This window comes from Klebsiella sp. TF21-TM (assembly GCF_019753495.1).
GTDB classification, from domain to species: Bacteria; Pseudomonadota; Gammaproteobacteria; order Enterobacterales; family Enterobacteriaceae; genus Klebsiella; species Klebsiella quasipneumoniae.
Map to the genome: position 1 here is coordinate 1 of NZ_JAIJYL010000032.1, position 54623 is coordinate 54623.

Below are 54623 nucleotides of genomic sequence, written 5' to 3' on the forward strand. Positions count from 1 at the left end.
CATCCATGCGGGCTGCCCCGGCCTTCCGGGAACGTCTCAGCGATTTTGAGGCCGTCAGCACCGGCAGTTTCAGCAACCATGGTGAATATATTAACGACAGGTCGCACGAACCCTCCAGGCCGGGTAAGGCGCAGCCGCCACCCGGCAAAAATACGGCACAAATACGGCACAACAGCGTAGCCGGGATAAGTTCTCACGCATCGCTCTCCGGGATTCTCCCTGCTGGCGCTATGCTCAGCCGCTTCCGTGTTAAGTTTCAGGTGTCGCATGAATCACTGAAGTACATCCCCCTTAGCATCAGCAGCAGGCTGCCGCTTAGGCCCCGGAGATCCCTCCCTTAACGCTGCAAGCGCGGTAGATCCCGAGCACCGGAGTTAAAAAGGATTAGCTGAACGTCTTCAGCGCGGGACGCGAATCCATGCTAATCACTTGAGGGTTTTAGCTCGCCCATGTTCCCCGACGAACCGGATCGCGCTGCTGACAGCTGGCAAAAGAGTCGTTGATGTAGTCGCTCAGCGCCCACTTGTCCTGATAGCCAAACGTCCTCGGGAAGGATGTAGTACGAAGCGCCGGGTCAGGGGGCAACGTGATTGCCACTGAAGACGCGGTGTTCACGGATCATCTCATCTGGTAACCTGTCACTCGCGCCGTTGGTAACGTGAATATTCATGGTTAACTTTGGAACTCAGACGATTAATGAAAACTAGCAGACTATTCACTTTAATTTTGCCATTGTTACTGACACTCTGCGCCAGCACAGAGGCCAGCGCCAGCACACCTTCAGGCAGCATTTCCTCTGCAAACACATCAATTACCACTCGTGATAAGAACGGAAACCTACTGCCGAGTTTCCTGCGGATTCAGTACGATGTTGATTCAGATGGCAGAGTTCAGAATGTAAAGATACTTGAATCGACAACGACTCCGGAGTTGGAACATCAAGTCATTGATAAAATGCTTAAAAAATGGCGCTTTGAAAAGGGCAAACCGGGAATAGCTCAAAGATTAGTCGTCAAGATCCCACCCAAATCAGACGGCGGTCCCGCAAATAAGCAGTAAGCACTTTTAATGACTAGTCGCCTGACGCAACGTCTACGCCGTTAACATCCCCTGGGCGCCTGGAGCGGACTCTACCTATCAATAGAGGGTTCGTTTTACCGTAATGCTTACTCTCAAACAAAAAAAGCCCCTGCATATCAGCAGGGGCAAGCCATGTCAGAGCTTATTATTTATTAGTTAAATACCATCCCGCCGTCGATCAGCAATGACTGACCGGTCATATAATCAGAATCCGGGCTGGCAAGATAGGAGACGCAGGCGGCGACATCTTCCGGTTCGGACAGACGACCAAGGGTGATGCGTTTGGCGAACTCGGCGGTACCGTAGCCCAGCGGTTTACCGGCAGCTTCGGACACCTGGCGGTCAATTTCGGCCCACATCGGCGTTTTGACGATCCCCGGGCAGTAGCCGTTGACCGTGATGCCCAGCGGCGCGAGGTCGCGAGCGGCGGTCTGGGTTAAGCCGCGTACGGCGAATTTACTGGAGCTATACACCGCCAGCTCCGGGTTGCCGACGTGGCCGGCCTGGGAACAGGCGTTAATGATTTTCCCGCCGTGCCCCTCTTTCTTAAAGGCCTCGACCGCCGCCTGAATGCCCCAGATCACCCCCTTAACGTTGATGTTGTAGACTTTATCGACAATCTCCGGCGTAATGGACTCGATCGGCGTGGACGGCGCCACGCCGGCGTTATTGACGATGACGTCGAAGCCGCCCAGCGTTTTGCGCGCCTGTTCGACAGCGGCAAACACCTGATCGCGGTCGGAGACATCCACTTTCACCGCCATGGCGCGGCCGCCGGCCTGGTTGATTTCGGAGGCGACCGCTTTGGCGGTAGCGTCGTTATAATCGGCAATGGCCACGGCAAATCCATCCTTCACCAGACGAAGGGCGATAGCTTTACCAATCCCCTGGCCGGCGCCGGTAACAAGTGCGACTTTTTTCATTTTCCTTTCCTTATTGTGATGACTTACAGAATCTGACTCAGATGCAGCTGACCCATCAGCAGCGGGTTATCGCGATAATCCACCGGGATGGCCACTACCGCCGGGCCGTCGACGTCCATCGCCGCGCGCAGGGTCGGCTCCAGCGCCTCAGCGCTTTCCACGGCAAACCCTTTGGCGCCGAAGGACTCGGCATAGGCTTTAAAATCCATCGGCCCGAACTCGACGCCGGACAGGCGCTGATATTTTTTCTCTTCCTGGATGGCCACCATGTTGTAACCGTTATCAACCCAGATCAGGTGCAGCACGTTGGCTTTCAGGCGGACGGCGGTCTCCAGCTCCATGCTCGACTGCAGGAAACCGCCGTCGCCGGAGACGGAGACCACTTTGCGCTCAGGATTGACCAGCCAGGCGCCGATGGCCCAGGGCAGGGCGACGCCCATGGTCTGCTGACCGTTGGAGATCATCACCTGACGGGCGCGGAAGCTGTAAAGGTAGCGGGCGATCCAGATATGGAAGCTGCCCATGTCCACGGTCAGCGTGACGTCGCTGTTGACGATATCCTGCATGGCGCGAACGATACGCAGCGGATGCAGGGCAAACTGATTCAGCTGCGCGCCGCGGCGGTCCAGCAGCTCGCGCTGGTGCTGGCGGTCGCGGAGGATCTCCGCCGCCTGCGGAGAGAGCACCAGCCGGCGATCGATATTTTGCGCCAGCTTGCTGAGGGTGCCGGCGATATCGCCCACCAGCTCGACGTCCGGGGTATAGTTGCATTCTTCATAGGCGGGCAGGACGTCGATATGCACCAGCGTCGCGTTGCCGCTGTTCCACATCGCCGGTTCATATTCCACCGGGCTGTAGCCGATGCAGATCACCAGGTCGGCGAGCTGCAGCAGACGGTCCCCGGCCTGGTTGTTAAACAGCCCGACCCGGCCGGCGAAGCGAGAGAAGTTATCCTGATTTACCGCCCCGGCGGCCTGATAGGTGCTGGTGACCGGAATATGGCTGGCCTCCAGCAAACGGCGTAGCGCCGCGCTGTTTTCCGGCTGGCTGGCCATCAGGCCGAGCAGGAAGATCGGGTTCTTCGCCTGAGCGATAAGCTTCGCCACCTGGTCGATGGCGGCATCCGGCGCGGCGCCCATCTGCGGGGCCCCGCTGGCCGGCAGCACTTTACCGCTGACCGGGCCATCGACCACATCCTGCGGCAGGCTGACGAAAGCGCTGCCCGGCCGGCCCTGCTCGGCGGCGCGGAAGGCGTTGGAGACCACTTCCGCCAGCGCGTCCGGCGCGGTCACCTCGACGGCGTATTTCGTCACCGGGCTGAACATCGCCACCGTATCCATACTCTGGTGGACCTGTTTGGCCTTATCGGCGCGTTTCACCGCGCCGCCCAGGGCCACCACCGGGTCGCCTTCGCTGTTGGCGGTGGCCATACCGGTGATCAGGTTGGAACAGCCCGGACCGGAGGTGACCAGCGCCACGCCCGCTTTACCGGTAATGCGCCCGACGGCGGCGGCCATAAAGGCGGCGTTGGCTTCGTGGCGTACCGGAATAATGCGAATGGAGGAATCCAGCAGTGAGTCGAATACCTTGTCGATTTTGGCGCCAGGGATGCCGAACACCTGACGTACCCCCTGGGCTTCCAGCTGGCTGACGACGAGATCGGCGCCGTGCGCCCACTGGCGTACCGGATACTGTTTGTCCATGTGACCCCCTTAACTTTCTACGGAACGGATGGCGGCATCGAGATTATCGGGATGCAGATTGGCCTGCAGGAACGCGCTGTCGGCGGGCAGGTCGATCATCAGCTTGTGAATTTCGCCGAAGGTCAATACCCCGTGGTCGAGCTGGTAATCCAGCAGGTGACCGCCGCCTTTGCGGTCATCGGTTATAAAGTGCTCGTGATACCCGGCGACGTTGATCCCCTGCATATGCTGCGGGGTACGGAAGCCGACCAGCACCCCTTCGCGCTGGTTAAAGCGGAACACCGGCTGATCGTCGAGGACGTCGGTCATCGCCCGGTACGGCGGCGTCTGGCGCGGCACGGTGCGGGTATGGGCATGGCGGAAATGGCCGTCGATGCGCAGGGCGCAGAACAGGTTGTCAGAGGGGATTTGCTGGTCGATCACCTCGTGCAACTGCTGGCGGCTCACCGGATGGTCGAAGGTTTTCCGGTACTGCGGCTGGAACCAGGTCATCACCGCGAACGGCGTTTTCTGCTCCGGCTGGGCTTTGCGGGCGCTGCCGTCGGCCCGCAGCTGATAGACCTGACTGCTGAAGGCGATCAGCTCCCCGTCCAGCTCATTAAAGGTGCCGAGACCGAAATCGCCGTGCTTCAACAGGTCCGCGATGGTGGTGCTGCCTTCGTAAACCCCGCTCAGCAGGGCGCTCATGAGCGATGTCTGATAGAGCACGCTCTCGGGATGCTGCGCGGAAAACGCCCGCAGGGTTTCGCATAGACTCTCTTCGCAGGTGCATTCAGCAGAATGATTCATATACCACTTCCTCGTTCAACAAATATAAGAAAGGTTAAATAAATGTTGACCCGATTCAGCTCACAGTTCCAATATAGAAACCATGCTGGTTTGAGACGTTTTCGATATGGAACTTCGTTATCTTCGCTATTTTGTCGCCGTCGCCAGGACGCGGCACTTCACCCAGGCCGCCAAGGAACTGGGTATTTCACAGCCTCCGTTAAGTCAGCAAATTCAGCGGCTTGAGCGCGAGGTGGGGACCCCGCTGTTTCGGCGTTTGACCCGCGGGGTGGAGCTCACCGAAGCCGGTGAGTCGTTCTATGAGGATGCCCGCCAGATCCTCGCCATGAGCGATGCGGCGCTGGAGAAGGCCAAGGGCATTGCCCGCGGGATGAACGGCAGCCTGTCGCTAGGCATTACCAGTTCTGATGCTTTCCACCCGCAAATCTTCACGCTGCTGCACCGTTTTCAGCTCGATCACCCCGGGGTGACCCTGCACCAGATGGAAGACAATATGGCCAATCTGATGACCGCCCTGAGCGAGGCCGAGCTTGACATCGCCTTCGTCCGTCTGCCGTGCGAGAGCAGTAAAGCCTTTAATCTGCGGATTATCGATGAGGAGCCGATGGTTATCGCGCTGCCGCGCGACAACCCGCTGGCGACGCAGCCGACCCTGGCCCTGGAGCAGCTGCGCGACGTGGCGCCGATCCTCTTCCCGCGGGAGGTGGCCCCGGGGCTGTATGAGCTGGTGTACAACAGCTGCCTGCGCGCCGGCATCGATATGGAGCGCGCCTGGCAGTCGTCGCAGATTTCGTCATCGCTGAGCATGGTCAATGCCGGGTTCGGCTTCGCGCTGGTCCCGCAGTCGATGACCTGCATTCAACAGCCGAACGTCAGCTATCACCCGCTCAGCGGGGCGCCGCTGAAGACCGATATCGCCATCGCCTGGCGGCGCTTCGAGCGCTCGCGCACGGTGAAGCGCTTTCTGGCGATGTTCTGATCGTCGCGACGCCTGCGGTTTACTGCGCCACCCAGCCGCCGTCCATGTTCCACGCCGCGCCGCGCACCTGGGCGGCGGCGTCGCTGCACAGAAACAGCGCCATTTCGCCCAGCTGCTGCGGGGTGACAAACTCTCCGGAGGGCTGTTTTTCCGCCAGCAGCTGCGCGCTGGCCTGCTGCGGGTCGACCCCTTCGGCGATGCGCTTCTCGATCTGCTGCTGCACCAGCGGGGTCAGCACCCAGCCGGGGCAGATGGCGTTGCAGGTGATGCCGCTGCGCGCGGTTTCCAGGGCCACGGTTTTGGTCAGGCCGACCACCGCGTGCTTGGCGGCGACATAGGCCGATTTCTCTTTCGACGCCACCAGGCCATGCACTGAGGCAATGTTGATGATGCGCCCCCAGTCGCGCTGGCGCATGCCTGGCAGCGCCAGGCGGGTGGTGTGGAAGACGCTGGAGAGATTGATGGCGATGATGTCGTTCCATTTGTCCACCGGGAACTGCTCCACCGGGGCGACGTGCTGGATACCGGCGTTATTGATCACGATATCGACGCCGCCGAAGGTGCTTTCGGCATAGCGCATCATCGCCTCGATCTGCCCAACGTCGCGCAGGTCGGCGTCGTGATAGCCGGGGATCTTGCCCAGCGCGGCGACTTCAGCCCGGGCGTGGCTGCTGTCGCCGAAGCCATTGAGCACCAGCTGGGCGCCTGCCTGCGCCAGCACTTTGGCGATCCCTAAGCCGATGCCGCTGGTGGAGCCGGTAACCAGCGCCGTTTTACCGTCTAAATTCATGCTATTTCTCCTTCAATCGGGTCTCAGACAATGCCGGTCACATAGAACGTGGCAATGACAAACAGCACCGCGAGGCTTTTGATCACCGTGATGGCGAAAATGCCGCCGTAGGCCTGGCGATGGCTCAGGCCGGTGATCGCCAGCAGGGTGATCACCGCCCCGTTATGCGGCAGGGTGTCCATGCCGCCGCTGGCCATGGCGGCGACGCGGTGCAGGACCTCCAGTGGAATATTAGCGGCGTGGGCGGCGGCGACAAAGGTTTCGGACATTGCCGCCAGGGCGATGCTCATTCCCCCGGAGGCCGAGCCGGTGATCCCGGCCAGCACCGTGACGCTGATCGCCTCGTTTAACAGCGGATTGGGAATGGCCGCGAGGGCTTTCGACAGCACCAGGAAACCCGGCAGGGCGGCGATAACCGCGCCGAAGCCATACTCAGAGGCGGTGTTCATTGCCGCGAGAATCGCCCCGCCCACCGCCGTCCGGCTCCCCTCCGCCAGCCGGCCGCGAATATTGCGATAGCCGCAGACCAGCACCAGCACAATGCCGGAAAGCAGCGCCGCCTGCACCGCCCAGATGGCGGTGATTTTCCCCACCTCGGTGACGACAGGCTTCGCCAGACCCGGCAGGGTGAGCTCATGGCTGGCGCCGTACCATTGCGGGATCCAGTGGGTAAACAGCAGATTCAGCACCCCCACCAGCAGCAGCGGGGCGATTGCGATCAGCGGATGCGGCAGGTCGATGTCATCCGGGGTCTCCGGCTCATTTTGCAGATCGGTCCCATAGCCTTCGCCGCTGGCCTGCGCTTTGCGGCGCTGGCGCTCCAGCCACAGCAAACCGAAGAGGATAATGAACAGCGAGCCGATAAGCCCCAGCCACGGGGCCGCCCAGGCATTGGTGCCGAAGAAGCTGGTGGGAATAATATTCTGGATCTGCGGCGTGCCGGGCAGGGCGTCCATGGTAAACGAGAACGCGCCGAGGGCGACGGTGGCGGGGATCAGCCGTTTGGGGATCCCGCTCTGGCGAAACAGCTCGGCGGCGAAAGGGTAGACGGCAAAGGCCACCACAAACAGCGACACCCCGCCGTAGGTCAGCAGGGCGCACACCAGCACGATCACCGGGATCGCGTGGCGGCGGCCGAGGATGCGGATGGCGGCGGCGACAATCGACCGTGAGAATCCCGACAGCTCAATCAGCTTGCCGAACACGGCGCCCAGCAGAAACACCGGGAAATAGAGCTTTACAAAGCCAACCATTTTTTCCATAAACAGGCCGGTAAAGGCCGGGCCGACCGCGCCCGGGTCGGTGAGGAGCACCGCGCCGAGGGCGGCGATCGGCGCAAAGAGGATCACGCTGTATCCACGGTAGGCTGCCAGCATCAGTAACGCCAGCGCGGCCAGGGCTATTATCACACTCATCACGACGTCTCACTCTCATTGTTATTGTAGGGGTACAGAACGCGATACTAGGGTTTCAGGGCGAAGCGCAGCTGGTGTTCCCGGCGCGACTGGATGCGCTGGCGCCGCGCCTCGTCCCAGCGGTAAAAGCCTTGCCCGCTGCGGGCGCCGGTGTCGCCTTGCGCCACTTTCTCCGCCACCAGCGACATCATCTCCGTACCGCTGGCCAGCTCCGGCAGCAGGTGCTGGCAGATATCCTGGACCGTCGCCAGGCCGGTCATGTCCGCCGCCTCCAGCGGGCCGACCATCGCATAGCGACGGCCCAGCGAGGCGCGCATCACCTGGTCCACCACCTCCGGGGAAGCGATGCCGCTGTGGACGATGTGCAGCGCTTCGCGCAGCAGGGCGAACTGCAGTCGGTTGCCGACAAAGCCCGGCGCGGCGCGGTTGAGCACCACCGCTTCCAGCGCGCAGCCGGCGCAAAAGTCGCTTACCTGGCGCGCCAGATGGGGCAGCGTGGCGCTCCCGGGCACCACTTCCACCAGCGGGATCAGGTGCGGCGGATGCCAGAAATGGGCGATCAGCAGGCGTTCCGGAAGGCGCATGCCCTGCGCCAGCCGATCCGGCGGCAGGCCGCTGGTGTTGCTGGCGATAATCGCCTCGTCGGCGATCAGCGTTTCCAGTTCGGCATACAGGGCGTGCTTCAGCGCCAGCCGTTCGGGGATCGCTTCAATCAGCAGCGTGGCGTCGGCCAGCGCCTGCAGCGCCGGGGTGGGGGTTAAACGGCTCAGCACGGCGTCGCGGTCGGCGGGATCCTGCTGACCGCTCGCCTCCAGCTCGCGCAGGATCGCCCCGGCCACAGTGGGCACCTCGGCAAGACGTTGCGGATCGGTGTCATATAGGCGGACGGCGTGACCGTGACGGGCGAAATGACAGGCGATGCCGACGCCCATCAGTCCCGCGCCGAGTACCGCCAGACGTGGTGTAAACATAGTGGCTCCTGTTAACGTTGAAGGGTCATGGCGATGCCCTGGCCGCCGCCGACGCACAGGGTGGCCAGCCCTTTGCTGGCGCCCCGGCGCTGCATCTCATGCACTAGGCTGACGAGGATCCGGCAGCCGGAGGCGCCGATGGGATGGCCCAGGGCGATGGCGCCGCCGTTGACGTTGACCTTCTCGCTGTCCCATTCGAGCAGCTGACCGACGGCCAGCGCCTGGACGGCAAAGGCCTCGTTGGCTTCGATAAGATCCACCTCGTCCAGCGTCCAGCCGGCATGCTGCAGCGCTTTGCGGCAGGCGCTCACCGGGCCGATGCCCATCACCGACGGGTCGACCCCGGCGACCGCCGCGCTGACGATGCGCGCCAGCACCGGCAGCCCAAGCTCGCGCGCTTTATCGACGCTCATCAGCAGGACCGCCGCGGCGCCGTCGTTCAGGGATGAGGCATTCCCGGCGGTGACGCTGCCGTCAGCCGGGCGAAACGCCGGGCGCAGCTGGGCCAGCTGCTGCTCGCTGGTCTCCGGGCGCGGTTGTTCATCGTCGGTCACGACACGCGGCGGCTTTTTGCCCTGCGGAACGCTGACCGGGACGATCTCCTCGCGAAAGCGTCCGGCGGCGATAGCGGCCGCCGCTTTGCGCTGGGAGCTGGCGGCGAAGGCGTCCTGGCGCTCGCGGCTGATATCGAAGGCATCGGCGAGGTTCTCGGCGGTAATGCCCATGTGGTAGTCGTTAAAGGCGTCCCACAGGCCGTCCTGGATCATGCTGTCCTGCAGGCTGGCGTGGCCGAAACGCAGGCCGTCGCGGGCGCCGTGCATCAGATAGGGAGCATTGCTCATGCTCTCCTGGCCGCCGGCGATAACGATCCCGGCGTCGCCGCAGCGGATCGCCTGCACCGCCTGCTGAACCGCTTTCAACCCGGAGCCGCACACCAGATTGACGGTGACCGCCGGGGTGTCCACCGGCAGGCCGGCCCGCAGCGCGGTCTGGCGCGCCGGGTTCTGCCCGCAGCCGGCGGTGAGCACCTGGCCGAAAATCAGTTCATCGACCGCCGCGGCGGGCAGCTGGCAGCGTTCAAGCAGGCTGCGTACCACCGTCGCGCCGAGGTCGACGGCGGAAAGCGGGGCGAAGGCGCCGCGAAAGCTGCCGACCGGGGTGCGTACTGCAGCAACAATGGCAATATCGGTCATGGTCTCTCCTTAGCTGAAGCGCATTTCGCGCACGTCGTCGGCGACGATCAGCCGTCCCGCCGTTTTACGCATCACCTCGTCGGGGCTGACCCCCGGAGCCACTTCGCGCAGGACAAACGCCCCGTCGACAATGTCCAGCAGGGCCAGGTCGGTGAGCACCCGGCGAATGCAGCCCACGCCGGTGAGCGGCAGGGTGCACTGCGGCAGCAGTTTGGATTCGCCGTTCTTTGAGGCGTGGGTCATCACCGCGATGATGTTCTGCGCGCCGGCCACCAGGTCCATGGCGCCGCCCATCCCCTTAACCATTTTCCCGGGGATCATCCACGAGGCGATATTCCCCGCGACGTCGACCTCAAAGGCGCCAAGAACCGTAAGATCGACGTGGCCGCCGCGGATCATGGCGAACGACTGGGCGGAATCGAAGATCGCCGCCCCGGTTTGCGCGGTGACGGTCTGTTTGCCGGCGTTAATCATGTCGGCGTCGATGGTTTCCTCATCGGGAAATTCGCCCATCCCCAGCAGGCCGTTCTCCGACTGGAGCATCACTTCAATACCGGCGGGGATATAGTTGGCCACCAGCGTCGGGATACCGATCCCGAGGTTAACGTAGTCGCCGTCGCGCAGCTCCTGAGCGACGCGCATCGCCATTTGTTCACGGGTTAGCATCTCAGTGCCCTCCGGCGCGCAGGGTGCGCTGTTCAATACGTTTTTCGAATTGCCCGACGATCAGCCGGTCGACATAGATCCCCGGGGTGTGAATGGCGGAGGGCGGCAGTTCGCCCGGCGGCACGATCTCTTCCACCTCCACCACCGTAATGCGCCCGGCGGTGGCCATCAGCGGGTTGAAATTCTGCGCGGTGTGGCGGTAAACCACGTTGCCGTACCAGTCAGCTTTCCAGCCCTTCACGAGGGCGAAATCGCCGCGAATGGCCTGTTCGAGAATGTAATTTTTACCGTCGAACTGGCGCACCTCTTTGCCTTCGGCGACAGGGGTGCCATAGCCGGTAGCGGTGTAAAAGCCGGGGATCCCGGCGCCGCCGGCGCGGATTTTTTCCGCCAGCGTTCCCTGCGGGGTGAGCTCTACCGCCAGCTCGCCGCTCAGCACCAGCTGTTCAAAAAGCGCGTTTTCCCCGACGTAAGAGGCCACCACTTTGCTGACCTGGCGCGATTCCAGCAGCATGCCGAGACCGAAGCCGTCGACGCCGCAGTTGTTGGAAACCACCGTCAACCCCTGCACCTGGCGGCGCTTCACTTCGGCGATCAAATTTTCGGGTATACCGCACAGGCCGAAGCCGCCGGCGAGCAGCGTCATGCCGTCCGTTAACCCTTCCAGCGCCGCTTCGTAGCTGGCGACGCGTTTATCCAGTCCTGCCATCTTGTCTCTCCTGCCTTGCGATAGCCTTATCATTGGCGCTGGCGACTGATTTGATAATTTTGAATTTGTGACCCACTCATTTGGAAATCTTATTAATTTCCTGTTAACTAATTTCTTTCAATTAGTTAACAGGATGAAAAATGAGAATGAGTGTCAAACAGTTACGCGCGTTTTTAGCGGTAGCTCACACTCTCAATTTCGCCCACGCCAGCGAAAGGCTGAATCTGTCGCAGCCAGCTCTCAGCCTGACCATCAAAGGGTTGGAGGAGGCGCTGGGGGGCGCGCTGCTGCAGCGCAGCACCCGCAAAGTGACCCTCACCCAGGAGGGGGAACTCTTTCTGCCGATGGCCCGTCAGCTGCTGGCCGACTGGGATAACGTCGAGGAGGCGATGCGTCAGAGCTTTACCCTGCAGCGGGGCAAAATCTCGGTCGCCGCGATGCCGTCGTTCGCCGCCAACGTTCTGCCGGAGGCGCTGAAAGCCTTCCGCGACCGCTATGCCGGGGTGAACGTCACGGTGCATGACGTGATAAATGAGCAGGTGATCGAGATGGTGCGCGAGGGGCGGGTGGAAATGGGTATCGCTTTCGAGCCATCGCCCAGCCACAACCTGCTGTTTACCCCGCTGGCGGTGGACCGCTTCGTGGCGATCGTTCCCCGGCAATCGCCGCTGGCGAAGAAAAAAAAGCTCACCTGGCAGGAGCTGTTAACCCTCGACTTTATTACCCTCCAGCGCCCTTCGGCGGTGCGCCTGATGCTGGAGGAGGCGCTGGCGCGAAGCGGGCGTCAGCTGGACGTGGCCCTGGAGAGCCATCAGCTGGTGACGGTGGGGAGAATGGTGGCCAGCGGGCTGGGGGGCAGCGCGGTGCCAGCGCTATGCAAAACGCAGATGGCCTCGCTGGGGGCGGTGTGCATTCCGCTTAGCGATCCGCCGATTGAAAAGTGCGTTGGGGCGATTTATGCCGGACATCTGCCGCTGTCGAAGGCGGCGCAGGCGCTGCTGGATACGCTGAAAGGGTTTTTACCCAGCTGAGGGAGCGGGAGGCAAAAAAACCGGCCCGCGGGCCGGTTTGATAATCAGATTTTGCAGGCGTCGCCGCAATCGTCATCGGCAACGATCGCCTGGGCTTTTTTGTCCGCTTCTTCCAGACGCTCCGCGTTGCGCTCTTCCGCTTCATCCAGGCCGCTGAAGACCAGGTTGTCGAGATCAATTTCCATAAGTTACCTATCGTTGCTGGTTTTGGATCAGCGTCAAGTATAGGGCAAAACCGCCCGCGGATGTACCCGCGCTTCGCGCCGAACGCACAGAGCGTTAAGTCGCTGGGCGGCGGGCATCACCTACCATAATTAACCGTTGACAGGATGGCGTTAATTTTAATTATCGTCGGCAGAACAATTTTCTGCCGCAATATTAAATGAAAGGACAACGAAGGTGTAATTAAGCGTTGACGAATATCTTTTATGTTAATATGGCCGCGATTATGGATGAATCTATGGATCTTAATCAATGGGACATACTGTTGCAGGCGCCATCAAAGAATGGCGTAAACATAATAAAGTGATCGGTCAGGTCAAAATAAACTATAAAAAAATTTTACGAAAATGCAGAGAGCTCTCGCTCGCAGGAGGTAAGTACAGAGAATATCAAGGACTTTGCGCCAAATATCAGTGCGCGCGGTTGACCGCCGTAACCCAGGGGCTGGTGCCTTTCGAGGATAAACCCTTTAAGGCCTATCTTAATAAACGGATGTCAAAACGGCGCAAGCTGGATATTGCCCACGGTTCGCTGAATTTTATCGAGAAAACATTTCAGCCGGATGTGCTGCCGCAGCTCTATACCGTGGCGGATTTTGGCCGGGCGATGTTTGCTATTCCTTTGAAAAATGGCGATAAGCTTGACGTTAAGCTGCTGGCGTCGCCGTTTCAGGAGGAGGGTGAACTGATGCTGCAGCTGTTTCTCGGCGACCGTCGCGTCTATAGCGTCTGTTTTTCCTGTACCGACGATGGCCGTGCCTATATCGGCGGTATTCAGGGCGGGAAAGATATCACCAATGAAGAGGTGAAGGCGCTGACCAAAGAGCTGCATGGCGCGCGGCCGAAAAATATCATCATGAGCGTGCTGTATGGTTTCTTAGGCTATTTCAACATCACCACGGTCTACGCGATCGATTCCGATTACCACGTGAAAAGCGATCTGGTGAAAGCCAGTTACTCATCGCTGTGGCTGGAAATGGGCGGTGAGAAACAGGCTCGCGGCTGGTATAAACTGCCGGCGCAAGAGATCAAAAAAAGTATTGAAGAGGTGAAAAGTAAACACCGCAGCCAGTTTATTAAGCGCGAAGGCATTAAAGAGCTGATTCAGCTCGATATGGCCAACGCCCTGCGGCAAATCACCTTGCGTTCGCGGGTGAATTAACGCCTCTTATACGTCAAGCGGACAGCAGGGGGCTGTTGTCCGCCTGACGAAATCCTTTCTTTACTGGCCGCTTTCGCCGACCGGCGGCGACGCGGAGGCGGCGAGCAGCGGGGCGCTGCGCCACCACACCATCAGCCCGACCAGCGCGATAACGCTCAGCACCCCGAAGGCGGTGGCAAAGGAGTAGCGTCCGGCGATAGCGCCGGTTAACGCCGGACTCATTGCCGCCCCGGCCCCCTGCATCAGCATCACCACGCTCTGTCCGGCGTTGACGTGCCCGCTGCCGCGCAGCAGCGAGACGATAAAGCTGGGCACCGCCACCCCCAAAATCCCTGCCGCCAGACCATCAAGAATTTGCACCGGGACCATCATCGCCGGGGCGTCGCTGGAGGCCGCCAGCGCCGCGCGGATGGGCATGATCAGCAGCGCCAGCAGAATGCATCGCCAGTAACCATATTTGTCGATGCTGCCGGCGACCCGAATGGCCACCGGGATCATCACCACCTGCGAAATAATCACCGTGGCGGCGGCAAACAGCCCCGGATTGAGGTGTCCCGGCGCGGCGGCGATCCGCATGCTCAGCATCGGCAACAGCGCGGCGTTGGCGAGATGGAACAGCATCAGGGTCACCCCGGCGATCAGCAGCGGCGTATGGCGGAACAGGATGGCAAACCCAGGCAGAGAGGGCGGGACGGCCGACTCGAGGCCGCGGGCGGCGTCATCGTCGATATCGCTGCCGCGGATCGCCAGCAGGGCGATGAGGGTGAACAGGGTGGTACCGGCCATCAGAATGAAAATGCCGCCGATGCCCCAGTACCAGGCGATGGCCCCGGCAATCAGCGCGGTGAAGAAATTCCCCGCGTGGTTGAAGGCTTCGTTTTTGCCCATCTGGGCGCTAAAGCCGCGCTGTCGGGTCAGCCCAAGGGTGATCCCGGCGATTAACGGTCCGACAAAGGCCGCGCAGATCCCGCTGGCGACTTGCGAAAGGGCCACCACGCTGGTCTTCTGACTGAACCAGAGCAGCAGGGTGGTCAGGGTTATCACCAGGCAGACCACGGCCAGCAGCACGCGCTTATGCCGCGAGGTGTCGGTGATGAAGCCGGCGGGCAGGGTCGCCAGCAGGCCAGCGACGCCGCCGATGGTCATCAACAGGCCGATATCCTCCGCCTGCCAGTGACGCTGGGTGAGAAAGATCCCCAGAAACGGCCCGAGGCCGTCGCGAACGTCGGCGATAAAGAAGCTGGTCAAACATAAAGCCCGCAGTGAACGAAGCGACATTTTCTACCTTTAGCATGAGCGATCCGCGGATCAGCGGCGGACCAGGGTGGTCATGGCGTGCGCCACGGATAATGGCCGGGATCGGACCCGGCAGAGAGCGTCATCCTTTATCGCACAGTTCGATGAAAGCAAAATGTCCTGCTGTCTTCGGGTAACGTGGCAATGCAACATACCTGCTCGTCGCGGCTTCCGCCAGAGGTCTACGAAAGTTCTGTAACGGGGCAACCGCGCCGCAGCCTGCGCCGCGGCGCTATCAGCGTTCGTCTGCTTTAACGATCTGCAGCGCGGCGGGATTCGCCACGCCGCCGCTGGCGGTGACGAACCCCGGATGGACGGCCTCGCCGCTATCGCTGTCCACCAGCGCAATATGCGGCGCGCTGTGCAGCATCTGCTGGTGGCCCCATTCCATCAGGGCGAACAGCACCAGCGCCAGGCTACGGCTTTTATCGGTGAGAACATATTCATAGCGCTCGCGAGCCCCCGCTTCCCGGTAGGGGACTTTGCGGAGCAATCCCATTTCGGTCATCGTTTTCAACCGGGTGGTGAGCGTCTGGCGGGTGATATGGGTATGCGTCTGCATCGTTTCAAAGCGCGTCACACCGTAAAACGCCTCGCGGAGGATCAGCAGCACCCAGCGGTCGCCGAGTATTTTGGCTCCTTCCGCCAGGCCGCACAGCTCCGGATCGAGGTAGGGCAGTGATTTATTTTTTGACATCGCGAGATTGACCTTCTACTCTGAGTTTGAATTTTAGACTTAGCTGCGAAGGAGCATAGCGTGCCATTTGTTAACGTGCAAACCATTAAAGGGATCATGACCGCGGAACAGAAAAGTGAGCTGCTGCGGCGGATGACCGATCTGCTGGTGGAGATTGAGGGGCAGGGCGATCCGCAGTTCCGCCAGTCGGTATGGATCCGCATTGATGAACATGACCCGGAACAGTGGAGCCTGGGGGGCGTTCAGCCGACGGCCGCGATGATTGCGGCTAAATTCGCCGCGGCGCGGCGCGACTGATCCCCTGAATAAACCGGGCTGTGAAGCCCGGCCCGGCGATCTGGCGCAGAAGAGGAGTCAGATCGCCGGGTAATATTGCTATTCGCTATGGTGCAAAAGCGTATTTTGCGGCTAAGGTAACGGTCAGGGAACCCAACAAACAGGGCGCGATGCCAGACGGCCAGCCTGGCGTCACTCTCACACCGGTGAAAACAACGGATGTCTACAGAACAGATGCTGCCGCTGGCGGCGCAGAACAAAAATATCATCCGCCTGGCCGCCGCTCAGGCGCTGGCCGGCGCCAACTCGGTGGTGTTCTACGCCACCGGCGCTATCGTCGGCAATACCCTCGCCCCCAGCCCGTCGCTGGCCACGCTGCCGATCACCCTGTTTGTGCTGGGGATGGCGGCCTCGATTTTGCCTTTCGGCGCGCTGGCGCGAAAGCGGGGCCGCAAAGCCGCGTTTATGGCCGGTACCGGTGCCGGGGTGGTCACCGGTCTGGCGGCCGCTCTGGCGGTGGTGCTGGGCTCTTTTCTGCTGTTTTGCTTCGCCGCGATGCTCGGCGGCGCCTATGCCGCGGTGGCGCTCAGTTTTCGCTTTGCCGCCACCGACGGCGTCGCTCCGGAACGTCGCGCCCGCGCGCTGTCGCTGGTGATGGGCGGCGGCGTGGCCGCCGGGATCATTGGCCCGATGCTGGTCACCGGCACCATGCACCTCTGGCCGACCCATACCTTCACCTTTCTCGCTCAGGCGCTGGTGGCGGCGCTCGCCGCCATTCTGCTGGCAGGCGTGACGTCGGCAGAGCCCGCGGCGGCCAGCGTGCGCGGAGGGCGGCCGCTGCGCGAGATAATCCGCCAGCCGGGCTTCGCCACCACGGTGTTCAGCGGGGCGGTGGCCTATATGGTGATGAATTTTCTGATGACCGCCGCGCCGCTCTCCATGCATATGCACGGTCTTTCCCAGCAGGCCGCCAACCTCGGGATCCAGTGGCATGTGATGGCGATGTACGGCCCGGGATTTGTCACCGGCCGGTTGATCCAGCGCTTCGGCGCCGTGCGCATGGCGGCGGCGGGATTGCTGATCACCGGCGCGTCGGTGGCGGTCGGTCTCAGCGGCGTCGGGGTATATCATTACTGGCTGTCGCTGATTTTGCTCGGCATCGGCTGGAACTTTGGCTTCACCGGCGCCTCGGCGAAAATCATCGATTTCCACCGCCCGGAAGAGAAGACCCAGGTGCAGTCGCTCAACGATTTTCTGGTCTTCGGCGTGATGATCGTGGGTTCGTTTTCGTCCGGCGTTCTGCTCAACGCCTTCGGCTGGAACGCGGTGCTGTGGGGCTCCCTGGTGCCGGTGGGGCTGGCGCTGTTCACCCTGCCGCTGCGCCCCTTATCGCCACCCCGCGCTTAGCGCCAGGTCTGCCGCTGCGCGGGCCGTCTTTTTGCGCTTTTCGCAAATGCGTTGCCGAACTTTATCAAAGCCAGCGCGTGGGAAAACGTCACATACGCGACATGCTGTAGTAATGTCTACAGCATGAGAATGCATCTCCTGACCCTCAACCTGACGATGTCTCAAGCCGCTGAACCCTGAAGAGCACGTCGGCACGCGGGTGACCTTCGACGTTCTGGCCCGACGCAGTGCTCTGGAGGCCGCGATCCCCGATACCCTGGGGCGGCTTATCCACTTCCTGGACGTCGGTGGGGTACCGACCCCGGAGGCGGGGTATAAAGCGTTCTTGCAGGGCTGCGGGAAACCATTACGGACGATGACCAACTGCTGGCGGCAGCCTGCTCGCTGTTCGACGGCCTACTGAGATCCTGTGAAATGAGGTCTGGCAATCATGAGCAAAACGGTGGTTCTTCCGCAGAGTGACAGTCCTACCGTCGTCGCCTCCGTCTCCTTCTGGCAGGCATTTCGCTTCTGGCTGAAGCTCGGCTTTATCAGCTTCGGCGGGCCTGCCGGGCAGATCGCCATGATGCACCAGGAGCTGGTGGATAACCGCCGCTGGATCTTGGAAGGACGATTCCTGCACGCGCTCAACTTTTGTATGGTCCTGCCCGGCCCGGAGGCGCAGCAGCTGGCGACCTATATCGGCTGGCTGATGCATAAAACCTGGGGAGGCGTCATCGCCGGGGTGCTGTTTATTTTGCCCTCGCTGGCGTTACTCATCGCGCTGGGTTGGATCTACCTCGTCTGGGGAGATGTCGCGGTGGTGGCGGGGATTTTTTATGGCATCAAACCCGCCGTGGCGGCGATCGTGCTGCAGGCGGCGCACCGCATCGGCTCGCGGGCGCTGAAAAATGGCGCCTACTGGGCCATCGCCGCCGCTGCCTTTGTCGCTATTTTTGCGCTGAACGTTCCTTTTCCGCTGATCGTCCTGACCGCGGCGATCGTCGGGTTTATCGGCGGACGGATGGCGCCGGCGACATTCGGCAAAGCGGACGCCCACCGTGCGCAGAGTCACCCCGGCGGGGCCGCCATCATTGATGACGCGACGCCGATCCCGGCCCATGCCATTTTCAGCTGGCGGCGTACCGCCCAGGTACTGATCGCCGGGATGCTGCTGTGGCTGGTGCCGATGGCCGCCCTGGCGCTAATGCTGGGCTGGGCGCATCCGCTGACCCAGATGAGCTGGTTCTTTACCAAAGCCGCGCTGATGACCTTTGGCGGGGCGTATGCCGTCTTACCTTATGTTTACCAGGGGGCGGTAACCCATTATGGTTGGCTGACGGCAGGGCAGATGATGGACGGCCTCGCCCTTGGGGAATCCACCCCCGGGCCGTTGATCATGGTGGTGACCTTTGTCGGGTTTGTCGGCGGCTACACCAAAGCGGTATTGGGCGTCGATGATGCGCTGCTGGGGGGCATTGCGGCGGCGTGCCTGGTGACATGGTTTACCTTTTTGCCCTCGTTTATCTTTATTCTCGCCGGCGGGCCGTTTATTGAAACCACCCATAATAAAGTGGGATTTACCGCGCCGTTGACTGCTATCACCGCCGCGGTGGTGGGCGTTATCCTGAATCTGGCGCTGTTTTTTATCTGGCATAGCGTCTGGGGACCGTCCGGTTTCGACCCATGGTCTGCGGCCATTGCCCTGGGCGCCGCCGGGCTGCTGTTTCGCTATAAGTGGAAGCTGACCTGGGTACTGGCCGCCGCCGCCGCGGTGGGCCTTATCGTCCATATGGCGGGACTGTCCGGCGCAGGATAAGGTCGGCGTCGGGCTGAAAATGCCGGAGGCAGGGGCGGGATGGGGAAAGGGGCCGATGTCTGGTGAAACAGTCGTCGGCCGGAAGGTGTGGTAATGGCAATGCCTCTATTTCTCAAATCATCTTTAAGACTTCGCGTTACCAAAAACGAGCTGCGTAATTAAAATGCTTCATCTGATGCTCATCGACATATGAGCTAGTTTCATCGGTGACTACAGGATTTGTGGAGACGGTATTACCTGAGATATATAACGGGATACCTGCCTTATTTTTACCTGTGTAAATCCCCGCGTGATCTCCTGGCTTTTGGCCTTTAGACTGGACGGGATAATCAACTCTTAAAACGATATCGCCAACGGCAATGTCAGATATGGCTATTATTTTCCCGAGCGCTAATGACGCCTGATAGAATTTCTCTACGCTGGCGGTTTTAGGCAGGCCGGGAATACCAGCCTGACAGCTACACCAGTAGATAAAAGCCATACACCATGGCGAGCCAGGTGTGCTGCCCGCTGATTTGAGATAGGTATTTACCATTGGGCCAGAGTTGCTGTTAAGCGGCTGCTCTTTGACATTAAGCTGACTTCTTGCTGTTTCTATCAAGTCGTTACCATTAGGCATGGTCTTATCCTCATCAGGTAGATTGTTAAATTGTGGATGGCAGAGAATGATTTCCTCGAGTTTCGCTCCTTATCTGTCTGAACTTTTCTAGTTTTTATCTTTGCAGTATTTATTTATTCTTGAAGTATCTATTTAATTTTGCAAGGGGAAGGCTTGTCTGATAAGCGGAAGTAATATCTCGCCTGATTTTTTTGTAATTTTGCCAATCAAAATTAATAAGAAATTGATAAGCTGTTTCTGCGCCAAGTCTAAAAAGTTTAAGTTTGTTGGCGTCGCTCATACTGAAGTCTAACCAGCCGATGTCTCCAGTGTCTATGAATGATACTAGCTTATTGTAATCAGGGTTTTTTTTAATGAAATCGTAATTCATGGCATGTCTGGCGGTGTTGAAAGATTGAGCAAATATATTAAGGGTACTGTTAATTTCATGACTGTGATCATCAAGTTGCAGTTTGACACCAAATGTGGGTCTTGCTGGAATTTTTGTGGGGTTGTGAAAAACATCAATCGGAAAGTTTGACATGATTCCGCCATCAACAAAACAAGCGATAGGTGGCGGAAATCGAGTCGCTAATCTGTTTTGAAAACTAATGCCGGTATATTTTTGCCATTTCAATTGTAGATTATTATCCATATGAGGTATTTTTACCGTGTAGGGCTGAAACACAAAAGGGATAGACATAGAGCAGCGGCAGAAGACCGCGGGATTTACATCTTTCGGTTTTTCCCAATATAGATCTGCCATGACAGGAAGTTCAACCTTATATTCGGTGGCCAAATCCGCCGTTATCAAGCATAAATAGTCATGATTAACATCTAACTCATCAAGGTAAAGTTTACCTTCAAGCTGGGATGCTTTATCGATACTGGTGCATCTAATCTTCCATCCGGGTGGAGTTGTCGCCATTCTTTTTCTAAGGTCGCTGACAGTATAAATATTAAAAGATGATAGCTGTTTTTTAAGCCAGGACTCGAATTCATCACCTCTATTAAGTCCATGCATTATTTTTAAGTTGTCCGTTGTCGAAAGAAATCTCATAAATGCACGAAAGTATTTAAACCCTGATTTGTTTTCAGCATTCATTAAGCCAGTTGCAGTATCCATAAATTTCTTTGGATCATAATCTCCGTCTTTTTTCCCATCAATAAATGTATTTATAGGCATGTTGGCGATCATGTTTATTAACTGTTCGCTTTTTTCTTTTTCAGGTATATCTACTGCAGATAATAGCAAGGCGGCAATAGAACCGGCTGAAGTACCTGCGATACCAATGAATCTTATTCCTGCTTTCTCTAAAATATATATGTAACCTACAAGGGCTAATCCGAGGACGCCGCCACCCTCCATTACCAGATCAACGTACTGATGGCCATTTTCATCAATAGTGTCACTGAATTCTTTATTGGACAGGGCAGTGGTTTTATTTTTTATTTCTTCAACTTCTTTTAGGTAACTATTCACGGATAATGACATTTTAATTTCCTTAGCAACGGATCTGAACATTGTTGGTCATACAAGGGAATTTATTGGCCGTTATCAGAAGACCTCTTTTTTTGCTCAAAGAGAAAATTTAGAAAATGCTGTGAACAATTTTTTAACGACCGTCTCGTCAGCTAAAGAAAAGTATAACGGAGGAAACAGAGACGCCACTCATTCATATGAATGAGTGGCGTAAAAAAACTCGCCGTGCGGGCAGGGGGAAGAGAAACGGGCCCGCTCCGCGTTTGCCCGCACGCGGAGCGGAGCGGAGCGATCAGGTCGCGGGAGTTTCGCGGGTGGCCCGCGCCAGCGGGTTGCTGTCCAGTTCCAGCTGGTCGCGCAGCGCCCAGCCGCGCAGCTTGCCGGGGTTAAGCAATCCCGCGGGGTCGAGAGATTGTTTCACCGCCACCACGTCAGGGCGAATCACCCCTTGTTTGCCGTCCTCAACCTGCAGCACGTGGGGGTTGTTAATTTTGACGTCGTTATCGCGAAATATCTGCATGATCGCGTTGAGACGTTCGGGCGTGGTATAGCGCACCAGCTGCAGACCGCTGGCGGTGAGGTTGCCTTCGATATCGCGCAGAAATTCAATATGGGACATCACCTCCCCGGCGAAATGCTGTTCCATCTGTAAAATTTGCTGTGGATAGCGCTGCGGATCAAACGCGGTCTGCAGATAGGTCAGTGTATTGTCCACCTTGAGCGCATGCAGGGTGGTGTGGTTCCAGCAGTATTCCATTAACGAGCTATTGCGCGCCCGGGCCTCATCGCTGGCCTGGCGGATGGCGGTGGCCCCGCGATGGCGCTGTAACAGGCTGGCGCACACGCCTTCGCTCTCTTCGGCGATCAGGCTGATAACCGCATGCTGCCCGGCGCGGTAACGATCGTTGAGGTGGCTAAAATAGTCAGCGATCGGGGTGGCCAGCAGCGCGACCTGGCGCTTCACCAGCCCCGGCGAGCGGACGCAGGCGTTGGCATAGTTCAGGGCATCGGCGAAATCGTCAAACACGTCCAGGCGTTCTATCCACTGGTGCACGGGAGCCAGCGCCAGCTCAACCTCGAGAATGATGCCATTGGTGCCGTAGGCGTGATGCAGCAACAGCGCTTCGGGTGCCGGGACGGTCAGTACGCGAGGGACCGGCTCGACGGTCATCACTTTGACGCTAAGCACATTGCCGGGCGCCGCCAGCGGCCCATAGTTGATGGAGCCGATGCCGCCGAACCCGCCGCCGTAAAGGCCGCCCAGGCTCGCCAGGCGATAGGTCGACGGCATACAGCGCAGCTCCCAGCCCGTCGGGCGGGCGGCGGTTTCGATGTCCGCCAGGCGAATGCCGGCCTGGGCCCTCACCGTGCCGTTGCCGAGGGCGACGATCTGGTTGAGCCCGGTCATATCCACCAGCATCCCTCCTTCGAGAGGGACCAGCTGTCCATAGTTGCCGGTGGCGCTGCCGCGCAAGGTCAGCGGCAGCTGATGCTGCGCACAGGCGGCGACCAGCTGGCGCAGCTCCTCTTCATCGCGCGGGCGAACCACCGCGTCCGCCTGTTTTCCCGCCAGCTGCTCGGCGAGTACCGGACTGAACCAGTGAAAATCGCGGGAAAGCCGTTTGAGTTTCGCCGGCTGCAGGGTCCACTCCAGCGCCGGGAGTGCCTGCTGGATCGCCGCGACCGCTTGTTGACGCTGTTCATCAGTCATCATTCTTTTTCCTGTTCGTCAGCAAAACATTAATGAGATTGCACGGCTTCGCTTTCATGCCAGGCGCTGAGCGCCCGGCGCGAGACCCAGGACATCACGCCGAACAGCGCGATCCCGGCGAGAGAGATCAGCAGCAGCGCGGCAAACATCAGCGGGATATCCAGCTGGTAGCCGGCCTGCAGGATCTGATAGGCCAGCCCGGTATTGGTCCCGCCAGTGCCGGCGACAAACTCCGCCACCACCGCGCCAATCAGCGACAGCCCGCTGGAAATACGCAGCGCGCCGAAGAAATAGGGCAGCGCCGAGGGGATACGCAGCCGCACCAGGGTCTGCCAGCGGCTGGCGTGATTGAGGCGGAAATAGCTCAGCAGGCCGGGGGAGACGCTGCGCAGTCCCTGGGTGGTATTGGAGATGATGGGGAAGACCGCCATCAGAGTGGCGCACACCACCAGCGAGAGGGTGGCGTCCTTCACCCAGATGATGATCAGCGGGGCGATGGCGACGATCGGCGTCACCTGCAAAAACACGATGTAGGGAAACAGGGCGGTCTCCACAAAGCGGTTCTGCACCAGGATAAACGCCACGGCGGCGCCGATGACAATCGACAGCAGAAACGAGATCAGGGTGATCTTGAGGGTGAACAGCAGCGCCAGTAGCAGCGGCGTGAGATGCGTCCACAGGCTGTCCAGCATCACCAGCGGCGACGGCACCAGAAAAGCCGGGATGCGGAAATAGCTTACCGCGCCCTGCCAGAGGAGCACCACCGCCACCGCGACGAGGGTCGGATAGAGAATTTTGAGAAAACGCGGATGCTGGATCCACGGCGTTGAGGTTGTGGTCTTCATATTATGGCTCCATACCGGACTGGCTGGCCTGCAACAGACTGTCCTGCAGCTGACGGGCATACAGGGAAAATGCCGGGCTGACGCGGAACGCCTCGCTGCGCGGGAACGGCTCCCGGATGGCGATATCTTCCACCACCCGTCCGGGACGGGCCGCCATCATGATCACCCGCTGCGAGAGAAACACCGCTTCGTGGATCGAGTGGGTGACGAAGACCACCGTCAGATTCTGCTCCTGCCATAGGCGCAGCAGATCGCTGTCGAGCTTGTTCCGCGTAATTTCATCCAGCGCGCCGAAGGGCTCATCCATCAGCAGCAGCTTTGGCCGGGTGACCAGGCCGCGGGCGATGGAGACGCGCATTTGCATGCCGCCGGAGAGTTCGCGCGGCAGGACGTCGGCGAACTTGCCGAGCCCCACCAGCTCAAGGACTTCACTCACCCGGGTATTCCCCTCCGCCCGCGGCACGCCGGCCAGATCCAGCGGCAGCCTGACGTTATTGCGCACGCTGCTCCAGGGCATCAGGGTGGCCTCCTGGAAGACGAACGAGAGCGGATGCTGGGCTTTTTCCCGGCTGTCGCGCCGCCACAGCATCAGCTTGCCGTCGCTGGGCTCCACCAGGCCGGCGACCATCTTCAGCAGGGTGCTCTTACCGCAGCCGGACGGGCCGAGCAGGGTAATGAACTCCCCCTGGTTGATGGTCAGATTGACGGGCAGCAGCGCCCGGGTGCCGTTGCTATAGATCTTCTCCGCCGACAGCACCTCGATGGCCGGCGTGGCGGAGGCGGGTATAAAGCAGGTGTCGCTCATCACGGTCAGTTTCGGGGCGGTATTCATGGCATCACTCCGGCGTCTTTGACCATCTCCAGGGTATATGTCTGCTCAAACGGCACCTTGCTGGCGTCGATCAGGTTGTTTTTCACCAGCATGTCCCAGGTTTTCTTCAGCCGCGGCTCGGTGATGATGCCGATGCCGCCGGTCATGGCGTCGCCGCCGGTCACCAGCTGGTACTGTTTCATCTGGGCAATGCCAAAGGCGATCTGCTCGGCGCTCATTTGCGGGTTCGCTTTGCCGATCAGGTTGTTGCCGGGGCCAGGATCCTGCAGGTAGCTTTTCCACCCTTCCATGGAGGCTTTGACGAAGGCCGCCACCGCCGCCGGACGTTTGCGGATGGTGTCCGCCATACAGATAATCGAGTTGCCGTAGGGCGGGTAGCCCCAGTCGCTGAGCGGATAGACATAGAACGGCTGCCCGCCTTTGGCGACGGAGAACGGCTCGGAGGTCACGTAGCCCTGCTGCACCAGATTTTTATCGGCGAGGAACGGCTGGACGTTAAAGGTATAGGGGCGCACTTTGCTGCCAGCCAGACCCAGCTCGCTCTTCGCCCACGGCCAGAAGGAGGTATAGGCCTCGGTGGCGAGCAGGAAGGTTTTGTCTTTAAGCTCCGCCGGGTTGCTCACTTTGTCATGAGTGATAAACACCGTCGGCGAGTGCTGGAACACGGTGGCGACGGTTACCGCATGCACCCCGGCCTGCCAGGTCTCCAGCGCCTGGCCGTTGTCGCCAAGGGTGCAGTCCGCCTGGCCGGCCGCCATCAGCTGCATGACGTTGATCTGCGGGCCGCCCATTTTAATCTCGACATCAAGACCGGCGTGCTTATACAGCCCGGTGGCCTGGGCCTGGTAAAAACCGCCATGCTCCGCCTGGGCATACCAGTTGGTGAGAAACGTGAACTTCTCCGCCGCGACGCAGGAGGCTGAGGCCGCGAGGGCGGCGACGGTCAGCAGGGTAAAAACTGGCGTTGATCTGGTATTCATCAGGGCTCCTTGGATTCAGCAGCGAAAGAGGGTGGTAGGGACTGCACAAAGCCGTGCCAGTGCTGTTTGCCCCAGGTCGGTTCGCGACGTTCGACCCAGGCCATGCGGTGGATCTCGATGATTGCCTGCGCCCAGCTAGCGGCGAGGGAGTCGAGAAGCCCTTCGCCTTGCTCCCGCGTCGCCGGGGTTGGGTCGCCAATCACCCCGCTGGGGCCAAAGTCATAGGACGCCCACGCCGCCGCCGGGCGGCCTTTCGACAGGGTCGGACAGGGGAATTCCGGCGGGAAGTTGGCGACCGCCCGCTCCATATGAACGCACTCCGGCGCCAGCGCCAGCATCAGCGCCGTTTCGCTATGCCCGGCGTGCATTGCCATCCGCTGTTCATGCGGGCTGAGGAACTGTTTTTCGCAGTTGGGCACGTTGAACACGTCGTGCGGGATGGCGATGAAATCCCCGTGGCGCAGGCGCATTTCCCGGCAGGCGATCTGCAGGATCTGCGGCTGGCCGCCGTGGCCGTTGATCATCAGCAGCTTGCGAAAACCGGCCCGATAGAGGGATTCGGCGATCTCCAGCAGGGTATGCAGCAGGGTATCGCCGCTGAGGGTCAGGGTGCCGGGAAAATGCAGATGCTCCTCTGACTTACCGTAGACGATCGGCGGGATGGCGTAGGCCGGGATCGCCGCCGGCAGCCGGGCGAGGGCATGGCCCGCCACGCCGGAGGAGATCACGCTGTCCACCGAGCAGGGCAGATGGGGGCCGTGCTGTTCGATCGCTCCGGTGGGGAGGACGATAACCGTATTGCTTTTATCCGGCAGGGCGGCCACGTCCGTCCAGCTCAGAAAAGGGAGAAAGCGCGCTGCAGGAATGTAACCGTTAATCATCGCGGTGCCTCGGAGTGAATTGGCTGGGGTAACCAGACGGTTGCTTCGACTTCAATCAATACCGTGGCGTCGGGCAGCATTTCGCTGACCTGCACCACGGTGGATACGGGCGGCTGGTCGGGATAAAACAGCTTCCTGACCCGGCTGTAATAGGGAAAATGGTCAAGGTTGCGAAAGTACTGCACCAGCTTGATAACGTCGCTCATCTGCCCTCCCGCCGACGCCACGGTGCGGCGGATGCTTTCCAGCACGTACCAGCTCTGGGCGAGGATCGGCCCCTGCTTCGCATCGGTTGAAAATTCCCCGGTCGCCCCCAGCAGCTCCCGCACCGGCTCAGGCACATCCTGAAAGCCGTTGACGATGGTGCCGGTCAGGGGATTGACCGGAATAATGCCGGAGAGAAAAATAAAATCGCCGGCTCTGCGCCAGGCGGCATACCGCGCCAGCGGCGCCCCCGCGCCTGCTTCAAGACTCATGTGCCATCTCCTCCTGCCACACTCGCCGGTGGGTTAACCTGCCGTGGTTAACCACCAGACGGGCGGCGCTGTTTAAAGGCCAGGTAAAACGGTCGCTACCCGGGAAAATCACCACGCTGGCCGCCGCCCCGACGGCAAAAGGGGCCGCGTCTGCCGGCGAACCGGTTAGCGCCGCGCGATCGCAGATCAGCCGAGACTGCCGGTCGAACGGGTCGCTGAGCTGGGCGCTGAACAGGCCGCAGGCCAGGGTGTCCAGCGGGTCGTAGCTTCCCGCCGGACAAAAAGCGTCCTGCACGTTGTCGCACCCAAGCAGGGTGGCCACGCCGGCGGCCTGCGCCTCGTGCAGCAGGGTGATCCCCCGCTGGCGCGGCGTGCGGCCGAACGTCGCATCCTGCAGCAGCAGGTTGGTCATCGGCAGGGCGATAAGGGTGACGCCGTGCGCCGCCAGCTGGCGCAGGATCAGCGCCGCCTGCGCGTCGCTGCCGGCGGCCAGCGCGCAGCCGTGGCTGCAGCAGATATGCCCGGGGAATGGGTGGCGGGAGAGATGATCCGCCAGCCAGGTCAGCCCCTGAGACACCTTGCTGAGCTCCTCATCGATATGCAAATCCAGATCCAGTTCCCAGCGGGCCGCGCTGCGCAGCAGGTTTGCCATGGCGGCGGCGTCCCAGTTGGAGGAGTGAATGAAGCCCCCCAGCAGGCAGCGCTCCCCGCTGTTGGCGACCGTCCGGGCAATGGCCTCGGCGTCCGCCGGATCGCGAAACAGGGGCAGCGGGACCAGCGCCACCCGTTCCAGGGTGATGCCGCCGGTATCGAGACGGGCGATCTCCTGCCAGGCGTCCGGCGCGTCGGCGGTAAACCAGTCGATATGGCTGCGTAAATGGGTCACGCCATTTGCTGCCGCCCGGGCCAGCGCGGCGGACGCCCGACGTTGAATATCCGCCCTGGTCCAGTGTCGGCGGTCCTCGTGCATGGCGTGGATCGCCGCCAGCAGCCCGGCCTGCGCCGGACGGCAGCGTGCAATGGTAAAGGTTTTGTCCAGATGGGCATGGGGTTCCACCAGGCCGGGGAGCGTCAGGGCCCCCGCCAGGTCCCACAGGCCGGGAGCCGGCTCGACGGAGGGCGTCACGGCGGCGATCCGTCCATCGCGAAAGGCCAGGTCCGCCAGCCGCGGTTCTTCGTTGGCCTGCGTCGGCCAGCCGTCGGGCAGCGCCCAGGCCGGAAGTCGGGCGCGGCTGATGCCGGCGAGCGGCGCGCAAGAGGAGGGGAACGTCATCGTCAGTCTCCTCACAGATCCAAAACCAGACCCGGCGATTTCGCCCGCGAACAGCAGAGTGTGATCTGGTCGTTGCCGGCTTTCTCTTCCGCCGTCAGCACGCTGTCCCGGTGCTCGGGGAGCCCGTCGAGAACCCCGGTAATACACGATCCGCACATTCCCTGTTCGCAGGAGAGCATCACCTCCACCCCGGCATGCTGTAATACCTGAGCAATGGTTTGATCCGCGGCGACCTGCAGACGCTGCCCGCTGGAGGCCAGCTCAATATAAAATGCGTTGTTCGCCGCGATATTATTTTCCGCCGCGGGAGTAAAGCGCTCGAATACGAATTGCGACGGCGACCAGCGATATTCCTCCATGACTGACCGCAGTCGCTGAATAAAGCCCTCCGGGCCGCAGGCCACCACTGCGGTATCAGGGTGGGGCGTGGTTAAGCATTCGGGGATCCGCTGGCGAAACGACGCGCCTTCCTCGCTGCAGTGGATCGCCACCGTGCCGCTCGCGGCCAGCTGGGCCAGGCGCGATGTGAAGGCCGTCTGGCGCGAGCTGGCGACATAATAATGCAGCTCCAGCTTCCCTTTTCTGGCGGCAATCGCTTCGGCCATCGCCAGCAAAGGCGTGATGCCGATGCCGCCGGCAAACAGCAGGTAGCGCCCGGCCTCCGGCAGGGGAAAATGGTTGCGCGGCGACGAAATGGAGAGCCGATCGCCGGGTTTGAGCTGCTGGTGCAAATAGCGTGAGCCGCCGGTGGACGCGTCCGTCAGCCGGACGCAAACTTCATAATGATTACCGCGGTCAGGCATGCCGCACAGGGAATATTGCCGCGGGCCAACGCCGGGAATAATAATATCGATATGCGCCCCGGCGGAGTAGGCCGGTAATATTTCCCCGGCCGCCGCCTGCAATATTAAAGATAGATTTCCCTCGCCATTGGGGCGTATTTCCCCCACCGAGACCGAAATAAGATCGTGGCTGTGCATTACCGTTTTCTCTCCCTCAATCCGCTGTCTGCAGGGCGGCCAGGGGCAGCGAAGGGATACCCGCTCCTTCGCGGTGACTGTCCGGCGTGCAAAAATGGATGAAACGATCGTTTCTCCGCTATGAATGCTACGGTATTGTGATAAAACTGTTGCGTCCAGAGCTTTGATTCGCACAACCCGTTGCAAAAAAGAGAGCACCCAAACGATGTTTGCCTTCTCCCGATTTCTGCTCTATTTCACCGAAGTGGCCCGTCAGGGGTCGTTTCGTAAAGCGTCAGAGGCGCTGCATGTGTCTGCGTCTTCTATTGACCGTCAGATTTTGCGCGTGGAACAGGAGCTGGCGATGCCGCTCTTCGAGCGCCATCCCACCGGGCTGCGGCTGACCGCCGCCGGGGAGCTGCTGCTGCACGCGGCCAATAACTGGAAAAAGGACTTTACCCGGGTCTGCGAGCAGCTGGATGACCTGCGCGGACTGCGGCGGGGGCATGTGCGCATCGCCACTATCGATGCCATTAACCGGCATTTCTTTTCGACGATGCTTAAAGAGGTGCATAAACATTATCCCAACATCTCTTTTACATTGACCACCATCAACAATATCCACATCCAGCAGGCGCTGATCTCCGGCGAGGCGGATTTCGGCATCATGCTCAATCCGCAGACCTCCCGCGAACTGCAGGTGCGGGCGTTTGCCGAAATGAATATGGGGATCGTAGTGCCGACCGGCCATCCGCTGGCCAGCCGCAGCGCTGTGCGTTTTAGCCAGTGCATCGACTACCCGTTTATCCTGCCATCCGCCCCGTTGATGATCAGCGAACCGGTGGAGGCGCTGGTGAACATTAGCGGCAACGAGGTGAAGGAGGTGGCGGTATCGAATAACATCCACATGATCCGCACCCTGATCAAAGAGCAGATGGGCATCGGCATCCTGTGCCGGCTGGATATTCTCGATGAGATCGAGTCCGGCCAGCTGGCGTTTGTGCCGCTAACCGATCCGCAGCTTAAGCCTTTCACCCTGGCGCTGTGCGTCTCGCCCGCCCGCCAGCTTTCCCTTGCCGCCTCGATGATGCTGAACCAGCTGGAGATGCTCTTCAGCCAGCTGTGAGAGACCGGGCAGGCACTAAAATCATTCATCAACGCACCAAAGTGGTGCATTTATTGTGTGCATGAATCAAAGGTTGCATGCCCAAGGGCGGCGGCGCAGGCGATTTTTCGCGGCCGCTCGCGGGCCATCAAATCTGGCATTGTTTTTGTATAGCTGAGTGTGAGTAGAAGCGGTCAGTACGGGTTATCCATACGGGACATTGCTCAGTCACCATGTCGCGGTTCAATGTTGACCGGGATGGGAGGCTGAGCCACATTCGCTCGCTCCCCCTCCCGGCGTAAAGAGGAGAGGGATAATGAAAACAGGCGCACGCCTTCCCCGGGGCTTACGCTGGCTGGGCCTGATGGCCCTCGGCGGTGTCTCGCTGGCCGTTCAGGCCGAGGAAAAAATCGTTCTGCTGACCTCCTGGTACGCTCAGGCGGAGCAGGGGGGCTATTATCAGGCTCAGGCCACTGGGCTGTACAAAAAATATGGTCTCGACGTCGAGATCCGCTCCGGCGGACCGCAGGTCAACGGCATGCAGTTGCTGTTGTCGAAGCGGGCCGATGTGATCATCGGTTACGATCTGCAGCTGCTGGAAGGCATTCAGCGCGGCTTCCAGGCGAAAGCCATTGCCGCGCCCTTTCAGTACGATCCCCAGGGACTGCTGACCCACGCCGATGTTAGCTCCCTGCAGGGGCTGAAAGACAAAACCATTCTGGTCTCCAGCTCCGGTCAGGCGACATGGTGGCCGTGGCTGAAGGCGCAATACCAACTGAGCGACGCTCAGGTTCGCCCCTATACCTTCAATATTCAACCCTTTGTCGTCGACGACGCTGTCGCCCAGCAGGCCTATGTCAGCTCCGAGGTGTTCCAGGTGCAGAAGGCCGGGGTGAAGGCGAACTTCTTCCTCTTTTCTGAGCATGGTTACCCTCCCTATGGCGGCATTCTCATCGCCCGCCCGGACACCATCGCTGAGCGTAAAGCGGCGATGGCGAAGTTTGTCCGCGCCTCAATGGAGGGTTGGGTGAGCTATCTCAAGGATCCGGCGCCGGGAAATGCGTTGATTAAGCAGGACAACCCGAAAATGACCGACGATCTGCTCGCCTGGGGCGTGACCCAGATCCGTGAGCATCATCTGATCGACGGCGGGGATGCCGCCAGCCAGGGCTGGGGGACGATGACCGACGCCCGCTGGCAAAAGACGCGCGATTTTATGGTCAGCGCCGGTCTGCTGGCGGCGGCCACCGACTGGAAACAGGCCTATACCACCGACTTTGTCCAGACCATGCAGGTAAAACCCTGAGGAGCGACGCCATGTCATTCATCATTAAAAATGCCCATGCCATCCTCAGCGGTCTGTCCGGAGAGGCGGCGCGGCTGGCCGGGCCGGATATTCGCATCCGCGACGGCAAGATTGCGGCCATCGGCAGCCTGACGCCGCTGCCGGAAGAGCGACTGATCGACGCCCGCGACTGCGTGATCTATCCGGCATGGGTGAATACGCACCATCATCTTTTTCAGTCGCTGCTGAAGGGCGAGCCGCAGGGGCTGAACCAGAGCCTGACGGCCTGGCTGAGCGCCACGCCGTACCGCTTTCGCGCGGCTTTCGATGAACATACCTTTCGTCTGGCGGTGCGCATTGGTCTGGTGGAGCTCCTGCGCTCGGGCTGCGCCAGCGTGGCGGATCACAACTACCTGTACTGGCCGGATATGCCTTTCGATACGTCGGAGATTCTCTTCAGCGAAGGGGAAGCGCTGGGGATGCGCATCGTTCTGTGCCGGGGTGGGGCGACCCAGGGTCGGGCGGTGGAGCAGGATCTGCCGGTGGCGCTGCGTCCGGAAACCTTCGACGGCTATATGGCGGATATTGAACGGCTGGTCAGCCGCTATCACGACCCGCGGCCCGACTCGCTGCGCCGGGTGGTGATGGCGCCCACTACCGTCCTGCACTCCGCGCCGGGTGCCCAGCTGCGGGAGATGGCGAAGCTGGCCCGCCAGCTGGGGATCCGGCTGCACAGCCATTTATCGGAAACCGTCGATTATCTTGACGCCGCGCGGCAGAAATTCGCCATGACGCCGGTGCAGTTCTGCGCGGAGCACGACTGGCTGGGAAATGACGTGTGGTTTGCCCATCTGGTGAAGCTTCTGCCGGAGGAGATTGCCCTGCTGGGCCGCACCGGTACCGGCATTGCTCATTGTCCGCAAAGCAACGGCCGGCTGGGCAGCGGCATCGCCGATCTGCTGGCGCTGGAGCAGGCCGGGGTCCCGGTCTCGCTGGGGGTGGACGGCGCTGCCTCCAATGAAGCGGCGGATATGCAAAGCGAAGCCCATGCCGCATGGCTGCTGCAGCGCGCGCGCAAAGGGATGCTGGCGCAGCCGCGCTACGCCGGAGGCACCTTCGAGGGCGGAGCCGATGCGGCCACGGTGGAGGATGTGGTGCGCTGGGGCAGCGCCGGCGGGGCGCAGATCCTTGGCTTAGCGCAGAGCGGCACCCTGCAGGTCGGGATGCAGGCGGACCTCGCCATTTACCGGCTGGACGATCCGCGCTACTTCGGCCTGCATGATATGGCGATTGGCCCGGTGGCCTGCGGCGGCCGCGCCGCGCTGAAGGCGCTGCTGCTGAATGGCCGGCCCATCGTGGAAGATGACGCCATTCCCGGTCTCGACCTTGACGCGATGCGCCACGACGCGCTGGCGGCAGTCCGTACCCTCCAACAGCGCGCCGCTGTTTAACTGATCACAGGATAATGACGATGAACGCAACCACCCAAAATCAACGCTATGCCTTACAGGAACTGGAAAAAGAGGCGCTGATGGGCGCCCAGGGCGAAGAGACCTTTGCCCGCGAAGTGCGCTGTATCGACCTGTCTAACTTTGCCGAAAGAAAAAATGACATTGCCGAACAACTGTGGGAGGCGGCGGTGGAGATCGGTTTCTTCCAGGTCAGCCACCACGGTATTCCGCTGGCGGCGATCCGCCAGGCGTTCAGCACGACCGAGGCGTTTTTTGACCTGCCCGACGAGGTGAAGCGCCAGTATCCGCTGGCCGGTAACGCCGGCTGGGAGAGCAAGGCGCAGGTCCGGCCATCGACCCGCACGCCGGATCAAAAAGAGTCATATCAGATAACCCGTCCGCTGATGGACGGGCGCTGGCCCAGCGATCGGGAGCTGCCAGGCTTCCGACAGACGATGCTCGGATTTGAATCGCAGTGCTGGCAGCTGGGGATGAAGATCCTCTCCTGCTTTGCTTTAAAGCTCGGTTTTCCGGAATCGTTTTTTACCACCGCGCACGATCCGCAGCGTGACACCTATCAGAGCACCTTGCGCATGCTGCACTACTATGCAACCGAGCAGTCGCAGCAGGGGATGTGGCGGGCCGGCGCGCATACCGATTTTGACTGCCTGACGCTACTGTTCCAGCGCCCCGGTCAGGGCGGCCTGCAGGTCTGCCCTGGCAAGGACCGCGAAAGCCAGCAGTGGACCAGCATTGAGCCAAGGGAAGAGGTCATCACCTGCAATATCGGCGATATGCTGATGCGCTGGAGCGACGACCAGCTGCCGTCTAACTTCCACCGGGTGAGAAACCCGCAGCCCCACGAATATCAGGGGCCGCGCTACAGCCTGGCGTTTTTCTGCCAGGCCAATAAAGATGTTGAGATACTTGGGCCGCAGAGGAAGTACCCGCCCATCAGCGCCGAGGATTATCTGCAGCAGCGGATCCAGGCCAATTTCGCCAAAGGGTAGGATGTACTCTTGAGTGGTTTTCCTGTCGCCGGCTTTCGCTGGCCGCGCGGCAGGATATCCGGCGCTGGGCTTTTCAGGAGGTCGGTATTGTCGATGCGGGCGACAAGGGTATCTCTGCCGCAGCCATAAAATCGATAAAACAGCGTATTCGCGGCGACAGATAGCGGCTGGCAGGCCACAGGACGGAGAAATGCCCATCCTTGACGCAACAGCCGGGCAATACCTCTTGCAGGTGTCCCTCATTGATGGCCTCACGCACAACAAAATCAGGGACATAGGCGATACCCATCCCCGCCGCGCTTAAGCGAATGGCGGCCTCAATGTTATTGACCCTCATCACGGAAGCGGCCCTGAAATCCCCCGTCAGCCGCATATCGCGCAGTTCCCAGGGCTGGATCAGCCCCGTCGAAGGGAAGCGAAAAAAAATGCACTTGTGCGCCGCCAATTCCGCTGGCGAGCCGGGAACGCCGTATTCCGCCAGATATGCCGGGCTGGCGCAGAGCACAAAACGAAAACCCCCCAGCTTTCTGGCGATCAAGCGGGAGTCCGCTAGTTCACCGCTGCGGATAGCGATATCAAATCCCTCATCGATCAGATTGACCAGCCGGTCACTAAAATTGAGATCCAGTTCAACCTGCGGATAAAGACGGCTAAAGGCGGTGAGGGCAGGGAGCAGCAGGCGGTAGCCGATGACAGGCAGTGAAATTCTCAATTTGCCGGAGGGCTGTGAGAGACTGCTCGTCAGCTCAGACTCGGCCTCCTGGATCTGCTCCAGGATACTCTGGCAGCGGGTCAGAAACGCGGCCCCCTCCGCCGTCAGGCTGACGTTTCTGGTGCTGCGGTTAAACAGCCGGACCCCCAGCTTATGCTCAAGCCTGGCGACATTCTTACCCACCGCCGAGGCTGAAATGCCCAGCAGCCTGGCGGCCTGAACAAAGCTTAGCGTTTCGGCGGTGCGGACAAAGGACGTTAGCGAGGTGAGGCTGTCCATCGATTATAAACCTTATGTCTCTTAAGAAGATATTTTCAGTCTATTTATCGGCATTAACATCCGCAATAGGATGGCGGCAGTTCATTCCTTCCTTCCTTGCCGACTGATGAGGGCCGCCTGATGTTACTCACCGCCAGAACACATTCCCGATCCGCCAGCGCCCTGGCCGCGCTTTCTGTCTTTATGGCGGCCATGCTGCTGCCGTTAAGTTTTACCGGCGGCGTCATGACCACCCCGGCGATACAGCAGTCGCTGGGCGGCTCTCCCGCTGCGCTGTCGTGGCTGACCAATGGCTTTATGCTGACCTTCGGCAGCTTTTTGCTGGCCGCTGGCGTGACGGCGGATGCCATTGACAGAAAACGCATCTTTCTCGCCGGCGCCGCGCTGTTTTGCCTGAGCAGTCTGCTGTTTTGCCTGACGGACGATCTCTTCCTGTCAGGCGCGCTGAGGGCTCTGCAAGGTCTGGCCGCGGCGATGATTTTAGCCAGCGGCAGTGCGGCGCTGGCCCAGTTGTATGACGGCGCTCAGCGGACGCGGGCATTCAGCATCCTGGGCACGGTGTTCGGCGCCGGCCTGGCGTTCGGTCCGCTGCTGATCGGCTTCATGACCGACGCGGTGGGCTGGCGCGGCGTATACGCCCTGTTTGCGCTGCTCTCGGCGATGGTTCTGCTTATCGGTCTGGCGTATCTGCCCGCGGCAGAAAAAAGCGAGCCGCGGACACCCGACAATCTCGGCTTAACCCTGTTTACGCTGGCCCTGATGCTGTTCACTGCCTCGCTGATGGTCATTCCGGCCCGCGGTTTTTTATCGCTGACCACGCTGGCCTTGTTCATCGTATCGGGGGGGCTGTTCGTTGCGTTTGCCATGCGCTGCCGAAGAGTGAACAACCCGGTGCTGGAACTCGCCCTGCTGCGCCATCCGCGTTTTGTCGGCGTACTGTTGCTGCCTGTCGCCACCTGCTGTTGCTACGTTGTCCTGCTGATTATTGTTCCACTGCATTTTATGGGCGGAGAGGGGATGAGTGAGTCGCAGAGCGCGCTGTATCTGATGGCGCTGACCGCGCCGATGCTGATTTTCCCATCCGTTGCGGCCCTGCTCACCCGCTGGTTTTCACCGGGGCAGGTGGCCACGGGGGGGCTGATGATTGCCTCCGTCGGGTTGCTGTTGCTGGGCGATGCTTTTCACAGCCACCACCTCCCGCAGCTGGTGCTGGCGCTGATCCTGTGCGGGGCGGGGGCGGCGCTTCCCTGGGGATTGATGGATGGCCTGGCGATATCCGCAGTGCCGGTCGCCAAAGCCGGTATGGCGGCAGGCCTGTTCAACACCGTTCGCGTTGCCGGCGAGGGGATCGCCCTGGCGGTCGTCACCGCGGTATTAACGGCAAGCAATAACCTGACTCTGCAGAGTCGCGTTCATGGGTATGCGCCCGAGGTGATTCACCGCGCCGCAGGCTGGCTGGGGGCTGGTAATGTGCCGCAGGCGGCTGCGCTTTTGCCTGACTTTTCCCTTCGGGCGCTGCGCGAGAGCTATGACACTGCTTATACGGTACTGTTTAGCGGGCTGGCGGTCGTCACCCTGCTGTGCGCCCTGATGGTCTGGCGGACGCTATGCCGCAAGGGGGGCGCTATCCAGACCCGCCACAGCGGATCCTGAACCCCCATGACGGTGCACTGGCGTCACGCTCCCGGCAATCACCTTTTCCGGTCTGCTCAGCGAACCGGGACTGTCATTGTTTCTCTGGCGGAACTATGCTGATTAGGGCGGCCACATGCGCCGCTCCGGCAGCGGAAACAGTGACTCACAGGTGGCGGTATGGCGAGCGATCCGGAACTGATTTACATCGAGATCCTTGAAACGGTGCTGATGGCCACCCTGGATCCTGATTTGTGGAAATCGGCGCTGCAGAAACTGGCGTTCCTCACCGGCCATCAGTACGCGGCATTTCTGTTCTACGATAAAGGCAACGCGCACCTGCTGACCGATTCACTCCTGCTGGAGGAGAAGGTTTTCACCGCCTATCGCGACGTGTTTCTGGCCATCGATCCCGCCGAAAAAATACTGACCGCGTTACCGGTCGGGCAGATGTACCGGGACCGCGAGTATTTAGGCGATAAGTTTATTGCCGGCAGCGTCTATTACAATGAGTTTCATCACCCCAACGATCTGAATAATCTTACCAGCGTCAAGCTGTGCACCCTCAATGGCTATGCCACCTATCTGTCACTGATGACGGCCAATACGGCAGCTTATCCGCAGCCGGCGCAGTTTGAGCTGTTCAGGCGCTTGATCCCGGCGCTAAAAACCGCCTGCCAGCTACACGCCCGGTTTGAACAGCTGCGGGACACCATAAAATACCAGAGCGCGGTGATGGACAACGGGATCTACCCGGTATGGCTGGTGGATCATGGCGGTAACATTCTCTACGCCAGCGCGCATGCCGAACGCTACCTGCGCGCCAACGCTCGCCTCTCCTGGTACAGCGGGGGTGATACACTGTGCCTTGATACCGACAGCAAAAAACTGAAACGGGCTATCGAGCAGGCCACCCGAACGGCAGAGCCGCCAAGGGCAGGGCTGTGCTATACAGCCGGGCGCCAGCCGAAACCGATCCTGGTGATCCCGGCGGCCCGCCTTGCCGGGGTGGCCTGCGTGATTATTCCCGAGCCGTTTCTCACCGGCAGCGCCGTGATGGAGCTGTTTAACGTCAAGCCTGCCGAGAACGCAGTGGCGGAGCTGCTGGTGCGGGGCATGACGCCGGATGAGTGCGCCTTACATCTGGGCGTATCTATCGCCACCATCAGAACCCACCTCAGCGCCCTGTACCGGAAAACCCACACCCGTAATCAGGCAGAACTGTTGCTGATCATCCGCGCGATCCACGGCTGACAGCTTGCTCAGGAATGATGGTCGCGCAGGAAAACGGTCAGCACCTCTTTCGGCGGCACGCCGCCGCATTCGCCAATCATCCAGCCTACCGCGCCGCGGTGATAGGCGCCGTGAAAGAGCATGTGATTCAGCATCTCCATCGCGGTCATATTGCCGTCGCCGCCGTCGACAAATTTGAAGGCGATACGTTCGTGGAAATCGGCGGGCGTCATGGCGCTGACGTACTGAATGTATTCGTCCGTACAGGCGGTCATGGCCGTTTCCAGCTCATCAACGGTTGGCGTCCCGGGGGTATTCAGCGCGGTGTAACCGTGCGTCTTGCCGCGCAGATTCGCCCGGAAAATCATGTCAACGACATGGATATGGTTCATTAGCCTGAGGGTCAGGTGACGCTTTTCGCCATGTACTGTACCGTCTATCGCGCGGATCGCCTGCAAGGTGGCAAGGTCAATCCAGCGCTTGTATTTCAACAGCGTCACTACGGTGTCTTTGTCCATTGTCGGTCCCGGGTTGGTTGAGCCATTATCTTAGCGATGATGCCTGCGAGTTGTCACTCTCCCGCGCCAGGCACAAAAAAGCCTCGACGGGGCGAGGCTTTTTAATCAGCAGGTGATTTAGTCAAACACACCGTTAATCACGGCGGTAACGATGGCGGTGCTCAGGGCGACCAGCACCAGGTCATCGCCGACCGCGCGCCATTCATAGCCCGGATAATAGGGCAGGTCGTTAATCATAGAAGCGGGCAGGGTCTTTTTCGCGATACCCGGAGGTAACGGTTTGCCGCGGGCGACATTTTTGGCGATACCCGGAGGCAGCGCCTGATAGCCGACCAGACCGTAGTTCACAGCAAGGGAGCGCGCCCGCGAGAAGCTAATATCGCTGTCGACGTGGTCGGGCTTGCCGTAGTTTTTGCGGTTGCCATGATCGTCATTGGACTGACCTTTATTTTGTCCTTTATTGCCATGGTCGCCGCTGTTACCGCTGTTACCATGATTGCCGCTATTGCCATGGTTACCACTGTTCCCGTGATTACCACCGCCGCCGCCATTGCCATTGCCGTTACCCGGGTTGGCATAGGCCGGAGCCGCCATGACGGCGAGAGAAATAACCGCCGCCAGTGCTGTTTTAATAGTGCGACGCTTAAGCATGATTTTGATTCCTTAATGTGGAGTACACGCATAAAAAATAAGATAAAGCTATGCCCCAGGCAATCTCATATAGTCTTATTTTTTGCCGGGTTTTCACGGGAAGGTCACAAAAGGATAGCGGGGCGCGGACGAGCAGTTCCATTGCTGCGTTTTGACAGACGGGTGACCGCGCCCCGCTAAATGTGTCGCCGGCAGGATCGCTCCCGGCGTGTCGCAAAAAAATGCCCGAAGCCATCGGGCAAAAATGAATAAAAATATTACGCTTCATTCATAACGCGTCTCACAAGACGGAGCGGATAGTAAATCCTGGCGCCGCTGCGCACAATCTGCCGGTTGTTTAGAAATAAATAACCCGGCCGACCGCGCTCAGGACGCGATCCAATGGCAGGCGACCCGATGGCCAGGGGCCACCTCGCGCAGCGCCGGCGCTTCTCTGCGGCACCGCTCGCCGACCTGCGGGCAACGAGATGAAAAACGGCAGCCGGCGGGAGGATTGACCGGATCCGGGATCTCGCCTTGCACCAGCTCCTGCGGTTCGCTGTGCGGGTCGAGGGTCGGCACCGCGGCCAGAAGCGCGCGGGTGTAGGGGTGGAGGGGGCGGCTGAACAGCGCATCGCGGCTGGCGCTTTCCACCAGTTGCCCGAGATACATCACCGCCACATCGTCACATAGATGCTCCACCACCCCGAGGTCGTGGGAGATAAACAGAAACGTGACGCCGCGGTCGTCGCGCAGGTCGGAAAACAAATTGATGATCTGCGCCTGAATGGACACATCGAGGGCCGAGATGGGCTCATCGGCGACGATAAAATCCGGGTTGAGGATCAACGCCCGGGCAATACCGATCCGCTGGCGCTGGCCGCCGGAAAACTGATGCGGGAAGCGGGCGTAGTGTTCCGGCGCCAGGCCGCAGATCTTCATCACGTCGATCACCCGGTCATACAGCTCATCGCGGGCGCAAAGCTTGTGCTGCAGCATAGCTTCGCCTATCGCCTCGCCAATACGCAGCCGCGGGTTCAGCGAGCTGTAGGGATCCTGAAATACCAGCTGCATCCTCGGCCGAATGGCGCGCAGGGCTGGCGCGGTCAAGTCGGCCAGCTCCTGACCGTGAAATTTCACGCTGCCGGCGCTCTTCTCGTACAGGCCAAGCAGGGTTCGGCCGACGGTGGTTTTCCCGCTGCCGGACTCACCCACCAGGCCAAAAATGGTGCCCGGACGGATGTTAAAGCTGACGCCGTCCACCGCGCGAAGCACGCCGGTCTGTTGGCCAAACAGGCCGTCGCGCAGCGGAAAATATTTTTTCAATCCATCCACTTCAATAACAAAGCGTTCGCTCATGCTGTCGCCTCCGCAAATTCACTGTAAAAGCAGGCGGCCCGCTGGCGCTCGCCGAGCAGCGGCGGAATCGCCTCCCGGCAGTGCGGTGTCGCCCGCTCGCAGCGCCCGGCAAAGGCGCAGCCCGTCGGCAGGGCGGCCAGGTCCGGCACCTGGCCGGGAATCGAGTACAGCCGCCGACGCCGCTCGCCCGGCACCGGGCGGGAGGCGATGAGCCCACGCGTGTAAGGGTGCTGCGGATGGCGTAACACCTCCGCGGTGGCGCCCTGTTCCACAATCCGTCCGGCATACATCACCACTACTTGTTCGGCCATCTGCGCGATCACTCCCAGGTCGTGGGTAATCAGCATCATCGCCATCTGGCTGGCCCGCGCCCGGTCCCGCAGCAGGCGCAGGATCTGCGCCTGCACGGTCACGTCGAGCGCGGTGGTGGGTTCGTCGGCAATCAGCAGTTTGGGCTGACAGCTCAGCGCCATGGCGATCATCACCCGCTGCAGCATGCCGCCGGAAAGCTGGTGGGGATAGCTGACCATCAGGCTGTCGCCCCGCGCCAGGCCGACCTCGTTGAGCAGCCGGGTAGCCTGCTGCCAGGCGGCTTTCGGCGAGGCGCCGAGGTGGCGGATCGCTGGTTCGCACAGCTGCTCTCCGATGGTCAACACCGGGTTCAGGGCCGACATCGGTTCCTGAAAGATCATTGCCAGCTGGTGGCCGCGCAGGTCGGCCATCTGTCTGGCTTTTAGCCGCAGCAGATCGCGGTCCGCGAAACGGATCTCGCCGCCGTCGATGCGCGCGGCCTGCGGCGGCAGGAGGCCCATCAGCGCCATCGCGGTGACGCTTTTGCCGCAGCCGGACTCGCCCACCACGCCAACGGTTTGCCCGGCCTGAATCATGAAAGAGACGTCCTGCACCGCGCGCACGCGATGGCGTTCGCCAGCGAAAGAGACGGAGAGATGATTAAAGGAGACTAACGGTATGCTCATTTCAGCCTCGGTTTCATATTGGGATCCATGGCGTCGCGCAGGCCATCGCCCAGCACGTTAATGGCGATCACGGTGATAAAGATGGCGATCCCTGGCGGCATCCACAGCCAGGGACGGCGCTGGAAATCGATCAGGCTATTGGCGGCGTCCATCATATTGCCCCACGACGGCGTCGGCGGCACCACGCCGAGGCCGAGATAGCTCAGCGCGGATTCGCTGAGGATGGCGTTGGCGACAGCCATGGTCGCCATCACCACCAGAATCGGAATGGTATTCGGCAGCAGGTGGCCAAACAGCCGGCGACGCGCCGACAGGCCCAGCACCTGGGTGGCCAGCATAAAATCGCGTTCGCGCAGGGAGAGACATTGTCCGCGCACCAGCCGCGCCAGTCGGGGCCACTCCAGCAGGCTGAGCATCACCACCACCATATAGATGCGCGAGTCCGGAGAAAAATCGAGCTCGGAAAGCATCGCCCCGGCGACGATCAACAGCGGCAATCCGGGGATGGTCATCACCAGGTCGGCCACGCGCATGATCACTCTGTCGGTTAACCCGCCGACATACCCCGAGAGGGCGCCGAGCAGATAGCCCAGGAACACCGACATCACCATGGTCAGCAGACCGATAATCAGCGAGATGCGCCCGGCCAGCAGCAGGCGGGTGTAAACATCACGACCGAGGAAATCGGTCCCCAGCCAGTGTTCGGCACCGGGCGGGTGGTTGATGCTCAGGGCGTCGGTGGCATCCTCTTTCCACGGCGACCAGACGGGCCCCAGCGCGCACCACACCGCCATGACCGCCAGCAGGAACAGGCAGAACATGGCCAGCCGGTTACGGCGCAGCTGTCGCCACCCCTGGCGCCAGGGAGAGGGGGTAATGTGCGCCAGCGCCGGGATAGCCGCCTGCCGCTGGCGACGACGGGTAGCAAAGTAAGACAGAATCATCATGACCTCACCCGAATACGCGGATCGGCCCAGGCGTACAGCACGTCGGCGAGCAAATTACCGACGATCGTCAGCACCGCCAGAAACAGGGTGAACCCCATCAGCACCGGATAGTCGCGGGCGGCCAGCGAGTCGATATGGATGTGGCCCGCCCCCGGCCAGTTGAATACCTTTTCGGTAATGATCGCCCCGGAGAACAGCCCCGGCAGCTCGAAGCCCAGCAGGGTGATGATCGGCAGCAGGGCGTTGCGCAGCGCATGTTTGAGGATCACCGTGCGCTCCTGCAACCCCTTGGCGCGGGCGGTACGGATAAAATCCATTTTCACCACGTCGAGCATACTGGCGCGCACATAGCGCGTCAGGCTGCCCGCCTGCAGCATCACCAGCGCCAGCACCGGCAGCGCCAGGTGGGCCGCCACCTGCAGCACATACTGCCAGCCGCTCTCGTCGCTGCCGGTATTGGTCATCCCGCCTACCGGCAGCCAGTGGAGATCGACGGCAAACCATTTAATCAGCAGCAGGCAGAGGAAAAAGGTGGGGAACGACATGGCGGCAAACACCGCGACGCTCACCAGATGATCAAACCAGGAGCCGGGTCGCAGGGCTGACATCACGCCGACCGCCAGGCCAATGCCCCAGTAAAAGACCAGCGCGACGCTGGCCAGCAGAAAAGAGTTCCAGATGTACTGGTTGAGCAGCTGGCTGACCGGGATCTGATACTGCAGCGAAAAGCCTAAATCGCCGCGCAGCAGCTGTCCCAGCCAGTGGAGATAGCGGGTGAACAGCGGCTGGTCGAGGCCATAGATCGCCTTCAGCTCCGCGGCGCGGGCGGCGGTCAGGGTGATATTGCCATCGATAAAGTCGCCGGGGGTTTTGGCAAACAGCATAAAAATAATGAACGAGGCCAGCAGCAGCATCGGCAGCGTTTGCAGCAGGCGCCTCAGGATGAAATTTTTCATGACGATCTCGCATCAGCCGCCGGTTAACCCGGCGGCCAGGGGATTTACTTGACGATTTTCACATCCGGCAGGCTGCCGGTCAGGCCGTTGTAGATATCCGGTTTAAAGCCGGTGACGCGGGCGCTGCTGGCGGAAAGAATGTTGCGATAGCCGAGCAGGATCACCGGTGGATCGTCGGCCAGCACTTTGTACAGCTGGTGATAGATCGGCTTGCGCTGTTCGATGTCGAGCACCGCGTTGCCGGCGTTAATCAGCTTATCGACCTCCGCGTTGTGGTAGCCGGACGCTTTCGCTTCGCTGCTGTAAAAATCCCATACCCCATCATGCGGGTCGTTGAGGGTGCTGGTGCTGAACGAGGCCAGATCGTAATTTCCGGCTTTGCGCTGCGCCATCAGGGCGTTGAAATCCACCACCTGCGGCTTAAGCAGCACGCCGATCTGCCGCCAGTTCTCTTTGGCGATGGGGATCAACGCATCGTTGAGCACCTTCTTGCTCACCAGCAGGGTCAGCTCCAGACGCTGGCCCTCTTTGACGCGGATACCGTCGGCGCCAGCTTTCCAGCCGGCCTCATCCAGCAGCTTTTTCGCCTGCGCCGGATCGTAAGGGTAAGGATTGACGCCTTCTGCGTTAAAGGCCCAGGAGATAGGGGCGATCGGCTCGATGGCGACTTTGCCGTATCCCTGATAGACCACGTCGATCAGCTTTTGCCGGTCCAGGCCGTAAATCAGCGCCTGGCGCACCCGCTTATCCTGCAGCGCCGGGCGATGAACGTTGAATTCCACCTGGCTGTAGTCGCTGGAGCCGTAAAGGTTAATGTTGGCGAAGCCGAGCATCTTCAGCTGTTCGATATCGTCAGGACGTGAGGTAAAGGCGTCGTAGTCGGTCTCCCCGGTCTGGAACAGCTGGAAGTTGGTCGACGGATTGGTTACGCGATAGATAAAGCGCGGCGTTGGCGGCGTCCCACGGTAAAAGTGGCTATTGGCATGGAAGCGAATTTCCTGACCGGGAATATAGGTATCGTACACGTAAGGGCCGTTGCCCAGCGGCTTGCCGTGCAGTGAGCGCAGATAGTCGAGATTTCCCCGCTGATATCCTTTGCCGTACCAGGCTTTCGACAACACCGGCCCGCCAATTTTGGCCAGCGTGGTGGCGCCTGGCTGGGTGGTGGTTACCTGCAGGGTGAGCGGGTCGATGACCTTCAGGCCGCTGACGCGGTCAGCCTTGCCGGCTTTGTATTCTGCGCCGCCGGCGATATTGGCCAGAGTGATGTCGGTATCGCCATCATATTTGGGGTCGAGCAGGACCGTCAGGGTAAAGGCGACATCTTCCGCCGTCAGCGGTGAACCGTCGCTGAAGGTCAGGCCAGGGCGCAATTTGATGGTATAGACTTTATTGTCCGGGCTGACCGTCCAGCTCTCCGCCAGCCCCGGGACCAGCTTGCCCTGGCTGTCCCAGTCGATCAGGCGTGAAAAAATGACGTTAGTGACGTTTTCATCCCAGCCGTTGACGAAAAAGTAGGGGTTGAAGATCCCCTGCGGCTCGGAGATCCCGGCCACTACCGTGTCCTTGCGCAGCTTAGCGCTGGCCGGGATCTGACTGGCGTCGGCGGCCGGGGTGATGCCTTCTTTCAGGAGACCCTCAGCAAAGACGGCAGAAGAAAATGCTACCACGCCGCCGAGCAGGGCCACTTTTAGCGCCAGGGCAAAGCGGGTTTTTCTGGTTTTTAATCCTTGTTGTAATCTGGACAAAAGTGCTACCTCATCAAGTGATTGCGTGGTGATTTACAATTCATGACGAAAGATAAGAGGCGCACTTCGCCCTGTCTAACACTGAAACGCTATGATTTATAACCAATTATCCTTAGCAAAGGTTCGGCAATATAATCCCATTCTATGGCTATGAAGCAGTGGTTTCCGCTGTCCGATGAGGGTGGGCCAGCATGCTATCCGCGACCCAGCCTTTCCATCGCGAGGTTCTGAACAGGCGTCACACCTGCGCGGTATTCGCCGGATGGGCGAGAACGATGAGAGTGGACCCGTACCGACCGCCGTGTACGGCGTAAGGCACCGTGACGGTCGGTTCCGGGCAGACGTTAACGCTCCTTCGCCGCAGGGGGAAGCAGTGAGGGGGCGGTTGCGGCTAGCGGCTGCCAGAGCCGCTCGGGGTCGCGAAACCCCTCTTCGATGAGGGCATAAAAGCGGCTGGCGTGGAGACCGTCGACGAAGGCATGGTTAAATCGCCCGGCCACCGGGATCACGCCGTTCTGCAGTTTCCCCCAGGTGAGCGCCGGAACCGCGGCGCCCACCGCGTATTCCGCATGGGTCATCGAGGTGAAGTGGAGCCACGGCAGACAGCTGGCGCAGATAAAATGTTCGCCATCGACGATGAGCGGCGCAGGCGATGTCTCTCTTGCCGCGACGATCTTTGGCGTTGCCGCGGCGCTGAAGGTGGTGAACTCGGGAGCGTTGTCGCACCATACCTGGCGGAAGCCCTCCTCGACGGTCATCACCGGCGTCATGACCGCCAGACTGTCATATTCAATCACCTCGCCATTGCGCATGCGCTGTCGGAGCTGCGGTACCCCGTTAGCCGCGCGCAGCAGGGCATAGAGCGCGAGCTGAAAAAACGAGACCCGACGGTCCTTCGCACATTCGTACAGGCGCTGCGCCTCTATCGGAACGCAGAGATTAAAGCTGGGGTTGGCAAATTGTCGGTAAAAGGTGAAATGGTCCCGGCGGGGCCAGGCCGCGGTGTCGATGATCCGGTAATGTGCCATGGATGCCTCCTTATGGCTGGCGGTCTGCTGACTATGCGACGATTTCAATCAGGTTGCCATCGGGATCGGCGATCACCGCCTCATAATAGCCGTCGCCGGTGGTGCGCGCCGGTGAAACCAGTATTCCCGCCGCGCCGGCGCGCTGGGCAAGGGCATCGACCTGTTCTGCGCCGCCCACCGAGAGGGCCAGGTGCGCCCAGCCGGTATGGTTATTATCGGCGCTGGCCTGCTGCAGGCCAGGCTTGGTCATCAGCTCGATCACCACCTCGTCGTCGATGGTGACAAAATAGGAGGCAAAGCCGGGATTGGTCTGGCTGAGGTATTTTTCATTGATGCTGGCGGCAAAGAACTCGACCCAGAAGCGGGCCTGAGCCTCAAGCCGTTGGGTCCACAGGGCGAAATGGGCAATTTTCATGGTAAACCTCCGGGCAGGAACATTGACAATCACGGCAGGGCAGACGATCATGCTTGCTGTTGCTCGTTTATGATGATTTAAGGAGTTTCTTTGCTCGATTATGCTGCTTTTCCTCAACAGCGACAAGCGCTGATTTGCCAGATCCTGCAGGAAAACGGCAGGGTGGTGTGTGCGGAGCTGGCGGCGCGTCTTCAGGTGTCTGAGCACACCATCCGCCGCGATCTGCATGAGCTTAGCCGCGAAGGCGTCTGTAAAAAAGTCTACGGCGGGGCGGTGTTGAGCCTGCCGGAAGCGGGAGATTACAGTGAACGGAAAGATAAAAACCGAGCAACAAAACTCAGGATCGCGCAGCAGTGCGCCCGGCTGGTGAAACCCGGCGGCATCCTTTTCATTGATACCGGCACCACCAATCTGGCGATGGCCGAGGCGCTGCCCGCCGAGCTGGCGCTGACGGTGGTAACGAACTCTCCGGAGATCGCCGCGGTACTGGTGAAAAAGCCGCTCTACGAGGTGGTGATGCTCGGCGGCCAGGTGCAGCGGGCGAGCGGGGGCTGCGTTGGGGCCGCGGCGGTGGCTCAGGTGCAGGGGATGTTATTTGACCAGGGGTTTATCGGCGGCTGCGCCATGGCGCCAGAGTCGGGCCTGACCGGCTTTGACTATGCCGACTGCGAGTTTAAGAAAGCGGTGATTAAGCAGTGCAGCGAAATTATCATCGGCCTGACCTCGGATAAAATTCCGGCGGTGGCGCGATTCGTGGTGGCCGCGAGCAGCGATATCGATGTGCTGGTGGTGGAGGAGAACATCAGTCGCGAATATCGCGTTGCCTTTCAGCAACACGATATTCGCATCCATACCGTGTAGCCGCTAGCGGGTGAGGGAGGTGGTGATAAGCCGCAGTCCCAGCGCCCCCAGCACCGTCGCGGTGGCGATATCGATTCGCCGCTTCAGCCGCAGGTAGACCCGACGCGGACGATCAGCGGAGAGCACCAGCGCCACCAGCGAATACCAACTGACGTCAATCAGGAAACTCATCAGCGGCACGATGTAATAGAAGGCGGTGGGGATCTGCGCCGGCAGCACGGCGGTAAAAATCGAGGCAAACACCAGCGCGGTTTTGGGATTGCTCAACTGAGTATACAGCCCGTCGCGGAAAGTCTTCAGCAACGAACGGTTGCCGTCCATGCCGCTGGCGGAAAAATCCATCGGCTGCGCCGAACCGCGGAAAATCTTATAGCCCAACCATAGCAGGTAGAGCCCGCCCGCTACTTTCAAGCCAATAAACAGCTCCGGCACCGCGGTGAGCACCTTCTGCAGGCCCAGCATCGCCATAATAGAAAAAATGGCGGCGCCGGCGCCGGTGCCCAGGGCGGTCACCAGACCGTGCAGGCGCGAGCGGGCGACCGCATTGCGCGCGACAAAAATAAAGCTCGGGCCGGGACTGATCACCCCCATGATCAGCACCGCGGCAAGGGCCATCAGGCTGGATAAGAACATAGCAACTCCTGGTATGTCCGCCGCCGGCAGGCGGTCGGCTACGTGGGGACGGTACGAGCAAACAGAGTAACAAACTGGCTCAGGAAAGCACGTGAAAACCCTGTGGAAAAGGCGAGGCTGAACGGGCATCCGCGGCGCGCGTTTTCTGCGCAACTGTTTGAATAACGATTCCCATTCCTGTCAGCGATGGTAAACTGAATAACTGTGATCTTTGTCATACCGTAATAACTACAGAGAAGAGACACTGCTATGCAACATATCATTGAGGGCTTCCTCAACTTCCAGAAAGAGATCTTCCCCCAGCGTAAAGAGCTCTTCCGCAGCCTGGCCTCCAGCCAGAATCCCAAAGCGCTTTTCATCTCCTGCTCTGACAGCCGTCTGGTGCCGGAACTGGTTACCCAGCAGGAGCCGGGACAGCTCTTTGTTATTCGTAATGCCGGGAATATCGTGCCGTCTTTCGGGCCGGAGCCGGGCGGTGTATCCGCGACCATTGAGTATGCCGTGGTTGCGCTGGGTGTGACGGATATCGTAATCTGCGGCCACTCTAACTGCGGGGCGATGAAAGCGATCGCCACCTGCCAGTGCCTGGAGCCGATGCCGGCGGTGTCTCACTGGCTGCGCTACGCTGATGCTGCGAAAGCGGTGGTGGAAAAGAAAACCTGGGCCAGCGAAACCGATAAGGTCAACGGCATGGTGCAGGAAAACGTCATCGCTCAGTTGAACAACATCAAAACCCACCCGTCGGTGGCGGTCGGTCTGCGCGACCAGACCCTGCGCCTGCACGGCTGGTTCTATGACATTGAAAGCGGCGAGATTCAGGCGCTGGATAAAAACACCAAATCCTTTGTTTCGCTGTCGGAAAATCCGGACGTCTTTTTCGAATAAAGCCGTTCCCAGGGCATGGAGGCCCTGTTCATCTCATCTCCTCACCACTACCACTCCACGCAAATTTTGCCGAAATGGGCGCCGCTTTGCAGATAGCGGAAGGCGTCTGGTAAGGCCGCAAAATCAAACACTTTATCGATGACCGGCCGCGACGCCTGCAGGTTCAGCGCGTTGACGTAGTCCTGCTGTTGCCGGCGATGACCCACCACCAGCCCCTGCAGTCGGGCCTGTTTACTCATCAGCAGATGGGTGGGCACATGACCTTCGAAGCCAGTCAGGACGCCGATCAGCGCGATGTGTCCGCCAACACTGACGGCCTCGAAAGACTGGCCCAGGGAGCCCGGTCCGCCGAGCTCCAGGATAATATCGGCCCCGCGATGACCGCCATCAGGATCCGCCGATCGGCAGTGGGAATCACCCCCGTCGCTACCAGCAAATCGTGATAGTTCAGGGAGGTGGCGTGTAGCGCTACGCGGATCTCGCCTGCCGCCGGCGCGCCGGGGTCGGCAAGATCGACAAGCTGCAGATTATCCAGCGAACCGGGTTTGTTGACGATCCAGGCTTTCATCATGGGGCTCTCTTTTCCGGGGGATGCGCTAAGTATTGGCCCGTCATCGGCTGAACGCCATAGCGCGCCGGTCAGGAAATCACTGCCCGGAGAAAGAGGCGAAAAAAAAGCGCCGTTTTTGACGGCGCTTTTTTAATCGCGAAAGAGGGAAGAGATTATTTGCTCAGCTCAGCCGTCATATGAACGCGATTATTAAACTGGGCGCTGGTGATTTTATAGGACGCACCCTGCTCAGCGGCCTGGGCGGCGATTTTGGCTTCTGCACGGTCCAGGGTGGAAGCGGTGGCGCTGACGCTCTGGGCGAAGCTGACGGAAGAGAACAGCGACAGTGCAGCAACAGCAACGAAAGTTTTGATGGATTTCATGGTCATATTCCTTAATCTGGTGTCTGATATAGGGTTTGTCGCCCTGATGTGATAAAGAATACGCGCAAAGCCTGGCGGTTAAAATCAAAACAATTTGCGAAACTCATTCAAATAATATGAATGATTTTCGGCCGGTCGCGATGCAGCACGTCGTTGCCGGGCTGGCCGTAGCCCTGGTCTATAGCAACTCAGATCGGCGCAGAGGCGGCTAAACGTGGCCTCCGCGGTCATAAAATGATGAAAATGGGTATGGCTGACGAGGCGAAAATTACTTTTGATCCGCTCCAGTCCGTTGTAAACCCGCTTGCGATTGACGCCCAGCGTGTCTGCCATCTGATTAGTCGACTGTCCGCCGACCACGCCACGGATCATCTGCATCTCCAGGTCATTGAGTGGGGCTCGCAGCCGGGAGGAGCGACTCTGACGCTGATGGCGCGGCGCAAAAGGGCGGCTGCGATCTGCCAGACGGAGCAGAAGGCGGCGGATCTCCTGAACGCTTTCCCGCTGGCTGACCCACAGGAGGGTATCCGCGTAAAAGGCGCGTCCGCGTTTGACGTTGTTGGCGGAGGTAAATCCGACCACCAGGCCGGGATAGCGCTGGGCTAATTCAGCAGCGGCCTGATAATCGTGATAGTTTTCCAGCGCTAAAATAATCACATCCAGCCCGGCCGGATCGGGCAGATGGCTGAGCGGCAGTGAATGAATAATGTTCAGACCGGGCAAGGTTTCCTGAATATCTCTGAAACACTGGGCGAGGCCGATATTAAAATAAATATTATTGCTGTGAATTAAAATATTCAAAGAATAAACCCTGTTACAAGCGATCTAAACGGCGCGGGAAGGAGATTAGCTGCGAACCAGAAGTTTATTCATATCAGCAGGCGAGGTGTTTATATAATTCATCATGCCCGGCGGTTTGAAGGAATAAATTTCGGCTACACAAGCAGGATTAATATAATACCCTGCGCACTTAACGCGGATAATTAACACGCTTTCGACCCCCGCCTGGTTTAAGCGAGATTTTAAGGTCTGAATGACCTGCCATAATCGCTGCGCGGACGGACGGAGATTATTTTTCTCCCAGACGTTAATCATTAACTCTTCATCACTGACCAGACGTTCTCTGCCATGCGCCAGCAAATATTCCAGTAAACACGCCATGGTGCTGCGCAGCTGAACTTGCGTTCGCGTCCCACGTAACGCGATAATTTCCCGATGATGCAGGCAGTAGAAAATATTATCCGCTAACTTATAGCCAAGTAGTTTATAGCCTGTAGTCATCCACCACTCCCTGACAAATCCCCGTATTGCCGGTGCAGAGTACCCGCCTGCGGCGGTCTGACCAAGTGAATTTTATGAGCTAGAATAATCAAAACAATTAACCACATTCGCATACATAACTAGAATAAAAATCTGATAAAATCGCTCACTTCTGTTGGATTATGTGGTATAGGAAAAGTCTTAATCAAGCGGTGCGCGAAGTTAAACGGTTGAAAATATAGGTGGTGGAAACAAAAAATTGCATTTACCTTGATCTAGATCAATTTTATGCCTTTCAGGTGGCAATCACCATTTACATAGCAAAACAAAGATTGAAATAACAACGTTTAAGTGATGATAAGCTGATTCTGAACTTATGGAATTACCCAGGGAACTGTTCATTACTTTTCAGGAGCGTTTTTATGGTCATTGCAACTCGTAAGCCTCTGTGCAACAAACGCTGGGCCGCCAGCCCGGCCTCTCAGGATCTTCAGTTGACCCAGCTGCGTCACCCCTGGGTCGCCACCACCGCCAGCTGCAAAAGTAAAAAAGGCTGGAAGCGCCGCGGTTAACGGCTAATCCACTTCCCCGGACACCACGCCCCGGTCGCGTTAATGCCACGACCGGGGTTTTGCTGTGATCGGTGTTCTGCGTGAAGGTCACACCGGGCGCAGGCAGTAGCCTGAGGCGGTATTCTCCACGCTGGCGAAGCCCGGCAGGCCAAGATGCATACCGCCGACGAGCCACCGCTCGCTGGCGGCCTGGCGCAGGAGACTTTCCCGTGTACGCCGCGCCTGGTCAGGATCGACGTCAAAGGCCACCGATGCCTCTGGCCGGGCGCTCTGGATCGAGGGAAAGTGGACGATATCCCCCCAGATCAGCAGCGACGTTCCGCCCGCCTCGAGGCGATATCCGGTATGCCCCGGCGTATGGCCGGGCAGGGGACATGGTCGGATCCCGGCGATCCGCTCATTTTCATCGATAGCACGAATTTGCGTCGCGCAGATCGCCATTACGCGCCGGACGAGCAGCACGTTGCGTTGTCCACGCTCGCTGGCGTTGTCCAGTGTCGACGGCGCCAGCCAGTAAGCGCTTTCCCGCGAGGGCAGGAACACCCTGGCGTTGGGATAAGCCGGTGTACCGGCGGCGGTCAGCAGGCCGCCGATATGGTCCGGGTGCGCGTGGGTGAGGAGGATGGTGTCAATGTCCTCAGGGCGGACGCCGAGCAGCGCCAGATTGGCGATAAGCGCGCCGCCGACGCCGTTGGCCCCGCCGGTGCCGGTATCCACCAGCACCGTGTGCCCGCGTCCGCGGATAAGGTAAGCGCCGATCTCAATGATCTCCGGCCAGATTACCCCGGCCTGGCGCTGCAGACGCGCCGCCTCTTCAGGGGCAATCCCCGCCAGTAACGTCAGCGGCGCCGTCATCTGGCCATCACTGATGGCGCTTATCGTCAGGTCGCCTGCTGTCAGGGAATAAAAGGGAGCTGGTGTCATGTTGACCTCACGCTTGCTCCGCCGGGTGACGCAACCGGGCGGTAATGGGCTGATAGACAAAGACGGCGGCCGTGGCGGCGTGGGGATGCAGGTCGTCACGCGGGACGATGGCGGCATAGCGGGTATGCCGGGTGGCCAGACCGCCGGGCTGCAGGACGACCGGCGCAGCGACGGGCAGGGCTTCCGCGGTATCGCTCAGCAGCAGCACCTCGTCCGGAGCAACCTCCCGCAGCGCGTTAGTTGTGAGATAGAGGTGGCGATGCCAGTCGGCGATCGCCGATTGCCAGCGGGCAAAATGACCGCCGCCGTTGCGGCGATAGGCGTCGCTGTCGATGACGGCGGCATCGCGGATATCGTGTAGCGCCAGGTAGCGAGGGCACCCCTCGCTGAGCGCGCAGAAGCGCTGCGAGGCATGAAAACCGGGCACCGAGACCAGCGCCGGTAATTTTTCCAGATTGTAAAAGGTATTCCACGCCGCTTCGCTTTGCGGGTCGGTGTAGGCGCATTCGACGACATAGAGCATAGTGACCTCGAGAGACAGATGATTCAGCGCATAAGGCGCTTCAGTGAATTTACTTCATCCTATCTGGCGAAAATGGCGCTGAAAAACGATGTTTATTCAAGACTCAGTGATATTCTGTCACTGACTTTCAGTCAGCCCGCACAAGGAGCATTGGCTATGCGTCGTAAAATTCCCAGCAGCGCTGCGCTACTGGCCTTTGAGGCCGCCGCCCGCCACGGCAACTTTGCCCGCGCGGCGGCGGAGCTCGCGTTAACGGAAGGGGCCATCAGCCGGCAGATCGCCCGTCTGGAAGCGCTCCTCGACAGCAAACTATTCGACAGAATCGGGAGCCGGGTACGGCTCAATCCGGCCGGCGCCCGCTATGCCAGACAGGTCCGCGAGATCCTCAGCAGGCTGGAGCGGGAAACCCTCGACGTCAGCGGGATGCCGGCCGATGGCCGCAGTCTGGAGATCGCCGTGCTCCCCACCTTCGCCAGCCGCTGGCTCATCCCCCGCCTCGGGCAGTTCACGGCGCAGCATCCGCATATCGTGGTCAATATCGCCGCTCGCAGCGACCCCTTCATTCTGCCGGGCAGCGGATTTGATGCGGCTATCCATTTTGATCACCCGGCGTGGACCGGAATGGATGTGACGTTTTTGTTTGCGGAGTATCTGCTGCCGGTCTGTCATGCTGCGCTGCTGACGGATAACGATCTCCCGGGGCTGCTGAACCGGCTGCCGCGCATTCATCGGCGGCAAAATCCGGATGCCTGGCTGCACTATGCCCGGGAGTGTGGTCTGGCGCTGGATAACCCAGCGCAGGGGCCGCGCTATGATCTGCATGAGATGGCGATCGCTGCGGTACTCAGCCAGCAGGGCGTGGCCCTGGTGCCGAAGATGTATGTGGAGAGCGAGCTGCGTAACGGGACGCTGGTCGCCCCGTGGCCGGGCTCCCCGACGCTGGCCAAGCGCTTCTGCCTGATCAAACCCGGCGGCGGCGAGGGGGAGCCTGCGCTGCAGGCGTTTGAGCGCTGGCTGCAGACGACGATTGCGGCAGGTTAGCTTAAGGCGGGCCCGGGCGTACGCTGCGCCGCCCGCTGGCGGGCATATTTGCCCGGCGATGTCCCGGCATAGCGGGTAAAAGCCACGCTGAACGCGCTGGCCGAGCCATAGCCGAGGCGCTCGGCGATATCCGCCATGCTGATGCCCGACTCTCCCAGCCACCGCATCGCCAGGGTCATGCGCCAGTTCAACAGATAGCCCATCGGGGTCATTCCGGTCAGGCCGGTAAAGCGTTCAAACAACGTCGAGCGAGACAGCGCGCAGTCGGCGGCCAGGGCGTTGACGGTCCAGCGTCTGGCGGGGGCCTCATGCAGCAGACGGATTGCCTGGGCGATCCGCGGGTCGCTCAGGCCGCGCACCAGGCCTGGGGTGGCGAGTGTTTCGCAGGAGCGGATGGCCTCGATAAACAGCAGCTCAACCATCCGCGCCAGAACGAAAGATTTACCTGCGCGATCCGCCTGGGCTTCCTCTTTCAGCAGTCCGACAAAGGTGGCCAGCCGCGGCTGGTCGCGAACCACCACCAGGGCGGGCAGCAGCGAGGTCAGCAGGCTGGCGTTATCCG

General features: G+C 60.1%; 58 protein-coding genes and 2 pseudogenes (1 of these 60 running past the window's edge). 19 read left to right on the top strand and 41 right to left on the bottom strand.

Features of this window, described 5'->3' with window-relative positions:
- Positions 1–696: 696 nt before the first annotated feature.
- The gene (locus tag K5R89_RS22750) at positions 697–1059 is read left to right on the top strand and encodes a TonB family protein (RefSeq protein ID WP_074423654.1); all 363 of its coding nucleotides are present in this window, start codon (positions 697–699) and stop codon (positions 1057–1059) included.
- 173 nt (positions 1060–1232) lie between these two features.
- On the opposite strand, the gene K5R89_RS22755 is transcribed toward K5R89_RS22750, so the two are convergent.
- The 3 genes from K5R89_RS22755 to budA are packed head-to-tail and all read right to left on the bottom strand — an operon-like array spanning position 1233 to position 4495.
- Positions 1233–2003, bottom strand: coding sequence for a (S)-acetoin forming diacetyl reductase (locus tag K5R89_RS22755; protein WP_004151179.1), 771 nt, complete (start codon positions 2001–2003; stop codon positions 1233–1235).
- A 23-nt stretch (positions 2004–2026) separates the two neighbouring features.
- On the bottom strand, positions 2027–3706 hold the full coding sequence (gene alsS, locus K5R89_RS22760) for an acetolactate synthase AlsS (RefSeq protein ID WP_217259582.1): 1680 nt from the start codon (positions 3704–3706) through the stop codon (positions 2027–2029).
- Positions 3707–3715: 9 nt separating this feature from the next.
- A complete protein-coding gene (gene budA, locus K5R89_RS22765) occupies positions 3716–4495 on the bottom strand; it encodes an acetolactate decarboxylase (protein WP_002908205.1) in 780 nt (259 codons plus the stop codon).
- A gap of 106 nt (positions 4496–4601) precedes the next feature.
- Between budA and K5R89_RS22770 the strand changes: the two genes are divergently transcribed.
- Entirely contained in the window at positions 4602–5474 is an 873-nt protein-coding gene (locus K5R89_RS22770; protein WP_004145376.1) for a LysR family transcriptional regulator, read from the top strand.
- Positions 5475–5493: 19 nt separating this feature from the next.
- Here the strand turns inward: K5R89_RS22770 and K5R89_RS22775 are convergent, their stop codons facing one another.
- The 6 genes from K5R89_RS22775 to K5R89_RS22800 are packed head-to-tail and all read right to left on the bottom strand — an operon-like array spanning position 5494 to position 11218.
- Positions 5494–6264, bottom strand: a complete 771-nt coding sequence (locus K5R89_RS22775) for a 3-hydroxybutyrate dehydrogenase (RefSeq protein WP_217259581.1) — start codon at positions 6262–6264, stop codon at positions 5494–5496.
- Between the two features lie 23 nt (positions 6265–6287).
- Positions 6288–7682: a GntP family permease gene (locus tag K5R89_RS22780; RefSeq protein ID WP_197743183.1), complete on the bottom strand. Its 1395-nt coding sequence runs from the start codon at positions 7680–7682 to the stop codon at positions 6288–6290.
- 44 nt (positions 7683–7726) lie between these two features.
- Entirely contained in the window at positions 7727–8650 is a 924-nt protein-coding gene (locus tag K5R89_RS22785; RefSeq protein ID WP_049014245.1) for a 3-hydroxyacyl-CoA dehydrogenase family protein, read from the bottom strand.
- A gap of 11 nt (positions 8651–8661) precedes the next feature.
- Positions 8662–9843, bottom strand: coding sequence for an acetyl-CoA C-acetyltransferase (locus tag K5R89_RS22790; protein WP_023290008.1), 1182 nt, complete (start codon positions 9841–9843; stop codon positions 8662–8664).
- Between the two features lie 9 nt (positions 9844–9852).
- A complete protein-coding gene (locus K5R89_RS22795) occupies positions 9853–10509 on the bottom strand; it encodes a CoA transferase subunit B (RefSeq protein WP_048297676.1) in 657 nt (218 codons plus the stop codon).
- Between the two features lies 1 nt (position 10510).
- Positions 10511–11218, bottom strand: coding sequence for a CoA transferase subunit A (locus K5R89_RS22800; protein WP_023290007.1), 708 nt, complete (start codon positions 11216–11218; stop codon positions 10511–10513).
- A 140-nt stretch (positions 11219–11358) separates the two neighbouring features.
- On the opposite strand from K5R89_RS22800, the gene K5R89_RS22805 reads away from it, so the two are divergent.
- Positions 11359–12249: a LysR family transcriptional regulator gene (locus tag K5R89_RS22805; protein WP_023290006.1), complete on the top strand. Its 891-nt coding sequence runs from the start codon at positions 11359–11361 to the stop codon at positions 12247–12249.
- 44 nt (positions 12250–12293) lie between these two features.
- On the opposite strand, the gene K5R89_RS22810 is transcribed toward K5R89_RS22805, so the two are convergent.
- The gene (locus tag K5R89_RS22810) at positions 12294–12434 is read right to left on the bottom strand and encodes a hypothetical protein (RefSeq protein WP_002908189.1); all 141 of its coding nucleotides are present in this window, start codon (positions 12432–12434) and stop codon (positions 12294–12296) included.
- 289 nt (positions 12435–12723) lie between these two features.
- Here K5R89_RS22810 and K5R89_RS22815 point away from each other — a divergent pair, with 289 nt between their 5' ends.
- Complete coding sequence (locus K5R89_RS22815) at positions 12724–13632, top strand: DUF535 family protein (protein WP_032453173.1); 909 nt, start codon at positions 12724–12726, stop codon at positions 13630–13632.
- Between the two features lie 60 nt (positions 13633–13692).
- Here the strand turns inward: K5R89_RS22815 and K5R89_RS22820 are convergent, their stop codons facing one another.
- Both K5R89_RS22820 and K5R89_RS22825 read right to left on the bottom strand, forming a co-directional pair.
- On the bottom strand, positions 13693–14910 hold the full coding sequence (locus K5R89_RS22820) for an MFS transporter (RefSeq protein WP_064158412.1): 1218 nt from the start codon (positions 14908–14910) through the stop codon (positions 13693–13695).
- Between the two features lie 253 nt (positions 14911–15163).
- Positions 15164–15625 carry a helix-turn-helix domain-containing protein gene (locus K5R89_RS22825; protein ID WP_087827076.1) on the bottom strand — a complete coding sequence of 154 codons (462 nt, stop codon included), beginning with the start codon at positions 15623–15625 and terminating at the stop codon, positions 15164–15166.
- A gap of 60 nt (positions 15626–15685) precedes the next feature.
- Between K5R89_RS22825 and K5R89_RS22830 the strand changes: the two genes are divergently transcribed.
- From K5R89_RS22830 to chrA, 4 genes and pseudogenes are all read left to right on the top strand, one after another.
- On the top strand, positions 15686–15922 hold the full coding sequence (locus tag K5R89_RS22830) for a tautomerase family protein (RefSeq protein WP_004202976.1): 237 nt from the start codon (positions 15686–15688) through the stop codon (positions 15920–15922).
- 198 nt (positions 15923–16120) lie between these two features.
- Positions 16121–17308, top strand: a complete 1188-nt coding sequence (locus K5R89_RS22835; protein ID WP_227523317.1) for an MFS transporter — start codon at positions 16121–16123, stop codon at positions 17306–17308.
- Between the two features lie 184 nt (positions 17309–17492).
- Positions 17493–17770 (top strand): annotated as a pseudogene (locus K5R89_RS22840) (chromate resistance protein ChrB domain-containing protein); the annotation flags it as partial.
- Positions 17739–19106 (top strand): chromate efflux transporter, encoded by a 1368-nt coding sequence (gene chrA, locus K5R89_RS22845; RefSeq protein ID WP_087827074.1) that lies wholly within the window; start codon positions 17739–17741, stop codon positions 19104–19106. The pseudogene K5R89_RS22840 and the gene chrA, both read left to right, overlap by 32 nt.
- A gap of 136 nt (positions 19107–19242) precedes the next feature.
- On the opposite strand, the gene K5R89_RS22850 is transcribed toward chrA, so the two are convergent.
- From K5R89_RS22850 to K5R89_RS22895, 10 genes are all read right to left on the bottom strand, one after another.
- Positions 19243–19725, bottom strand: coding sequence for a hypothetical protein (locus K5R89_RS22850; RefSeq protein ID WP_087827073.1), 483 nt, complete (start codon positions 19723–19725; stop codon positions 19243–19245).
- Between the two features lie 109 nt (positions 19726–19834).
- On the bottom strand, positions 19835–21199 hold the full coding sequence (locus K5R89_RS22855; RefSeq protein WP_217259580.1) for a patatin-like phospholipase family protein: 1365 nt from the start codon (positions 21197–21199) through the stop codon (positions 19835–19837).
- Between the two features lie 280 nt (positions 21200–21479).
- On the bottom strand, positions 21480–22901 hold the full coding sequence (locus K5R89_RS22860; RefSeq protein ID WP_217259579.1) for an FAD-binding oxidoreductase: 1422 nt from the start codon (positions 22899–22901) through the stop codon (positions 21480–21482).
- Between the two features lie 26 nt (positions 22902–22927).
- A complete protein-coding gene (locus tag K5R89_RS22865) occupies positions 22928–23743 on the bottom strand; it encodes an ABC transporter permease (protein WP_023289996.1) in 816 nt (271 codons plus the stop codon).
- Position 23744: 1 nt separating this feature from the next.
- Positions 23745–24575: an ABC transporter ATP-binding protein gene (locus tag K5R89_RS22870; protein ID WP_217259578.1), complete on the bottom strand. Its 831-nt coding sequence runs from the start codon at positions 24573–24575 to the stop codon at positions 23745–23747.
- Positions 24572–25555 carry an ABC transporter substrate-binding protein gene (locus tag K5R89_RS22875; RefSeq protein ID WP_048297670.1) on the bottom strand — a complete coding sequence of 328 codons (984 nt, stop codon included), beginning with the start codon at positions 25553–25555 and terminating at the stop codon, positions 24572–24574. Before K5R89_RS22875 ends, K5R89_RS22870 begins: the two co-directional genes overlap by 4 nt.
- A complete protein-coding gene (locus K5R89_RS22880) occupies positions 25555–26436 on the bottom strand; it encodes a creatininase family protein (RefSeq protein WP_032453162.1) in 882 nt (293 codons plus the stop codon). Before K5R89_RS22880 ends, K5R89_RS22875 begins: the two co-directional genes overlap by 1 nt.
- On the bottom strand, positions 26433–26912 hold the full coding sequence (locus K5R89_RS22885) for a RidA family protein (protein ID WP_016161230.1): 480 nt from the start codon (positions 26910–26912) through the stop codon (positions 26433–26435). Before K5R89_RS22885 ends, K5R89_RS22880 begins: the two co-directional genes overlap by 4 nt.
- On the bottom strand, positions 26902–28185 hold the full coding sequence (locus K5R89_RS22890; protein WP_072421572.1) for an amidohydrolase family protein: 1284 nt from the start codon (positions 28183–28185) through the stop codon (positions 26902–26904). The genes K5R89_RS22885 and K5R89_RS22890 overlap by 11 nt, the downstream gene beginning before the upstream one ends.
- 11 nt (positions 28186–28196) lie before the next feature.
- Complete coding sequence (locus K5R89_RS22895) at positions 28197–29165, bottom strand: PDR/VanB family oxidoreductase (RefSeq protein WP_064154492.1); 969 nt, start codon at positions 29163–29165, stop codon at positions 28197–28199.
- Positions 29166–29370: 205 nt separating this feature from the next.
- Between K5R89_RS22895 and K5R89_RS22900 the strand changes: the two genes are divergently transcribed.
- The 4 genes from K5R89_RS22900 (at position 29371) to K5R89_RS22915 (ending at position 33995) form a co-directional block, all read left to right on the top strand.
- A complete protein-coding gene (locus K5R89_RS22900; protein ID WP_004202952.1) occupies positions 29371–30270 on the top strand; it encodes a LysR family transcriptional regulator in 900 nt (299 codons plus the stop codon).
- Between the two features lie 295 nt (positions 30271–30565).
- Entirely contained in the window at positions 30566–31555 is a 990-nt protein-coding gene (locus tag K5R89_RS22905) for an ABC transporter substrate-binding protein (protein ID WP_048335915.1), read from the top strand.
- A gap of 11 nt (positions 31556–31566) precedes the next feature.
- Positions 31567–32985, top strand: coding sequence for an amidohydrolase family protein (locus tag K5R89_RS22910; protein WP_023289989.1), 1419 nt, complete (start codon positions 31567–31569; stop codon positions 32983–32985).
- A 20-nt stretch (positions 32986–33005) separates the two neighbouring features.
- Positions 33006–33995: an isopenicillin N synthase family oxygenase gene (locus tag K5R89_RS22915; protein WP_087827068.1), complete on the top strand. Its 990-nt coding sequence runs from the start codon at positions 33006–33008 to the stop codon at positions 33993–33995.
- A 73-nt stretch (positions 33996–34068) separates the two neighbouring features.
- Here K5R89_RS22915 and K5R89_RS22920 read toward each other — a convergent pair whose 3' ends face one another.
- Positions 34069–34986, bottom strand: coding sequence for a LysR family transcriptional regulator (locus K5R89_RS22920; RefSeq protein ID WP_072413301.1), 918 nt, complete (start codon positions 34984–34986; stop codon positions 34069–34071).
- Positions 34987–35106: 120 nt separating this feature from the next.
- Here K5R89_RS22920 and K5R89_RS22925 point away from each other — a divergent pair, with 120 nt between their 5' ends.
- The 3 genes and pseudogenes from K5R89_RS22925 (at position 35107) to K5R89_RS27580 (ending at position 37872) form a co-directional block, all read left to right on the top strand.
- On the top strand, positions 35107–36639 hold the full coding sequence (locus K5R89_RS22925) for an MFS transporter (protein WP_217259577.1): 1533 nt from the start codon (positions 35107–35109) through the stop codon (positions 36637–36639).
- Between the two features lie 159 nt (positions 36640–36798).
- Positions 36799–36912: pseudogene (locus K5R89_RS27575) on the top strand (LuxR family transcriptional regulator); the annotation flags it as partial.
- An 822-nt stretch (positions 36913–37734) separates the two neighbouring features.
- Positions 37735–37872: a hypothetical protein gene (locus tag K5R89_RS27580; RefSeq protein ID WP_229583961.1), complete on the top strand. Its 138-nt coding sequence runs from the start codon at positions 37735–37737 to the stop codon at positions 37870–37872.
- 8 nt (positions 37873–37880) lie between these two features.
- Here the strand turns inward: K5R89_RS27580 and K5R89_RS22935 are convergent, their stop codons facing one another.
- The 9 genes from K5R89_RS22935 to K5R89_RS22975 form a co-directional block, all read right to left on the bottom strand.
- Positions 37881–38369 carry a DinB family protein gene (locus K5R89_RS22935; protein WP_032453143.1) on the bottom strand — a complete coding sequence of 163 codons (489 nt, stop codon included), beginning with the start codon at positions 38367–38369 and terminating at the stop codon, positions 37881–37883.
- A 117-nt stretch (positions 38370–38486) separates the two neighbouring features.
- The gene (locus K5R89_RS22940; protein ID WP_023289974.1) at positions 38487–39020 is read right to left on the bottom strand and encodes an anti-virulence regulator CigR family protein; all 534 of its coding nucleotides are present in this window, start codon (positions 39018–39020) and stop codon (positions 38487–38489) included.
- 366 nt (positions 39021–39386) lie between these two features.
- The gene (locus tag K5R89_RS22945; RefSeq protein ID WP_087827065.1) at positions 39387–40358 is read right to left on the bottom strand and encodes an ABC transporter ATP-binding protein; all 972 of its coding nucleotides are present in this window, start codon (positions 40356–40358) and stop codon (positions 39387–39389) included.
- Positions 40355–41335, bottom strand: a complete 981-nt coding sequence (locus K5R89_RS22950) for an ABC transporter ATP-binding protein (RefSeq protein ID WP_087827064.1) — start codon at positions 41333–41335, stop codon at positions 40355–40357. The genes K5R89_RS22945 and K5R89_RS22950 overlap by 4 nt, the downstream gene beginning before the upstream one ends.
- Positions 41332–42282: an oligopeptide ABC transporter permease gene (gene opp4C / locus K5R89_RS22955; RefSeq protein ID WP_074442557.1), complete on the bottom strand. Its 951-nt coding sequence runs from the start codon at positions 42280–42282 to the stop codon at positions 41332–41334. Before opp4C ends, K5R89_RS22950 begins: the two co-directional genes overlap by 4 nt.
- Positions 42279–43238: an ABC transporter permease gene (locus tag K5R89_RS22960; RefSeq protein WP_087827063.1), complete on the bottom strand. Its 960-nt coding sequence runs from the start codon at positions 43236–43238 to the stop codon at positions 42279–42281. The genes opp4C and K5R89_RS22960 overlap by 4 nt, the downstream gene beginning before the upstream one ends.
- Before the next feature lie 44 nt (positions 43239–43282).
- Entirely contained in the window at positions 43283–44986 is a 1704-nt protein-coding gene (locus K5R89_RS22965; RefSeq protein WP_065881484.1) for an ABC transporter substrate-binding protein, read from the bottom strand.
- Positions 44987–45330: 344 nt separating this feature from the next.
- Complete coding sequence (locus K5R89_RS22970) at positions 45331–46014, bottom strand: CatA-like O-acetyltransferase, family 1 (RefSeq protein WP_065881485.1); 684 nt, start codon at positions 46012–46014, stop codon at positions 45331–45333.
- 31 nt (positions 46015–46045) lie between these two features.
- Complete coding sequence (locus K5R89_RS22975; RefSeq protein ID WP_087827062.1) at positions 46046–46429, bottom strand: VOC family protein; 384 nt, start codon at positions 46427–46429, stop codon at positions 46046–46048.
- 90 nt (positions 46430–46519) lie between these two features.
- Here K5R89_RS22975 and K5R89_RS22980 point away from each other — a divergent pair, with 90 nt between their 5' ends.
- A complete protein-coding gene (locus K5R89_RS22980) occupies positions 46520–47290 on the top strand; it encodes a DeoR/GlpR family DNA-binding transcription regulator (RefSeq protein ID WP_032453133.1) in 771 nt (256 codons plus the stop codon).
- A gap of 3 nt (positions 47291–47293) precedes the next feature.
- Here the strand turns inward: K5R89_RS22980 and K5R89_RS22985 are convergent, their stop codons facing one another.
- Entirely contained in the window at positions 47294–47923 is a 630-nt protein-coding gene (locus tag K5R89_RS22985; RefSeq protein ID WP_048297657.1) for a LysE family translocator, read from the bottom strand.
- Between the two features lie 249 nt (positions 47924–48172).
- Here K5R89_RS22985 and K5R89_RS22990 point away from each other — a divergent pair, with 249 nt between their 5' ends.
- A complete protein-coding gene (locus tag K5R89_RS22990) occupies positions 48173–48808 on the top strand; it encodes a carbonic anhydrase (protein ID WP_023289965.1) in 636 nt (211 codons plus the stop codon).
- A gap of 47 nt (positions 48809–48855) precedes the next feature.
- Here the strand turns inward: K5R89_RS22990 and K5R89_RS27585 are convergent, their stop codons facing one another.
- The 5 genes from K5R89_RS27585 to K5R89_RS23010 all read right to left on the bottom strand — a co-directional run bounded on the left by K5R89_RS27585 (position 48856) and on the right by K5R89_RS23010 (position 51022).
- The gene (locus K5R89_RS27585; RefSeq protein ID WP_227523319.1) at positions 48856–49173 is read right to left on the bottom strand and encodes a zinc-binding dehydrogenase; all 318 of its coding nucleotides are present in this window, start codon (positions 49171–49173) and stop codon (positions 48856–48858) included.
- Positions 49095–49379 carry a hypothetical protein gene (locus tag K5R89_RS27590; RefSeq protein WP_227523318.1) on the bottom strand — a complete coding sequence of 95 codons (285 nt, stop codon included), beginning with the start codon at positions 49377–49379 and terminating at the stop codon, positions 49095–49097. The genes K5R89_RS27585 and K5R89_RS27590 overlap by 79 nt, the downstream gene beginning before the upstream one ends.
- Before the next feature lie 152 nt (positions 49380–49531).
- Positions 49532–49741, bottom strand: a complete 210-nt coding sequence (locus K5R89_RS23000) for a YdgH/BhsA/McbA-like domain containing protein (protein WP_004202908.1) — start codon at positions 49739–49741, stop codon at positions 49532–49534.
- 84 nt (positions 49742–49825) lie between these two features.
- A complete protein-coding gene (locus K5R89_RS23005) occupies positions 49826–50542 on the bottom strand; it encodes a hypothetical protein (RefSeq protein WP_065812553.1) in 717 nt (238 codons plus the stop codon).
- A 45-nt stretch (positions 50543–50587) separates the two neighbouring features.
- Entirely contained in the window at positions 50588–51022 is a 435-nt protein-coding gene (locus K5R89_RS23010; protein WP_023289962.1) for a winged helix-turn-helix domain-containing protein, read from the bottom strand.
- A gap of 401 nt (positions 51023–51423) precedes the next feature.
- On the opposite strand from K5R89_RS23010, the gene K5R89_RS23015 reads away from it, so the two are divergent.
- A complete protein-coding gene (locus K5R89_RS23015) occupies positions 51424–51573 on the top strand; it encodes a hypothetical protein (RefSeq protein ID WP_023289961.1) in 150 nt (49 codons plus the stop codon).
- 87 nt (positions 51574–51660) lie between these two features.
- Here the strand turns inward: K5R89_RS23015 and K5R89_RS23020 are convergent, their stop codons facing one another.
- The gene (locus K5R89_RS23020; protein ID WP_217259576.1) at positions 51661–52497 is read right to left on the bottom strand and encodes an MBL fold metallo-hydrolase; all 837 of its coding nucleotides are present in this window, start codon (positions 52495–52497) and stop codon (positions 51661–51663) included.
- Between the two features lie 7 nt (positions 52498–52504).
- A complete protein-coding gene (locus tag K5R89_RS23025) occupies positions 52505–53020 on the bottom strand; it encodes a hypothetical protein (RefSeq protein ID WP_048297654.1) in 516 nt (171 codons plus the stop codon).
- A gap of 156 nt (positions 53021–53176) precedes the next feature.
- On the opposite strand from K5R89_RS23025, the gene K5R89_RS23030 reads away from it, so the two are divergent.
- Positions 53177–54061 carry a LysR substrate-binding domain-containing protein gene (locus K5R89_RS23030; RefSeq protein ID WP_023289958.1) on the top strand — a complete coding sequence of 295 codons (885 nt, stop codon included), beginning with the start codon at positions 53177–53179 and terminating at the stop codon, positions 54059–54061.
- Here K5R89_RS23030 and K5R89_RS23035 read toward each other — a convergent pair.
- Positions 54058–54623, bottom strand: the 3' portion of a protein-coding gene (locus K5R89_RS23035; protein WP_087827060.1) for an AraC family transcriptional regulator. The gene runs 361 nt beyond the window's last position; only the last 566 of its 927 coding nucleotides appear in the window; the start codon falls outside the window, past its right edge; its stop codon occupies positions 54058–54060. The genes K5R89_RS23030 and K5R89_RS23035 overlap by 4 nt on opposite strands.

What these genes read in the sequence shown, in the direction of transcription:
- K5R89_RS22970 (WP_065881485.1), bottom strand. Translation starts at nt 46,014, where the DNA reads ATGGCACATTACCGGATCATCGACACCGCGGCCTGGCCCCGCCGGGAC.
- alsS (WP_217259582.1), bottom strand. Translation starts at nt 3,706, where the DNA reads ATGGACAAACAGTATCCGGTACGCCAGTGGGCGCACGGCGCCGATCTC.
- K5R89_RS23000 (WP_004202908.1), bottom strand. Translation starts at nt 49,741, where the DNA reads ATGAAATCCATCAAAACTTTCGTTGCTGTTGCTGCACTGTCGCTGTTC.
- K5R89_RS22895 (WP_064154492.1), bottom strand. Translation starts at nt 29,165, where the DNA reads ATGCACAGCCACGATCTTATTTCGGTCTCGGTGGGGGAAATACGCCCC.
- opp4C (WP_074442557.1), bottom strand. Translation starts at nt 42,282, where the DNA reads ATGATGATTCTGTCTTACTTTGCTACCCGTCGTCGCCAGCGGCAGGCG.
- K5R89_RS22880 (WP_032453162.1), bottom strand. Translation starts at nt 26,436, where the DNA reads ATGATTAACGGTTACATTCCTGCAGCGCGCTTTCTCCCTTTTCTGAGC.
- K5R89_RS22950 (WP_087827064.1), bottom strand. Translation starts at nt 41,335, where the DNA reads ATGAGCATACCGTTAGTCTCCTTTAATCATCTCTCCGTCTCTTTCGCT.
- K5R89_RS22815 (WP_032453173.1), top strand. Translation starts at nt 12,724, where the DNA reads ATGGGACATACTGTTGCAGGCGCCATCAAAGAATGGCGTAAACATAAT.
- K5R89_RS23015 (WP_023289961.1), top strand. Translation starts at nt 51,424, where the DNA reads ATGGTCATTGCAACTCGTAAGCCTCTGTGCAACAAACGCTGGGCCGCC.
- K5R89_RS22750 (WP_074423654.1), top strand. Translation starts at nt 697, where the DNA reads ATGAAAACTAGCAGACTATTCACTTTAATTTTGCCATTGTTACTGACA.
- K5R89_RS22905 (WP_048335915.1), top strand. Translation starts at nt 30,566, where the DNA reads ATGAAAACAGGCGCACGCCTTCCCCGGGGCTTACGCTGGCTGGGCCTG.
- K5R89_RS22940 (WP_023289974.1), bottom strand. Translation starts at nt 39,020, where the DNA reads ATGCTTAAGCGTCGCACTATTAAAACAGCACTGGCGGCGGTTATTTCT.
- K5R89_RS23030 (WP_023289958.1), top strand. Translation starts at nt 53,177, where the DNA reads ATGCGTCGTAAAATTCCCAGCAGCGCTGCGCTACTGGCCTTTGAGGCC.
- K5R89_RS22755 (WP_004151179.1), bottom strand. Translation starts at nt 2,003, where the DNA reads ATGAAAAAAGTCGCACTTGTTACCGGCGCCGGCCAGGGGATTGGTAAA.
- K5R89_RS22860 (WP_217259579.1), bottom strand. Translation starts at nt 22,901, where the DNA reads ATGATGACTGATGAACAGCGTCAACAAGCGGTCGCGGCGATCCAGCAG.
- chrA (WP_087827074.1), top strand. Translation starts at nt 17,739, where the DNA reads ATGAGCAAAACGGTGGTTCTTCCGCAGAGTGACAGTCCTACCGTCGTC.
- K5R89_RS22820 (WP_064158412.1), bottom strand. Translation starts at nt 14,910, where the DNA reads ATGTCGCTTCGTTCACTGCGGGCTTTATGTTTGACCAGCTTCTTTATC.
- K5R89_RS22785 (WP_049014245.1), bottom strand. Translation starts at nt 8,650, where the DNA reads ATGTTTACACCACGTCTGGCGGTACTCGGCGCGGGACTGATGGGCGTC.
- K5R89_RS22850 (WP_087827073.1), bottom strand. Translation starts at nt 19,725, where the DNA reads ATGCCTAATGGTAACGACTTGATAGAAACAGCAAGAAGTCAGCTTAAT.
- K5R89_RS22890 (WP_072421572.1), bottom strand. Translation starts at nt 28,185, where the DNA reads ATGACGTTCCCCTCCTCTTGCGCGCCGCTCGCCGGCATCAGCCGCGCC.
- K5R89_RS22975 (WP_087827062.1), bottom strand. Translation starts at nt 46,429, where the DNA reads ATGAAAATTGCCCATTTCGCCCTGTGGACCCAACGGCTTGAGGCTCAG.
- K5R89_RS22810 (WP_002908189.1), bottom strand. Translation starts at nt 12,434, where the DNA reads ATGGAAATTGATCTCGACAACCTGGTCTTCAGCGGCCTGGATGAAGCG.
- K5R89_RS22960 (WP_087827063.1), bottom strand. Translation starts at nt 43,238, where the DNA reads ATGAAAAATTTCATCCTGAGGCGCCTGCTGCAAACGCTGCCGATGCTG.
- budA (WP_002908205.1), bottom strand. Translation starts at nt 4,495, where the DNA reads ATGAATCATTCTGCTGAATGCACCTGCGAAGAGAGTCTATGCGAAACC.
- K5R89_RS22805 (WP_023290006.1), top strand. Translation starts at nt 11,359, where the DNA reads ATGAGAATGAGTGTCAAACAGTTACGCGCGTTTTTAGCGGTAGCTCAC.
- K5R89_RS27580 (WP_229583961.1), top strand. Translation starts at nt 37,735, where the DNA reads ATGACGCCGGATGAGTGCGCCTTACATCTGGGCGTATCTATCGCCACC.
- K5R89_RS22885 (WP_016161230.1), bottom strand. Translation starts at nt 26,912, where the DNA reads ATGAGTCTTGAAGCAGGCGCGGGGGCGCCGCTGGCGCGGTATGCCGCC.
- K5R89_RS22910 (WP_023289989.1), top strand. Translation starts at nt 31,567, where the DNA reads ATGTCATTCATCATTAAAAATGCCCATGCCATCCTCAGCGGTCTGTCC.
- K5R89_RS22990 (WP_023289965.1), top strand. Translation starts at nt 48,173, where the DNA reads ATGCAACATATCATTGAGGGCTTCCTCAACTTCCAGAAAGAGATCTTC.
- K5R89_RS22925 (WP_217259577.1), top strand. Translation starts at nt 35,107, where the DNA reads ATGTTACTCACCGCCAGAACACATTCCCGATCCGCCAGCGCCCTGGCC.
- K5R89_RS22775 (WP_217259581.1), bottom strand. Translation starts at nt 6,264, where the DNA reads ATGAATTTAGACGGTAAAACGGCGCTGGTTACCGGCTCCACCAGCGGC.
- K5R89_RS22875 (WP_048297670.1), bottom strand. Translation starts at nt 25,555, where the DNA reads ATGAATACCAGATCAACGCCAGTTTTTACCCTGCTGACCGTCGCCGCC.
- K5R89_RS22945 (WP_087827065.1), bottom strand. Translation starts at nt 40,358, where the DNA reads ATGAGCGAACGCTTTGTTATTGAAGTGGATGGATTGAAAAAATATTTT.
- K5R89_RS22900 (WP_004202952.1), top strand. Translation starts at nt 29,371, where the DNA reads ATGTTTGCCTTCTCCCGATTTCTGCTCTATTTCACCGAAGTGGCCCGT.
- K5R89_RS22985 (WP_048297657.1), bottom strand. Translation starts at nt 47,923, where the DNA reads ATGTTCTTATCCAGCCTGATGGCCCTTGCCGCGGTGCTGATCATGGGG.
- K5R89_RS22770 (WP_004145376.1), top strand. Translation starts at nt 4,602, where the DNA reads ATGGAACTTCGTTATCTTCGCTATTTTGTCGCCGTCGCCAGGACGCGG.
- K5R89_RS22790 (WP_023290008.1), bottom strand. Translation starts at nt 9,843, where the DNA reads ATGACCGATATTGCCATTGTTGCTGCAGTACGCACCCCGGTCGGCAGC.
- K5R89_RS27590 (WP_227523318.1), bottom strand. Translation starts at nt 49,379, where the DNA reads ATGATGAAAGCCTGGATCGTCAACAAACCCGGTTCGCTGGATAATCTG.
- K5R89_RS22800 (WP_023290007.1), bottom strand. Translation starts at nt 11,218, where the DNA reads ATGGCAGGACTGGATAAACGCGTCGCCAGCTACGAAGCGGCGCTGGAA.
- K5R89_RS22835 (WP_227523317.1), top strand. Translation starts at nt 16,121, where the DNA reads ATGTCTACAGAACAGATGCTGCCGCTGGCGGCGCAGAACAAAAATATC.
- K5R89_RS22855 (WP_217259580.1), bottom strand. Translation starts at nt 21,199, where the DNA reads ATGTCATTATCCGTGAATAGTTACCTAAAAGAAGTTGAAGAAATAAAA.
- K5R89_RS22915 (WP_087827068.1), top strand. Translation starts at nt 33,006, where the DNA reads ATGAACGCAACCACCCAAAATCAACGCTATGCCTTACAGGAACTGGAA.
- K5R89_RS22870 (WP_217259578.1), bottom strand. Translation starts at nt 24,575, where the DNA reads ATGAATACCGCCCCGAAACTGACCGTGATGAGCGACACCTGCTTTATA.
- K5R89_RS23025 (WP_048297654.1), bottom strand. Translation starts at nt 53,020, where the DNA reads ATGCTCTATGTCGTCGAATGCGCCTACACCGACCCGCAAAGCGAAGCG.
- K5R89_RS22825 (WP_087827076.1), bottom strand. Translation starts at nt 15,625, where the DNA reads ATGTCAAAAAATAAATCACTGCCCTACCTCGATCCGGAGCTGTGCGGC.
- K5R89_RS22935 (WP_032453143.1), bottom strand. Translation starts at nt 38,369, where the DNA reads ATGGACAAAGACACCGTAGTGACGCTGTTGAAATACAAGCGCTGGATT.
- K5R89_RS22865 (WP_023289996.1), bottom strand. Translation starts at nt 23,743, where the DNA reads ATGAAGACCACAACCTCAACGCCGTGGATCCAGCATCCGCGTTTTCTC.
- K5R89_RS22920 (WP_072413301.1), bottom strand. Translation starts at nt 34,986, where the DNA reads ATGGACAGCCTCACCTCGCTAACGTCCTTTGTCCGCACCGCCGAAACG.
- K5R89_RS23010 (WP_023289962.1), bottom strand. Translation starts at nt 51,022, where the DNA reads ATGACTACAGGCTATAAACTACTTGGCTATAAGTTAGCGGATAATATT.
- K5R89_RS22795 (WP_048297676.1), bottom strand. Translation starts at nt 10,509, where the DNA reads ATGCTAACCCGTGAACAAATGGCGATGCGCGTCGCTCAGGAGCTGCGC.
- K5R89_RS23020 (WP_217259576.1), bottom strand. Translation starts at nt 52,497, where the DNA reads ATGACACCAGCTCCCTTTTATTCCCTGACAGCAGGCGACCTGACGATA.